General features: G+C 75.5%; 55 protein-coding genes and 1 riboswitch (2 of these 56 cut by a window edge). Of the genes, 18 read left to right on the top strand and 37 right to left on the bottom strand.

The genetic code is table 11. From position 1 onward, the window contains the following. From ACI769_RS14140 to ACI769_RS14125, 4 genes are all read left to right on the top strand, one after another. Positions 1-721 carry the 3' end of an RNA helicase gene (locus ACI769_RS14140; RefSeq protein ID WP_085387953.1) on the top strand. The gene continues 2,258 nt to the left of window position 1, outside the view, so the window shows 721 of its 2,979 coding nt (coding positions 2,259-2,979); the start codon falls outside the window, past its left edge; the stop codon is at positions 719-721. A 178-nt stretch (positions 722-899) separates the two neighbouring features. Beyond that, entirely contained in the window at positions 900-2,540 is a 1,641-nt protein-coding gene (locus ACI769_RS14135) for an amidohydrolase (protein WP_409141774.1), read from the top strand. Between the two features lie 284 nt (positions 2,541-2,824). Further along, positions 2,825-4,597, top strand: coding sequence for an apolipoprotein N-acyltransferase (gene lnt / locus ACI769_RS14130; protein ID WP_369824891.1), 1,773 nt, complete (start codon positions 2,825-2,827; stop codon positions 4,595-4,597). Further along, positions 4,594-5,412 carry a polyprenol monophosphomannose synthase gene (locus ACI769_RS14125; protein ID WP_085387955.1) on the top strand — a complete coding sequence of 273 codons (819 nt, stop codon included), beginning with the start codon at positions 4,594-4,596 and terminating at the stop codon, positions 5,410-5,412. Before lnt ends, ACI769_RS14125 begins: the two co-directional genes overlap by 4 nt. Before the next feature lie 87 nt (positions 5,413-5,499). Here the strand turns inward: ACI769_RS14125 and ACI769_RS14120 are convergent, their stop codons facing one another. Continuing rightward, entirely contained in the window at positions 5,500-5,844 is a 345-nt protein-coding gene (locus ACI769_RS14120; RefSeq protein WP_021483180.1) for an RNA polymerase-binding protein RbpA, read from the bottom strand. Between the two features lie 365 nt (positions 5,845-6,209). Here ACI769_RS14120 and ACI769_RS14115 point away from each other — a divergent pair, with 365 nt between their 5' ends. The 3 genes from ACI769_RS14115 (at position 6,210) to ACI769_RS14105 (ending at position 9,083) form a co-directional block, all read left to right on the top strand. Continuing rightward, positions 6,210-7,397 carry an LLM class flavin-dependent oxidoreductase gene (locus ACI769_RS14115; protein ID WP_085387956.1) on the top strand — a complete coding sequence of 396 codons (1,188 nt, stop codon included), beginning with the start codon at positions 6,210-6,212 and terminating at the stop codon, positions 7,395-7,397. Between the two features lie 150 nt (positions 7,398-7,547). After that, complete coding sequence (locus ACI769_RS14110; protein WP_034656126.1) at positions 7,548-8,186, top strand: FMN reductase; 639 nt, start codon at positions 7,548-7,550, stop codon at positions 8,184-8,186. Between the two features lie 153 nt (positions 8,187-8,339). Then, complete coding sequence (locus ACI769_RS14105) at positions 8,340-9,083, top strand: SHOCT domain-containing protein (RefSeq protein ID WP_085387957.1); 744 nt, start codon at positions 8,340-8,342, stop codon at positions 9,081-9,083. A 23-nt stretch (positions 9,084-9,106) separates the two neighbouring features. On the opposite strand, the gene ACI769_RS14100 is transcribed toward ACI769_RS14105, so the two are convergent. Further along, positions 9,107-9,547, bottom strand: a complete 441-nt coding sequence (locus ACI769_RS14100; protein WP_198163069.1) for a pyridoxamine 5'-phosphate oxidase family protein — start codon at positions 9,545-9,547, stop codon at positions 9,107-9,109. Between the two features lie 109 nt (positions 9,548-9,656). On the opposite strand from ACI769_RS14100, the gene ACI769_RS14095 reads away from it, so the two are divergent. Both ACI769_RS14095 and ACI769_RS14090 read left to right on the top strand, forming a co-directional pair. After that, positions 9,657-10,442 carry a class I SAM-dependent methyltransferase gene (locus ACI769_RS14095; RefSeq protein WP_085387958.1) on the top strand — a complete coding sequence of 262 codons (786 nt, stop codon included), beginning with the start codon at positions 9,657-9,659 and terminating at the stop codon, positions 10,440-10,442. Between the two features lie 12 nt (positions 10,443-10,454). Beyond that, positions 10,455-10,928 carry a hypothetical protein gene (locus tag ACI769_RS14090; protein WP_085387959.1) on the top strand — a complete coding sequence of 158 codons (474 nt, stop codon included), beginning with the start codon at positions 10,455-10,457 and terminating at the stop codon, positions 10,926-10,928. Between the two features lie 30 nt (positions 10,929-10,958). On the opposite strand, the gene ACI769_RS14085 is transcribed toward ACI769_RS14090, so the two are convergent. Next, positions 10,959-11,717, bottom strand: a complete 759-nt coding sequence (locus tag ACI769_RS14085; protein WP_085387960.1) for a DinB family protein — start codon at positions 11,715-11,717, stop codon at positions 10,959-10,961. A gap of 250 nt (positions 11,718-11,967) precedes the next feature. Here ACI769_RS14085 and ACI769_RS14080 point away from each other — a divergent pair, with 250 nt between their 5' ends. Next, entirely contained in the window at positions 11,968-12,492 is a 525-nt protein-coding gene (locus ACI769_RS14080) for a putative immunity protein (RefSeq protein WP_034656138.1), read from the top strand. Between the two features lie 60 nt (positions 12,493-12,552). On the opposite strand, the gene ACI769_RS14075 is transcribed toward ACI769_RS14080, so the two are convergent. Continuing rightward, on the bottom strand, positions 12,553-12,975 hold the full coding sequence (locus ACI769_RS14075) for a hypothetical protein (protein WP_085387961.1): 423 nt from the start codon (positions 12,973-12,975) through the stop codon (positions 12,553-12,555). A gap of 321 nt (positions 12,976-13,296) precedes the next feature. On the opposite strand from ACI769_RS14075, the gene ACI769_RS14070 reads away from it, so the two are divergent. From ACI769_RS14070 to ACI769_RS14045, 6 genes are all read left to right on the top strand, one after another. Then, on the top strand, positions 13,297-14,028 hold the full coding sequence (locus ACI769_RS14070) for a HEAT repeat domain-containing protein (RefSeq protein ID WP_157446634.1): 732 nt from the start codon (positions 13,297-13,299) through the stop codon (positions 14,026-14,028). Positions 14,029-15,110: 1,082 nt separating this feature from the next. Beyond that, positions 15,111-15,818 carry a histidine phosphatase family protein gene (locus ACI769_RS14065; protein ID WP_198163070.1) on the top strand — a complete coding sequence of 236 codons (708 nt, stop codon included), beginning with the start codon at positions 15,111-15,113 and terminating at the stop codon, positions 15,816-15,818. Positions 15,819-15,921: 103 nt separating this feature from the next. Further along, a complete protein-coding gene (locus tag ACI769_RS14060) occupies positions 15,922-16,983 on the top strand; it encodes a tyrosine-type recombinase/integrase (protein ID WP_137280479.1) in 1,062 nt (353 codons plus the stop codon). Positions 16,984-17,053: 70 nt separating this feature from the next. Further along, positions 17,054-18,679 carry a hypothetical protein gene (locus tag ACI769_RS14055; protein ID WP_137280478.1) on the top strand — a complete coding sequence of 542 codons (1,626 nt, stop codon included), beginning with the start codon at positions 17,054-17,056 and terminating at the stop codon, positions 18,677-18,679. Further along, positions 18,666-18,935, top strand: coding sequence for a Rho termination factor N-terminal domain-containing protein (locus ACI769_RS14050; RefSeq protein ID WP_021482649.1), 270 nt, complete (start codon positions 18,666-18,668; stop codon positions 18,933-18,935). Before ACI769_RS14055 ends, ACI769_RS14050 begins: the two co-directional genes overlap by 14 nt. A 162-nt stretch (positions 18,936-19,097) precedes the next feature. Beyond that, a complete protein-coding gene (locus ACI769_RS14045; RefSeq protein ID WP_369824973.1) occupies positions 19,098-20,345 on the top strand; it encodes a phosphatidylserine/phosphatidylglycerophosphate/cardiolipin synthase family protein in 1,248 nt (415 codons plus the stop codon). 58 nt (positions 20,346-20,403) lie between these two features. On the opposite strand, the gene ACI769_RS14040 is transcribed toward ACI769_RS14045, so the two are convergent. From ACI769_RS14040 to ACI769_RS13995, 10 genes are all read right to left on the bottom strand, one after another. Next, positions 20,404-21,246, bottom strand: a complete 843-nt coding sequence (locus ACI769_RS14040) for an MBL fold metallo-hydrolase (protein WP_144723122.1) — start codon at positions 21,244-21,246, stop codon at positions 20,404-20,406. Between the two features lie 52 nt (positions 21,247-21,298). Beyond that, positions 21,299-24,697: a pyruvate carboxylase gene (locus ACI769_RS14035; protein WP_171467862.1), complete on the bottom strand. Its 3,399-nt coding sequence runs from the start codon at positions 24,695-24,697 to the stop codon at positions 21,299-21,301. 187 nt (positions 24,698-24,884) lie between these two features. Further along, a complete protein-coding gene (locus ACI769_RS14030) occupies positions 24,885-25,475 on the bottom strand; it encodes a MerR family transcriptional regulator (RefSeq protein ID WP_021482353.1) in 591 nt (196 codons plus the stop codon). Between the two features lie 214 nt (positions 25,476-25,689). Continuing rightward, the gene (locus tag ACI769_RS14025) at positions 25,690-26,163 is read right to left on the bottom strand and encodes a bifunctional nuclease family protein (RefSeq protein WP_024839673.1); all 474 of its coding nucleotides are present in this window, start codon (positions 26,161-26,163) and stop codon (positions 25,690-25,692) included. 123 nt (positions 26,164-26,286) lie between these two features. After that, complete coding sequence (locus tag ACI769_RS14020; protein WP_043651632.1) at positions 26,287-27,042, bottom strand: MerR family transcriptional regulator; 756 nt, start codon at positions 27,040-27,042, stop codon at positions 26,287-26,289. A gap of 2 nt (positions 27,043-27,044) precedes the next feature. After that, positions 27,045-27,527 (bottom strand): FHA domain-containing protein, encoded by a 483-nt coding sequence (locus ACI769_RS14015; protein ID WP_409141773.1) that lies wholly within the window; start codon positions 27,525-27,527, stop codon positions 27,045-27,047. 175 nt (positions 27,528-27,702) lie between these two features. After that, positions 27,703-29,121, bottom strand: coding sequence for a DUF881 domain-containing protein (locus ACI769_RS14010; RefSeq protein WP_409141772.1), 1,419 nt, complete (start codon positions 29,119-29,121; stop codon positions 27,703-27,705). 2 nt (positions 29,122-29,123) lie between these two features. Continuing rightward, complete coding sequence (locus ACI769_RS14005) at positions 29,124-29,456, bottom strand: small basic family protein (RefSeq protein WP_021483549.1); 333 nt, start codon at positions 29,454-29,456, stop codon at positions 29,124-29,126. Further along, entirely contained in the window at positions 29,453-30,421 is a 969-nt protein-coding gene (locus tag ACI769_RS14000; protein ID WP_232422894.1) for a DUF881 domain-containing protein, read from the bottom strand. The genes ACI769_RS14005 and ACI769_RS14000 overlap by 4 nt, the downstream gene beginning before the upstream one ends. Beyond that, on the bottom strand, positions 30,418-31,038 hold the full coding sequence (locus tag ACI769_RS13995) for a CDP-alcohol phosphatidyltransferase family protein (RefSeq protein ID WP_034656174.1): 621 nt from the start codon (positions 31,036-31,038) through the stop codon (positions 30,418-30,420). The genes ACI769_RS14000 and ACI769_RS13995 overlap by 4 nt, the downstream gene beginning before the upstream one ends. A gap of 409 nt (positions 31,039-31,447) precedes the next feature. Here ACI769_RS13995 and ACI769_RS13990 point away from each other — a divergent pair, with 409 nt between their 5' ends. Next, positions 31,448-33,349, top strand: coding sequence for a DEAD/DEAH box helicase (locus ACI769_RS13990; RefSeq protein ID WP_085387970.1), 1,902 nt, complete (start codon positions 31,448-31,450; stop codon positions 33,347-33,349). Positions 33,350-33,476: 127 nt separating this feature from the next. Here ACI769_RS13990 and ACI769_RS13985 read toward each other — a convergent pair whose 3' ends face one another. From ACI769_RS13985 to rpe, 8 genes are all read right to left on the bottom strand, one after another. Next, entirely contained in the window at positions 33,477-33,959 is a 483-nt protein-coding gene (locus ACI769_RS13985; RefSeq protein ID WP_009865158.1) for a PH domain-containing protein, read from the bottom strand. 46 nt (positions 33,960-34,005) lie between these two features. Beyond that, positions 34,006-34,860, bottom strand: a complete 855-nt coding sequence (gene hisG, locus ACI769_RS13980; protein ID WP_009865157.1) for an ATP phosphoribosyltransferase — start codon at positions 34,858-34,860, stop codon at positions 34,006-34,008. 110 nt (positions 34,861-34,970) lie between these two features. Next, the gene (locus ACI769_RS13975; protein WP_024839663.1) at positions 34,971-35,234 is read right to left on the bottom strand and encodes a phosphoribosyl-ATP diphosphatase; all 264 of its coding nucleotides are present in this window, start codon (positions 35,232-35,234) and stop codon (positions 34,971-34,973) included. Positions 35,235-35,307: 73 nt separating this feature from the next. Next, positions 35,308-35,775, bottom strand: a complete 468-nt coding sequence (gene ribH, locus ACI769_RS13970; RefSeq protein ID WP_047234219.1) for a 6,7-dimethyl-8-ribityllumazine synthase — start codon at positions 35,773-35,775, stop codon at positions 35,308-35,310. Continuing rightward, positions 35,772-37,199, bottom strand: coding sequence for a 3,4-dihydroxy-2-butanone-4-phosphate synthase (gene ribB / locus ACI769_RS13965; protein WP_085387971.1), 1,428 nt, complete (start codon positions 37,197-37,199; stop codon positions 35,772-35,774). The genes ribH and ribB overlap by 4 nt, the downstream gene beginning before the upstream one ends. Further along, entirely contained in the window at positions 37,196-37,819 is a 624-nt protein-coding gene (locus ACI769_RS13960) for a riboflavin synthase (RefSeq protein ID WP_085387972.1), read from the bottom strand. Before ACI769_RS13960 ends, ribB begins: the two co-directional genes overlap by 4 nt. Continuing rightward, positions 37,819-38,952 carry a bifunctional diaminohydroxyphosphoribosylaminopyrimidine deaminase/5-amino-6-(5-phosphoribosylamino)uracil reductase RibD gene (gene ribD / locus ACI769_RS13955; RefSeq protein ID WP_232322570.1) on the bottom strand — a complete coding sequence of 378 codons (1,134 nt, stop codon included), beginning with the start codon at positions 38,950-38,952 and terminating at the stop codon, positions 37,819-37,821. Before ribD ends, ACI769_RS13960 begins: the two co-directional genes overlap by 1 nt. A 158-nt stretch (positions 38,953-39,110) precedes the next feature. Continuing rightward, a riboswitch (FMN riboswitch) is annotated at positions 39,111-39,236 on the bottom strand. A gap of 282 nt (positions 39,237-39,518) precedes the next feature. Continuing rightward, positions 39,519-40,187 carry a ribulose-phosphate 3-epimerase gene (rpe, locus tag ACI769_RS13950; protein ID WP_085387973.1) on the bottom strand — a complete coding sequence of 223 codons (669 nt, stop codon included), beginning with the start codon at positions 40,185-40,187 and terminating at the stop codon, positions 39,519-39,521. 51 nt (positions 40,188-40,238) lie between these two features. Here rpe and ACI769_RS13945 point away from each other — a divergent pair, with 51 nt between their 5' ends. Next, on the top strand, positions 40,239-40,859 hold the full coding sequence (locus tag ACI769_RS13945) for a GNAT family N-acetyltransferase (protein WP_409141771.1): 621 nt from the start codon (positions 40,239-40,241) through the stop codon (positions 40,857-40,859). Positions 40,860-40,962: 103 nt separating this feature from the next. On the opposite strand, the gene ACI769_RS13940 is transcribed toward ACI769_RS13945, so the two are convergent. The 15 genes from ACI769_RS13940 to carB all read right to left on the bottom strand — a co-directional run. Further along, complete coding sequence (locus ACI769_RS13940) at positions 40,963-42,249, bottom strand: type II toxin-antitoxin system HipA family toxin (RefSeq protein WP_409141770.1); 1,287 nt, start codon at positions 42,247-42,249, stop codon at positions 40,963-40,965. Beyond that, on the bottom strand, positions 42,246-42,473 hold the full coding sequence (locus ACI769_RS13935; protein WP_031316417.1) for a helix-turn-helix domain-containing protein: 228 nt from the start codon (positions 42,471-42,473) through the stop codon (positions 42,246-42,248). Before ACI769_RS13935 ends, ACI769_RS13940 begins: the two co-directional genes overlap by 4 nt. A gap of 131 nt (positions 42,474-42,604) precedes the next feature. Further along, complete coding sequence (locus ACI769_RS13930) at positions 42,605-44,287, bottom strand: transcription antitermination factor NusB (protein ID WP_409141769.1); 1,683 nt, start codon at positions 44,285-44,287, stop codon at positions 42,605-42,607. Then, positions 44,284-45,237: a methionyl-tRNA formyltransferase gene (gene fmt, locus ACI769_RS13925; RefSeq protein ID WP_043660208.1), complete on the bottom strand. Its 954-nt coding sequence runs from the start codon at positions 45,235-45,237 to the stop codon at positions 44,284-44,286. Before fmt ends, ACI769_RS13930 begins: the two co-directional genes overlap by 4 nt. A gap of 102 nt (positions 45,238-45,339) precedes the next feature. Beyond that, a complete protein-coding gene (locus ACI769_RS13920) occupies positions 45,340-45,714 on the bottom strand; it encodes a hypothetical protein (RefSeq protein ID WP_085387978.1) in 375 nt (124 codons plus the stop codon). A gap of 13 nt (positions 45,715-45,727) precedes the next feature. Next, positions 45,728-46,447 (bottom strand): HAD family phosphatase, encoded by a 720-nt coding sequence (locus ACI769_RS13915; protein ID WP_232322571.1) that lies wholly within the window; start codon positions 46,445-46,447, stop codon positions 45,728-45,730. Further along, positions 46,444-48,807 (bottom strand): primosomal protein N', encoded by a 2,364-nt coding sequence (locus tag ACI769_RS13910; RefSeq protein ID WP_409141768.1) that lies wholly within the window; start codon positions 48,805-48,807, stop codon positions 46,444-46,446. Before ACI769_RS13910 ends, ACI769_RS13915 begins: the two co-directional genes overlap by 4 nt. Positions 48,808-48,952: 145 nt before the next feature. Beyond that, positions 48,953-50,149, bottom strand: coding sequence for a methionine adenosyltransferase (gene metK / locus ACI769_RS13905; protein WP_034653075.1), 1,197 nt, complete (start codon positions 50,147-50,149; stop codon positions 48,953-48,955). A gap of 63 nt (positions 50,150-50,212) precedes the next feature. Then, positions 50,213-51,526, bottom strand: a complete 1,314-nt coding sequence (locus ACI769_RS13900) for a bifunctional phosphopantothenoylcysteine decarboxylase/phosphopantothenate synthase (protein ID WP_409141767.1) — start codon at positions 51,524-51,526, stop codon at positions 50,213-50,215. Positions 51,527-51,647: 121 nt separating this feature from the next. Further along, entirely contained in the window at positions 51,648-51,926 is a 279-nt protein-coding gene (gene rpoZ, locus ACI769_RS13895; RefSeq protein ID WP_031316460.1) for a DNA-directed RNA polymerase subunit omega, read from the bottom strand. Positions 51,927-52,101: 175 nt separating this feature from the next. After that, positions 52,102-52,713, bottom strand: coding sequence for a guanylate kinase (gmk, locus tag ACI769_RS13890; RefSeq protein ID WP_212715474.1), 612 nt, complete (start codon positions 52,711-52,713; stop codon positions 52,102-52,104). A gap of 103 nt (positions 52,714-52,816) precedes the next feature. Next, entirely contained in the window at positions 52,817-53,128 is a 312-nt protein-coding gene (gene mihF / locus ACI769_RS13885; protein WP_021482878.1) for an integration host factor, actinobacterial type, read from the bottom strand. A 267-nt stretch (positions 53,129-53,395) separates the two neighbouring features. Beyond that, complete coding sequence (locus ACI769_RS13880) at positions 53,396-54,271, bottom strand: tyrosine-protein phosphatase (protein WP_409141766.1); 876 nt, start codon at positions 54,269-54,271, stop codon at positions 53,396-53,398. Positions 54,272-54,360: 89 nt separating this feature from the next. Next, a complete protein-coding gene (gene pyrF / locus ACI769_RS13875) occupies positions 54,361-55,230 on the bottom strand; it encodes an orotidine-5'-phosphate decarboxylase (RefSeq protein WP_409141765.1) in 870 nt (289 codons plus the stop codon). Continuing rightward, positions 55,227-56,165, bottom strand: partial view of a carbamoyl-phosphate synthase large subunit gene (gene carB / locus ACI769_RS13870; protein WP_409141764.1) — the 3' portion only. It continues 2,433 nt past the right edge of the window; only the last 939 of its 3,372 coding nucleotides appear in the window; the start codon falls outside the window, past its right edge — the gene reads right to left on this strand; the stop codon is at positions 55,227-55,229. Before carB ends, pyrF begins: the two co-directional genes overlap by 4 nt.

Raw genomic sequence — 56,165 nt, 5'->3', positions numbered from 1 at the left:
GCGGCGCGTCGAGGGCCGCACCGGCTCCATCGCGCGCGTCTTCGACCGCATCTGCGACGTCCTGGTCACGCTCGGCTACCTCGCGCCCGCCGAGCCCGCGCAGGACCCGGCCGCACCGCTCGAGGACGCCCTCGACGAGGAAGAGGCCGAGACCCCTGGCGGCCCGCCCACCGGTCGCGCCGCCCGCGAGGCCGCGCGCACCGGGCTGCAGGTCACGCCCGACGGGCAGTGGCTGCGCCGCCTCTACGCCGAGAACGACCTGCTCCTGGCCGAGTGCCTGCGCCGCGGCGTGTGGGAGGACCTCGACGCCCCCGCCCTGGCCGCCGTCGTGTCCACGTGCGTGTACGCCGGGCGCCGCGAGGACCACGGCGAGCCCGACGTCCCCGGCGGCCCCCACGGCAGGCTGGCGCACGCGCTCGAGGCCACCACACGCGTGTGGTCCGAGGTCGACGACCTCGAGGACGAGCACGACATCGACGCGACCGGGCCGCTCGACGAGGGCCTCGTCACCGCCGTGCACCGCTGGGCCGTCGGGCGCAGCCTCGACGCCGTGCTGCGCGGCTCCGAGATCGCGGCCGGCGACTTCGTGCGCTGGTGCAAGCAGGTCATCGACGTCCTCGACCAGGTCGCGGGCGCCGCCCCCACCCCCGAGGTCCGCCGCACCGCACGCCAGGCGATCGACCGCCTGCGCCGCGGCGTCGTCGCCTACTCCAGCGTCTGAGCGCGCCCCGCCCCGGCTGCACCCCCGTCCGCCGGGGCGCGAGGCCGCCTCGGCGGACGGCTCGGAGAGTCGGCGCTGCGGCCGTGCGGCGTGACGTGCACGACACGCCCCCGGACCTGCGCCGACGCCGCCACCGGGCGGTGAAGCACGGCGGGTTGTGGCGGTATCGTGAAGGACTGTGGCCTCAACCCTGTACCGCGGCGGCGTGATCCACTCCCCGGCCGACCCGTTCGCGGAAGCGCTCCTCGTCGACGACGGCGTCATCGCCTGGATCGGCGCCGACGACACGGCCGACGGGCTCGCCGCCCGCGCCGACCGCGTCATCGACCTCGACGGGGCGCTCGTCGCCCCCGGGTTCGTCGACGCCCACGTCCACCTGTTCGAGGTCGGGCTCGCCCTGGCCGGCGTCGACCTGTCCGCGAGCGCCGGCGTGACGTCGCTCGCGGCCGCGCTCGACGCCGTCGCGAAGGCGGCGGCCGTCGCGCACGAGGACGACGTCGTGCTCGCGTTCGGGTGGGACGAGCGGTCCTGGCCCGAGGGGCGGCCCCCGACGCGCGAGGAGCTCGACGCCGCGGCGGGCGGCCGGGCGGTGTACGCGGCGCGGGTCGACGTGCACTCCGCAGTGGTGTCCACGACGCTCGCGCGCCGCTGCGCGCTCGAGACACGGCCCGGGTGGGACGAGTCGGGCTGGGTCGCGGGGGAGGCGCACCACGTCGCGCGCGACGTCGCCCGGGCGGTGTCCCCGGCGCGGCGCACGGACCTGTACCGCACGGCGCTGCGGGCCGCGGCCGAGCAGGGCGTGGTGTCGGTGCACGAGATGAGCGCCCCGCACATCGACACGCGCGCCGGGCTGCGGGAGATCCTCGCCCTCACGGCGGACGCGTCGTCGGGCCTGCCGCACGTCGTGGGGTACCGGGGCGAGCTGTGCGCCACGGCCGACGACGCCCGCGCGCTCCTCGCGGACGTGCCCGGCCTCGCGGGCATCGCGGGCGACCTCAACGTCGACGGGTCGATCGGGTCCCGCACGGCGGCGATGCGGCTGCCGTACCAGGACGGGCCGGACCGCGGCGACCGCGGGAACCTGTACCTCACGGCGGAGCAGATCGCGGACCACCTGTCCGCGGTCGCGGCGGCCGGCACGCAGGGCGGGTTCCACGTCATCGGGGACCGTGCGATGGACGAGCTCGTGCGCGGGCTCGGCCTCGCGGCCGAGGCGCACGGGCAGGGCGCGGTGCGCGCGGCGCGGCACCGGGTCGAGCACGCGCTGTTCGTCGACGCGACCGCGCTCGCCACGCTCCTGCTGTACGGGGTGAGCCTGAGCATCCAGCCCGCGTTCGACGCCGCGTGGGGCGGCCCGGACGGTATGTACGCGGCGCGCGTGGGGGCGATGCGGGCACAGGGCCTGAGCCCCTTCGCCGACCTCGCGGGTGCGGGCGTGCCGCTCGCGTTCGGGTCGGACGCGCCGGTGACGCGGATCGACCCGTGGGCGGGCGTGCTCGCCGCGATGTCGCACGTCGACCCGGACCAGCAGATCTCGGCCCGTGCCGCGTTCCGTGCGCACACGCGCGGCGGGTGGCGCATCGCCGGGCTCGACCACACCGGCGCCGGGCAACTGCGCGTGGGGGCGCCCGCGCACCTCGCGGTGTGGCGCGGGGAGCACCTCGTGGTGCAGGGCGCGCTGGGCCGCACGACGTCGTCGTGGAGCACGGACGCGCGCGCGGGGCAGCCGCTGCTGCCCGAGCTCGGGCCGGACATGCCGCGACCGCGGTGCCTGCAGACCGTGCGGGCCGGAGTGCCCCTGTTCGACACCTTCGTCTGATCGCTCCCGCTTGACAGGGCGGTGAGCCGGAGTAGTTTCGACAGGGTGTTCCGGCCCCCGTGGCCGCAGGGGGATCAGCCACCGACGACGACCCCTCGGCGTGCCGCGCCGGGTACCTGGCCGGGCTCGCGCGCTCAGTAGAAAACGTGCTCCGCCGGTGGCGGCGTCGTACGGGCCGAAGGGCGCGCGAGCCCGCACACACTCCCTCCCGGTGCCCGTCAGCCCTCCGCGGACGGCGGCGGCCCGCCAGGTCTTCGTGCAGGTCCGTGGCGTAGGGTGCACCCGTGCACGCCCCCGAGCCCCCGGCCGCTCCCGCCGGGCGATCCCGCCCCGCAGGCACGGCCGCCCGTGCGCCCGAGACCGGCACGCCTCACGACCGGCAGCCCGACGCTGGGCCGGACGCCGGACCGAACGCACGGCCCGACGGCCGATCCGAGCGCGAGGTCCCCGCGGGTTCGTCGCCCGCCGTCCCGTCGCGGCCCCTGACGCTCCTGCTCGCCCTCGCGGGCGGCCTGCTCACCGACACCGCGTTCCCCGACCGCGGGTGGTGGCCGCTCGCGTTCGTCGGCGTGGCCGCCCTGTTCTGGGCGCTGCGCCGCGACGGCGCGCGCTGGGGCTTCCTCGTGGGCCTGGTGTGGGGCCTGGCGTTCTTCCTGCCGCACCTGTGGTGGGCGAACTACGCGACCGAGACCGTGCCGTGGCTCGCGCTGTCCGTCATGGAGGCGTGCTTCGTCGGGCTGCTCGGTGCCGCGTGGGTCTGGGCGCGCCGCTGGTCGTGGCTCACGGGGCACCCCGGGCGACAGGCCGTCGCGTTCGCGGTGCTGTTCGTCGGGGCCGAGCAGGCACGCACCGAGGTGCCGTTCGGCGGGTTCCCCTGGGGCCGGCTCGCGTTCTCCCAGGCGGACTCCCCGCTGGGTCGCGCGGCGTGGCTCGGGGGAGAGGTCCTCGTGTCGCTGCTCGTCGCGCTCGCCGGGTCGCTGCTCGCGGTCGCCGTGCTCGCCGTGGTGCGCCGTCGTGACATCGCGACCAGCGACGTCGTGACCGGCACCGTCGTCCCCGTGGTCGTCGCGGCCGCGCTCGTCGTCGCACCGCTGCTCGTGCCGCTCGACACACGCGCCGAGGCGGGCACGCTCGCCGTCGGGGCCGTGCAGGGCAACGTGGGCGAGCCCGGGCTCGGGTCGTTCGCGAACCGGGCCGAGGTGCTGAACAACCACCTGCAGGGCACGCTCGCGCTCCTCGACGACGTCGAGCCGGGCGACCTCGACGTCGTGCTGTGGCCCGAGAACGGGTCCGACCTCGACCCGCAGACCACGCCCGAGGTGGCGCGCGCCATCGACGACGTCGCGCAGGAGGTCGGCGCGCCGATCCTCGTCGGCGCGCAGGAGTACCCCGAGACCGGCGGGCGGTACAACGTGTCGCTCCTGTGGGAGCCGGGCACCGGTGTCGTCGACCGCTACGCCAAGCAGCACCCGGCGCCGTTCGGCGAGTACATCCCGCTGCGCTCCCTGCTGCGCGTGTTCTCCGACCAGGTCGACCGCGTGAGCATCGACATGATCGCGGGCACCGAGACCGGCGTCGTCGACCTCGACGCGCCCCGCCTGGGGCGCACGGTGCCGCTCGGCGTCGTCATCTGCTTCGAGGTCGCCTACGACGGCCTCGTGAACGACGCGGTCGACGCGGGCGCCGAGCTGCTCGTCGTGCCGACCAACAACGCCTCGTTCGGGTACACCGCCGAGTCGACGCAGCAGCTCGCGATGTCGCGGCTGCGCGCCGTGTCGACGGGCCGCGCGACCGTGCAGGTCTCGACCGTCGGCGTCAGCGGCGTCATCGCCCCCGACGGCACGCTCCTGCAGAGCACGGGCCTGTTCACCGCCGACCAGATGGTCGCCGACCTGCCGCTGCGCACGAGCCTCACGCCTGCCGTGCGGGCCGGGGACTGGCCGGGCCGCGTCGTCGAGCTCCTCGCCCTGGGTCTCCTCGCCGCGGGCGTCGTCACCGTCGTCCGCGAGCGCCGCACCCGGACCGCCCCGGCGCCGGCCGGGGACGAGGCACCGTGAGCCCGCGCGCGGGGGAGGGCGGCGTCCCGGGCGGGCGCGTGCTCGTCGTCGTGCCCACGTACGACGAGGCGCTGACCCTGCCGGGCACGCTCGCGCGCCTGCGCGCCGCGGTCCCGGACGCGGACGTGCTCGTCGTGGACGACGCGAGCCCGGACGGGACGGGCGACCTCGCCGACGCCGCGGCCGCCGTCGACCCGGGCGTGCACGTGCTGCACCGGGCCGGGAAGGAGGGCCTGGGCGCCGCGTACGTCGCGGGGTTCGGGTGGGGCCTGGACGCCGGGTACGACGTGCTCGTGGAGATGGACGCCGACGGCTCCCACCAGCCGGAGCAGCTGCCAGCCCTGCTCGCCGCCCTCGGCCCCGCCACGGCGGACGGCGCGCACGACGGCGCGGACCTCGTCATCGGGTCGCGCTGGGTCCCGGGCGGGCGCGTGGAGAACTGGCCGCGGCACCGCGAGGTGCTCTCGCGCGCGGGCAACGCGTACGTGCGCCTCGCGCTGGGGCTGCACCTGGGCGACGCGACGGCGGGCTACCGCGCCTACCGCGCTTCCGCGCTGCGCGCCGTCGACCTCGCGAGCGTGGAGTCGCACGGGTACTGCTTCCAGGTCGACATGGCGTGGCGGGTCGTGCGGACGGGGGGCCGCGCGACGGAGGTGCCGATCACGTTCGTCGAGCGCACGGCGGGGCGGTCGAAGATGAGCCGCGCGATCGTCACCGAGGCGCTGTGGAAGGTCACGGTCTGGGGTGCCCGACGGCGCGCGGCCCAGCTCGCGAGCCTCGCGCGGTCGGTCGCGGGGCGGCGCGGCACGCGCTGAGACGTCCCCGCGGTGATGGCCGCGACGCAGAGAGGCCCGGACCCCCTCGCGGGGGTCCGGGCCTCTCGTGACGGGCGCGGCGAGGCGTCAGGCGCTGCGGCGCAGCTTGCCGGCGCGCAGCAGGCCGAGGCGCTCGTCGAGGAGCTCCTCGAGCTCGGAGATGGTGCGGCGCTCGAGCAGCATGTCCCAGTGGGTGCGGGCGGGCTTGCCGGCCTTGGGCTCGGGGCGCTCCGCGTCGCGCAGCAGCGCCTCGGCGCCGCAGCGGCACTCCCACACCGGGGGGACCTCGGCGTCGGTCGAGAACGGCAGGATGATGGTGTGCCCGTTGGGGCAGTCGTAGTGCGCCTGGAAGCGGGGGGCGAAGTCGACGCCCTCGTCCGACTCCATGCTCTTCGCACCGATGCTCATCCCGCGCAGCGAACGGTCGGCCATGGTGTCCTCCTGAGGGGTCTTCGGGGGTGGGTGGGCGCGCCCGGTGGGGGTGCGGGCAGCGGCCCGATCTACGAGAGGCAACGCCTCACGTGCGGTCGGTGTTCCGACACGCCGTGAAGGTCCGGTGAACGTCGCGGGGCCTCACGACCTGGTGGCCCCCGCGGTGCGTCGTGCCGGCCCGCCTCGGCGCGCCTTCCCAGGCTCCCGGGTTTCGATGCCCCGCGCAACTCCGCGGCCCCCGCCCGGCCCCGGACGTGTGCACGCTCACACCTCGCGGCCCGGGGTGCGGGAACAAACCCGGGGGGAGCCCGGTTGAGCGGCATGTACATGCAAACGCATCGACCTAGGACTCACGGGAGCACACCATGCAGTTCGGCATCTTCACCGTCGGCGACGTCACGACGGACCCCACGACGGGCCGGACCCCCGACGACACCGAGCGCGTGCGGTCCATGCTGACGATCGCGAAGCACGCGGACGAGGCGGGGCTGGACGTCTTCGCCACGGGGGAGCACCACAACCCGCCGTTCGTCCCGTCCTCGCCGACGACCATGCTCGGCTACCTGACGGGCGTGACGAAGAACATCGTCCTGTCGACCTCGACCACGCTCATCACGACGAACGACCCGGTGCGCCTCGCGGAGGAGTACGCGATGCTCCAGGTCATCTCCGACGGCCGCATGGACCTCATGATGGGCCGCGGCAACACCGGCCCGGTGTACCCGTGGTTCGGGCAGGACATCCGGCAGGGCATCCCGCTCGCGATCGAGAACTACGCGCTGCTGCGCCGGCTGTGGACCGAGGACGTCGTGGACTGGGAGGGCAAGTTCCGCACCCCGCTCCAGGGCTTCACCTCGACGCCGAGGCCGCTGGACGGTGTCCCGCCGTTCGTGTGGCACGGGTCGATCCGCAGCCCCGAGATCGCCGAGCAGGCCGCCTACTACGGCGACGGGTTCTTCCACAACAACATCTTCTGGCCCATGAGCCACACCAAGCAGATGGTGCAGTTCTACCGTCAGCGCTGGGAGCACCACGGCCACGGCCCCGCGGACACCGCGATCGTCGGGCTCGGCGGCCAGGTGTTCATGCGCAAGGACTCCCAGAAGGCGTGGGACGAGTTCCGCCCCTACTTCGACAACGCGCCCGTCTACGGGCACGGGCCCTCGATGGAGGACTTCACGCGCGAGACGCCGCTCACCGTCGGCTCGCCGCAGCAGGTCATCGACCGGTACGCCGCGATGCGCGACCACGTGGGCGACTACCAGCGCCAGCTGTTCCTCGTCGACCACGCGGGCCTGCCGCTCAAGACCGTGCTCGAGCAGATCGACCTCCTCGCGGGCGAGGTCGTGCCCGTGCTGCGCAAGGAGATGGAGGCCGTCCGCCCCGCGCACGTGTCGGCGAACCCGCCGAGCCACGCCGAGCGCGTCGCGGCCGCCCGCGCGGCCGGGACCGAGGGCGCCGCGCACGTCGGCGGCACCGAGGACCTCTGGACCGGGCGCACCGCCGAGGACGACACCCGCACCGCCACCGCCGGTGCCGCGTTCGGCCTGTGACACCGGCGACACCCGCGCCGTGACCACCCGCCCGACGGCGTACGGTCGAGGAGTGCCCCGCACCCGCGACCGGCCGCCGTCGGGCACGGCAGCACCCGGCCCGCGACGGGCCGCACCCCGCACCGCACGTCAGCACCTCAGGAGCACCGCATGACCGCCAGCACCCCCGCCCCGGACCGCCGCCTCGTCGTGGTGTCCGCCGGGCTGTCCAAGCCGTCCTCCACGCGCCTGCTCGCCGACCGGCTCGGCGAGGCCACGCTGCGCGAGCTGCAGGGCCTCGGCGTGAGCGCCGAGATCGAGACCGTCGAGCTGCGCGACCACGCGCACGCCGTCGTCGACGCCATGCTCACCGGCTTCCCGACCGGCGACCTCGCGGGCGTGCTCGAGCGCCTCACCGCCGCCGACGGGATCGTCGTGACCACCCCGCTGTTCACCACCACGTACTCCGGGCTGCTCAAGTCGTTCGTCGACGTCCTCGACAAGGACTCGCTCACCGGCACGCCCGTCCTGCTCGGCGCGACCGGCGGCACCGCCCGCCACTCGCTCGCGCTCGAGTACTCGCTGCGCCCCCTGTTCACCTACCTGCGGGCCGACGTCGCCACGACCTCCGTGTTCGCCGCCACCGACGACTGGGCGGCCGCCGAGGGCGACTCCGGGGGCGGCCTGCCCGCCCGCATCGCCCGCGCGGGCCGCGAGCTCGCGGAGAAGGTCGCGCTGCGCAAGAACACCGGCCCGGCCGACCCGTTCGCTGGCACGCCCGACTTCACCGCCCTGCTCGGCGGCCTGTGACCCCCTGACCGCGCGCCCCGGCCACCGGTGCTCCGGCCGGGGCGCGCACCCCTGCCCGACCTGCGACGACACCCCGCCCGCACCGCGACCCGCCTTGCCCCCGGCAGGCCCGTCGCGGCAGGATCGGGGGACCGACAACGACGGGGGAGCACCATGAGCCGCAGCACCACCGAGGACCAGGCCGCACGACCCGGCGACCCGGAACCGGCCGCGCGGCCCGCCGCCCCGCAGACCCTCGCCGTCCCCGTCGTCGAAGCCCTCGCCGACCACGCGCCCCGCCCCGACCAGGACGTCGCGGCCCCGCCCCGGCGCCGACCCGTCGGCATCGTCCGGGCACCGCAGCCCGCCCCCGACGCCGCCCGCTTCACCGCCGCACCCCGGTACCCCGCCATGTTCCACGTCGCCGGAGGCCGCCTCGTGTGGGACGGCACCCGCCTGCGCCTCGTGCGCGGCGACGACACCGTCCTGCAACCCGCCGGGCGACCCGTCGTCACCGTCACCGGCGACGGCCCCACCGTCGCCGTCACCTGGCGCGACGACCAGCACCCCACCGCCCGCGCCACGCGCGCCGTCCTGCTCGAAGGCTCCTCCGCACGGTTCGCGCGCTTCGCCCGCTCCCTCGCCGCCACCCGCCCCGGCGCCATCGAGCTCGACGACCGCACCGTGCCCTCCGCCCGCGTCCCGCACCTGCGCCCCGACCACGCCGGGACCACCCGCCGACCCGGCGTGTTCACCCGCGCCCTGTGGCGCGTCGTCGGGCGCGCCACCACCGACCCGGCACCCACCGGCAGGGGAGCTGACCTCGTCACCCGGCTCGAACGCCTCGCCGCCCTCCACCGCGCCGGAGACCTCACCGACACCGAGTACGCCCGCGCCAAGCAGGCCCTGCTCGACTGAGGGGACCGACCCGACGGAGTGCGTCAGTCCCCGGCCGGGCCCCACCCGGTCACGTCGACCTCCGTCATCACCGACCGGCCGTCACGGAAGTCCCCGTACCGCGCCCACGCCAGGGTCACCCGCAGCAGCACGATGCCGTCGTCCCGCAACGACCCCGCGAACTGCGGGAACGCCGCCGCGTACGCCGCGGCGCAGCGCCGCCGGTCCGCACCCGCCGGGACGTCCGCGACGCCCTCGCACTGCACGGTCGTCCCGTCCGTCCCGCCGACCGTCACGGCGACGCGCGGGTCCCGGGCCACGTTCGCCACCTTGCGCGACGACGCGCGCGCGTCGAACACCAGCTCACCCGCCTCCGTCGCCGCCACCGCGAGGAACGCCGCCTGCGGGCCACCGCCATGACCGAGGGACGCCACGACCCCCCACCCCTGAGAACGGACGAAGCCGACGAACGCCGCACGATCCATGCCGCCACCGTAGCGCCCGGTGTCGCCCGAGCGGAGACACCGAGGACACCGAAGACCCCACGACACGAAATCGCTGGACCGCCCGGCAAGCGCCTGACACCGTCGCACGATGACGGACTCCCGCACCGACCACGCCGGCACCGACCAGGAACGCCTCTGGGACGCCGACGCCGCCGCGCGGTACGACACCCCCGACGAGGGCATGTTCGCCCCCGACACCCTCGACCCCGCCGTCGACCGGCTCGCGGCGCTCGCGGGCCCGGGGAGCGCGGTCGAGCTCGCGGTCGGCACGGGCCGGGTCGCGATCCCGCTCGCCGCGCGCGGCGTGCCCGTGACCGGCATCGAGATCTCCCGGCACATGGTCGCCCGGCTGCGCGAGAAGGCCGACGAGAGGACCCTCCCCGTCGTCGTCGGCGACATGGCCACCGCGAGGGTGCCGGGGGAGCACACGCTCGTCTACCTCGTGGACAACACGATCTCCAACCTGCTCACCCCGGACGCCCAGGTCGAGTGCTTCCGCAACGCTGCACGTCATCTCGTCCCAGGAGGTCGGTTCGTCGTCGAGCTCTGGGTCCCCGAGCTGCGCGCCCTGCCGCCGGGGCGCACCGCGACCGTCTGGCTCGCCGAGCCCGGCCACCTCGGCGTCGACACCTACGACGTCCTGCACCAGCGCGTCGTGTCCCACCACGTCCGGTTCGACGACGACGGCCACGCCACCGTGGGCCGCACACCCCACCGGTACGTCTGGCCCCCCGAGCTCGACCTCATGGCCCGCCTCGCCGGCCTCGAGCTCGAGACCCGCCACGCCGGATGGGCGGGGGAGCCGTTCACTGCAGAGTCGCCCTCCCACGTGTCCGTGTACCGGCGCCCACCCCGACCAGCCCCCGCGACGTGATATCCATCCTCGATGGACCTGTCCCGCCGCCGGACCCGACCCGTCCTCCTCGTCGGCGCCGCGCTCCTGGCCCTCGCCGCCTGCTCCGGGCCCGTGACACCCCAGGACCTCGTCACCCGCCTCGCCGACCCAGCCACCCCTGACGACGACCTCGCCGACACGATGACGCCCGACGAGATGGACCCCGGCACGGCACGACGCCTCGGCGAGCTCGACGGCGCCACCTTCTACGCCGGGTCGGGCACCCGCGACGGGCAGGACGTCGTCTGCCTCGTCATCGTTGTCGAAGGCGACACCCCGGGCGACGACGCCGGAGCCTCCACCTGCGGCCTCGTCACCGACCTCGACGACGGCCACCTCCGCGTGGAGTACGGAGACGCCCAGACCCTCGTCACCGCCACCCTCGTCCCCGACGGGCTCCCCGCCGACCCCGACCTCACCCGGCTCACCCCCAACCTCGCCGCCCAGGTGTCCGACACCGCCTGACCCCACGCGCCACAGCAGGAACGCCCGCGCTCACCCCGCCAACGACGCCTCGACCACAGCCAGGTCCCGCACCGCGAACCGGTGGTGCTCCCACTCCTCCTCCAGGATCACGTGCACGCACGACAACGTCGTCTCCGGATACTCCGGCGACCACGGGTTGCGACGCACCACCCGCAACGACTCCGGAGTTACCCCCGCCAGGAAGTCCCGCACCATCGCCACCCGGCCCGCCCGCGCCTCCAGCACCTCCCCGAACGACGGAGTCCCCACAGCGAACAGCGACAGGTCCAACCCGTCCTCCGCCGCCTGGGGGCCCGGCTGCCCCAGAGGATGGAACGGCTGCTCCACCCCCAGCACCGCACGCCCCAGCCACGCGTCCGTCGCCAGCACCAGGTGCCGCACCGTCTGCGCGAACGACCACTCACCGCCCACCGACACGTCCACGGCGCTCACAGGCAGCGCCGCCACCCGCTCCAGCGTCGCCACCCACGTGGACTCCAGCGCCGCCCACGCCACCCGCAGACCCTCCGGATCCGCCGCCCGCCGCAGCTCCCGGCCCGGGAACCGCCGGTCCAGCTCCGCCTCCACGAACCCCCGCACGTCCACCCCGTTCACCAGCACCGGAGCATCCCCGTCCGACAACCACGGCGCGTCGACGTCCAGACCCTCCACCTGCGCACCCCGCACCACGACCCCCGACAGGTCCGGCTCCACGAACCGCGCGCCCCGCAGGTCCACACCCTCGAACGTCGCACCCCGCAGATCGTCAGAACGGGTGAACCGGACCATGAGCGCCTCCTCGAGAACGGCCCGCCCGACAGGACACGCCAGACCCGGGGGAGAGGACCCATCGCGCCGACGACACGGCACGAGGGTCCCAGCCCGGGGGAGAGGCGCCAGCACCTCCCGGACGGACGACGAACGGGGACGTTCGCACCGTACGCCGCCCGGCCCTCGCCCCACCAGAGCACCCCCGGCCGCCAGCCCCGCGCGCTCCCAGGGCTGATGCCCCGACACCGGGCCGGGGGAGCATCGCACCATGCCGATCCTGCCCACCGACCGAGACCCCCGCCTCGTCACCATCCGACGCGGAGGCACCCTCACCGACGAGCACCACCACCAGATCGCCCGGTGGGCCGTCGACTGCGCCGAGCACGTCCTGCCGATCTTCGAACGCGCACGACCCGACGACACCCGACCCCGGGACGCCCTCGACGTCGCCCGCGCCTGGATCCGCGGCGACGTCCCCATGAAGACCGCCCACACCACCGCCTTCGTCGCCAACGCCGCCGGCCGCGACCAGGCCGCACCCGTCAAGTACGCGGCGCTCGCGGCCGGTCAGGCCGTCGCCGTGGCGCACGTCGCCGCTCACGGGCTGGGCGCGGCGGCGTACGCGATCCGCGCGGCTGCCGCGGACGCCGCAGCACGGGGGGAGGACGCCGAGGCGGCGCGCCTCGCGGAACGGGACCGGCAGCGCGGGCGCATCCCGGCCGAGCTGCGCGAGCTCGTGCTCGACGACCAGCGGCGTCGCAGCGCGATCTGCTGGCACGTGTTCGACGACTGACCCCGGGCCCGGCTCGGACGGGGCGACCAGAAGGGCGCGGGACACGAGCGCCCGAGCGCCTCAGCCCAGGAGGTCCTCGTACGCGACGAGGGGGATTCGGCCGTCCGCCGCGGCGGTGACCTGCTCGTCACCGGCCACGAGGACGTCGGCCTGGAGCGTCGCGACCGCGACGTACTCGGCGACCGCCGTGTCGTCGGCGTCGAGCTCGCGCGCGATGCGGAACGCCGTCGCGCGCGAGACCCGATCGCCGAGCAGGCGGATCCGCAGCGAGGCGACACCTTCGAGACGCTCGCGCGCTGTCTTCTCGTCGAGGGCGCCGCGCCGCACGTCCTGGTACAGCATCGACAGCGCGTGGCTGCGCAGGACGGACGGCCCGACGAGCGGGCGGCGCGACCCGAGGGTCACGTCGTCGAGCACGAGACGCAGCGCGGTGACCGCGTCGATCGCGCAGCGGGTGGACGGTTCCAGGCCGGCGGATCCCATGCGGCCAGTACACACCCGAGGACCCGCGCGGGCCGTACGACGCGACAGGGTTCCATGCACGCACCAGTCGACATGCTGGCAGGCAGGCCTCGAGATGAACAGGCCGCGGTCGGCGGGGGAGAGGTCGCTCGGGGGGTTCTCTGAGCGGAGGCGGAGGGAGAGACCCGGGCGACGGAGGGGCGTGTCGTCGTGCAGCGCTCCACCAGGCAGCACGCGCGTCCTGGCAAGCAGGTCGACGTGCTGCTCGGAGGATCAGGCCCGAACGCCGTGCCTGGTTCCGGATCGGTCGCGGAGTCACCGGTGGACGGTACGTTCAGGCGCATGGACGGCGTCGGCCGCAGTGAGCGGCGAGTTCTCGGCAGTGCCTTGGAGTCGCAGCGCCTGTTCGACGAGGCAGCCATGGAACTGCTCGGCGAACTGAAATCTCGGAAGATCACGGTCGCGACCATCGACGACGTCCTCCTCGACGAGGAGAACGTCGAGGCGCTAGCGCCGTTGCTCCTCGCGCACGTCTTTTCTGCTCGATATCCTCCGCTCGTCCAGGTGCTCATCGACAAGGTCGCCGTGCCGCAGGCTGCGAACCATGCCGTTCCGCAGCTCGCCTTCTTCATTCGCCGCGTTCCTGCCGACTATCGCGATCCCGTCGAGGCCGAGATGGTGCACGAGGGCGGCCCGACGTGGCAGGAGCGAATCCGCGAGTATGTCGGCTCAGCCCTGGGTCGGCTGGTCACACCGAACTGGACCGACGTGTTCCTCGACCTCGCGGGCGACCACGAACTCGGAGGCTCTCGGTTCGAGATCATCCGCAACCTGTCAAAGCTGCGCGACGAAGGAGTGCCTGAGGTTCTGCTGAAGCTGCTCGAAGACCGGAGCGTCGGTGTTTTCGCTGCGGAAGCTCTTGGCGAGATGCGGTGCCGCCAGGCAAGGTCAGCGCTCAGCAAGTTGGCGCTCACAGGGGACTGGGCCTCGCGGCGTGCGGCGGCGTCAGCATTGTGGAGAATCTCGGTCCAGGGGCGTGGTGCTCGAGATCAACCTCCGAGGAATCGGGTCTGACCTCGTGGTGTCGAACTCCTGATGGCCGCAGCCGGGTACGGCGCGTCAGGCAAGGTCCAGGTTCACCACGTCCGTAGCCAGAAGCCGGCGTCAGCGTTGCGCGAGATCCCGGTCCAGGGAGATGGCGCTCGAGATCGACCTCCAAGGGTTCCTGCGACGAGATGGCAGAGTCGCACGGCAACGGCAGACCCAGGACACCGGGGATGCGTTGTGCTGGGTGGCCGGGATGTGGATCGCGTCCACGCGCGGACTCCTACGGATACACCTCGTTGCGAGGCGCGCCGATAATGTACATTATGTCATTTCGCCGGAACGAAGCGCCCTCCAGCGCATCACGAGGCGCCCTGGTGGACTCCCCTTCGACATGAGCACGACGACGTACGCACCGCAGCGTCTCGCCCCCGCCAGCCGCGGCGCCGATCCCCGAGCGACTGACCGCGCGGCGCGATCCCTGCGGCGTGCGTCACGGACCGGCATCGACACGACGATCGCACCAGCGTCCTCGGGTTCCGTCTCGGCGGCTTTCGGCTCGGCGACGTCGGTGTTCGCGGCCCCCGCACCGGACGCCCGTCGGTCTGGACGCGTCCTGACGACGTGCGCGACGCTCGTCTGGTTGCCCGTGCTCGTCCTGACCGTCCTGGCGTTCCTCGTCATCGGCGCCGCCGGTGGCCTCGCGGCGGCCGGCGTGTGGACCTGGCGCACGGTGTCCCCCGTGCGGGCTCGACCCACGGACCCCGCCGACGAGCCTGCCGACCGACCGCCGTCCGCGAGCTCGCCGCGACCCGTCGCAGCGCCGCGCACCCGACGGGTGGTTCGGGACCGCACCATCGGCTACGATGCCTAGAATCGGACATAGGCCCCAAACCATTGTGTTTAGGTCAACACCATGGTGACGCGCAAGTGCGCGCGGTGACCGCGCATCGGATCATCGCCGCTGCTCGGGCCGCCCTCCCGCTGCCGAGTGTGCCCGAGTCATCAATCTCCGCCCCAGGCGCCGCTCCCCCTGCGTCAGGGTGCACGCCGTCCGCCGCGACGCTCCCCTCGGCATCACCGTCCTCCGGGCCGTGTGCCACCCTGTCCCGGTGCCCGACGCTCCCCGACCACTCCTCGCTCCCCCGCTGCCCGACCTCGTCGGTGTGCGCGAACGCACCGTGCACGTCGTGACCCACCCGGAGGCGACGCACCACGTCGACGGACTCGTCGGCGGCCAGCACGACTCCGACCTCACGCCCGCCGGGCTGCGGCAGGCGCACCTCGTCGCGGCGGCGCTGCGCGCGCGTGTCCCGGCCGGTGCGAGCACGGACGTCGTCACGTCCGACCTCCTGCGCACGCGCCGCACCGCGACCGCGGTCGCCGACGCGCTCGGCACGGCGGTGCGCCTCGACCCGCGGCTGCGCGAGGCGTCCTACGGCGAGGCAGGCGGTCGCCCCCAGGCGTGGCTCGACGCACGGTTCGTCCCGCCGCCCGCCACGGGCGACCGCCTGCGGCACGACGTCGGTGTCGCCGGCGCCGAGACCCGCCTCGACGTCGCGCTGCGCGTGTACGCGGCGACGACGGACCTCCTGCGGCGGGACGTGGACCACCAGGTCGTCGTGACGCACGGCTTCGCCGCCACCTTCGTCGTCGCCGCCTGGATCGGCATGCCCGTCGACGCCGCGGGGCACGTCGCCTTCCCGGTGCCCTCGGGCAGCATCACGACGCTGCGCGAGGACGGCTACTTCCACAACCGCGCCGTCGTCGCCCTGGGCGACGTCGCGCACCTCGCCGCGGGCACCGAGGCGCGCGGCTGACGACCACGAGAGCGTCGGTGCAGGTCAGCGCGCCGCAGGCGGGCAGCGCTGTGGGTGGCGCGTCCTAGGCTGACAGCGACCCGTCCCCCAGGAGGCCCGCACCATGGTCGCCCCGCCCCGCCTCGAGCGGATCACCGTCGCCGAGGCAGCCGACCGCTACCTCGCGTCCGTCGCCGCGCAGACCCTGCGCGGCATCCTGTCCCCCACGACGCGCCGCAGCTACGAGCGGGACGTCGCGGAGTTCGCGCGCCTCGCGGGACCCGCCCGGGTCCTGGACGACGTCACGGGCGAGGACGTCGACGACGTGCTCCTGCGCTACCAGACCACGCCCGACGGCCGGTACGCCGACGCGTCGCGCAAGCCCGGCAGCACGGGCCGCTCGGCAGCGACGGTGAACCGGTTCCGGCAGTCGGTGACGCGCTTCTTCGGGCACGCCGCGCGCGAGGGCTGGGTGCAGGCCGACCCGATGCAGTGGGCCGCTCCCCCGGCCCGCCTGCGCGACGGGCTGCGCGTCGCGCGCACCGCGCTGTCCGCGGGCTCGGCGGCGTCGCTGCTCGAGGTGTCCGCCGCCCGCGCACGCGGGGAGCCCGCCGTCTCGCGCCGCGACCAGGACCTCCAGCTCCGTGACCGCCTCGTCGTCGCGCTCCTCCTCGTCCTCGGCCCGCGGGTGTCCGAGCTCGAGCGCGCGAACCTCGACGACTTCTCCCGCGAACCGGACCAGACGCGGTGGCGCATCCAGGGCAAGGGCGGCCACGTCCGCACCGTCACGCTCTCTCCCCCGCTCGCGGACGCGCTCGAGGAGTACCTGGCGCGCCTGCGCCCGACGCTCCTCGCCCGCCGGCCCGACGACCCGGACGCGCAGCGCGCCCTCCTGCTGTCGTGGCGGGGCCGCCGGATCGACGCCCAGGCCGTGCGCGGGCTGCTGCGGCGCTGCGTCGAACGCATGCCCGCGCAGTACCGTCGCGAGGCGACGCCGCACGCGCTGCGCCACACGACCGCGACGCTGCTCGCCGCGGAGGGCTGGGACGTCAAGGTCGTCGCGGAGCTCCTCGGGCACGCGTCCATCGCGACCACCGGCGTCTACCTCGACCGCATCGAGGGCGAGCTGGCGGCCGCGATCCGGGCCCACCCGCTCTCTGCGGCGCTCGAACCCAGCGAGGCCTGACCGGCCCACCACGCGGGCGGTGACCTGAAGGGCGCTGACACCCGGCCCGGCGGGGCGTAGCGTCGCAGGCATGGCCCCGCTCCACCGGGTGGAGCTCGTCCCCGACGACGAGCCCGCGCCGGGCGGGCGCGGCACACCCGCGGAGGGGGCACCCGGGCGCGCGGCCCCTGCCCGACGACGCACCCTCGCGCGCGTCGGAGCACCCCTGCTCGCGCTCGCCGTCGCGCTCGGCGCCGTCGGCTCGTGGCGCGCCTCGACGGCGGAGCAGGCCCGCCTCGCCCACCCCGGCGCCGTCCGCTCGCTCGCCGTGCCCCCGGCCCCCGCCTGGTCCGCGGACGCCGCCGCCCCGCGCGTCGCCGTCGTCGACGACGTGGTCGTCACGGTCACCGCCGCCGGGGTCGAGGGGCGCGACGCCGCCTCGGGCGCCCGGCGCTGGCTCGCTCTCGACGCCACCGCCACGTGCGGACCGACCCCCGACGAGTCGGCGGGACCGGTGACCGACGTGCTCGTGTGCGTGACGGGACCCGCGCTCGCCCCGGTCGCGCACGTCGTCGGCCCGGACGGCCCAGTGACCGGCCCGGTGCCGCTGGGCGACACGCTCGGCCGCGCGGTCCCCGCGCCCGACGGGACCGTGCTGCGGTGGGCCCGCACCGGAGGGGTCGTGCACCTCGCGCTCCAGGACGCCCGCACGGCGCGCGTGCGCTGGCGGCACGACGTCCCGCCCGACGACGCGGAACGCACCCCGATGTGCCGGCCCCAGGTCGCCGGGCAGGCCGCCGCCACCGTCGAGGACGGCCTGCTCGTCGTGCGGGGCTGTCGCGTCAGCGCCGTCCTCACCGCTGGGGGTACCCGTCTCGACGCCCCCGGCCCGGCCGTCACGACCGACGTCGTCCCGCTGCCCGACGGGACGTTCCTGCGCACCCGCGTCCTGCCGCCCGGGCGCGAGGCGACGACCGAGCGCGTCGCCCCGGACGCGGCGGTGCTCGCCGCCGTCGACGGTCGGCTCCTGCGGCCGCTCGTCGGCCCCGAGGACGACGCGGCCCCGTGGCTGGTCGCCACCGCCGACGGCGTGCGCGCCCTCGCGGCCGCGGACGGCACCGGCGACGGGCTGCGCGAGCGGTGGCGCCTCGCGCAGACCGTCGCCCAGGTCGTCGCGCTCACCGTCGACCGCGCCGTCGTCGTCACCGGCGCACGCGTCGTCGCCCTGGACGCGCGCTCGGGCGAGCCCGTGTGGTCGTGGCCGCGCGGCTCTCCCGCCGGTCGCCGTGCCGCGCCGGGCGTCGGCACGACGCCCGGGAGCACCACCACGACGGCGGACGGCGGCCCGGGCACCACGGGCGTCCGGGTCGATCTCACCCGGGGCGTCGCGGCCGCGTTCACCGACGGCGCCACGCTCGCCCTGGTCGTCTCCGACGGCTCGTCGCGGCGCTCGCGGACGGTCGCCCTCTCCCTCGAGGACGGGGACGTGCGCTGGGACGTCGTCGGCGACGGCGACCCGTCGGGGTTCACCGCCCTGGCGGGGCACGTGGGGCACGTGGACGCAGGGTCGTCGCGCGTCGTCGTGCTGGAGCGACGTCCGCGCGGTCGGAGGCGTCCGCGTGCGAGAGGGCGCCGAGGGCGAGAACCTGTCGGGAGACCGGCGCAGCCGTCCGGGCCGCCGGACCGAGGTGAAGGAGGCCGTCGTGCCGAAGCGTGACCCGGGTCCGAGCGTGAAGGACCCCGACCTGTACGAGAAGCTGCGGGACGAGGGCGACTCGAAGGAGAAGGCGGCCCGCATCGCGAACGCCGCGGCGGGCTCGTCGCGCACGAGCGTGGGCCGTAAGGGCGGCAAGGCCGGCGACTACGAGGACTGGACCGTCGAGAAGCTGCGCAAGCGCGCCGCGGAGATCGGCATCGAGGGGCGGTCCTCCATGCGCAAGGCGGAGCTGGTCCGCGCGCTGCGCTCGCACTGAGGACGCACCGAGGACAGCCCAGGGACGCACCGCGGACAGCCCAGGGACGCACCGAGGACAGCCCGGGGACGCGCCGGGGACGGCCCGTGCGGGATCTCACCCGCGGCGCGACCGTCTTCCGGTCGCGCCCGGGGTGCCGCCCGCTACGGTGAGTGCGTGCACCTGTCCGCCGACTCCGCCCTGCGCACCGCCCGCCGTCTGCTCTCCCGTGCGCTCGTGGTCGCCGTCGCGGCGCCCGTGACGGTGGCGGGCGTGCTCGTCACCGCGGACGCGATCCGCAAGCGCCGCAACGCCACCGAGGCGTCGTTCCCGCGCTCGGCCCCCGCCGACGTCGAGGTCGCGGGCACCACGACGACCGTCTTCACGTACGGCGAGGACGTGTACCGGGAGATGCTCGGCGCGATCCGCGGCGCGCGGCGCCGCATCCTGCTCGAGACGTACATCTGGAAGGCCGACGCGCTCGGTGAGGAGTTCAAGCAGGCGCTCGTCGAGGCGAGCGAGCGCGGCGTCGAGGTGTTCGTCGTGTACGACGGCTTCGCGAACCTCGTCGTCCCGCAGGCGTTCTTCGACCTGCCCGAGCCGATCCACGTCATCCGGTACCCGGTGTTCCGCCCGGGCGTGCTCATGCTCAACGTGCGCAAGTCCGGTCGTGACCACCGCAAGATCCTCGTCGTCGACGACGAGATCGCGTTCGTGGGCGGGTACAACATCGGTGCCCTGTACGCGACGCAGTGGCGCGACACGCACGTGCGCCTCGTGGGGCCGAGCGCGTGGGAGCTGCGCAACGCGTTCGTCGACTTCTGGAACGCGAACCGCGCGTCGGACCAGCCGCTGCTCGCCGACCCGGGGTCGGTGCACTGGGAACCGCGGCTGCGCGCGGCCCGCAACGCGCCGGCGCACCTGGTGTTCCCGATCCGCGGGATCTACCTCGACGCGATCGACCGCGCGAGCTCGCACGTCTACATCACGCAGGCGTACTTCATCCCCGACCGGGAGATCCTGGCCGCGCTGCTCGCGGCCGCGGCGCGCGGCGTCGACGTGCGGGTCCTCGTGCCCGAACGCTCGAACCACGTGCTCGCGGACTGGCTGTCGCGCGGCCTGTACACGGCGCTGCTCAAGGGCGGGGTCCGCATCCACCTGTACCGCAACGCCATGGTGCACGCGAAGACCGCGACCATCGACGGCGCGTGGACCACGATCGGCACGGCGAACATCGACCGGCTGTCCCTCACGGGGAACTACGAGGTGAACCTCGAGATCACGGACCCGGGAGTGGCCGAGCAGATGGAGAAGGTCTTCGAGGTCGACCTGTCGAACTCGCGCGAGCTGACGCTCGACGAGTGGGACTCCCGCTCGGTGGCGGCGAAGCTCAGCGAGATCGTCCTCACTCCCCTGCGCCCGCTGCTCTAGCAGCGCCACCGTCGTCGCCGTCCTTCGGGCGACGACGACGGCGGGCGGGGTCCGCGGCTCAGCGGGCCGGGTCGGAGCGCAGCACGTCGGCCGCCTCCTCCTCCGGCCGCGGCGGCACGGTCTCGTCGGTCTCGAGCAGCGCAACCTCCTCGAACTCAGGATGCTCGTCGCGCAGCTCGCGCGCGACGGCGTCCGCCGCGCCGTCCAGGGCGCCCGCGGCGACGTCGATCGACTCCCCGGTCGTCAACGGCCGGTACTCGTACGTGCCGCCGGTGCGCTGCTCGCCCAGGAGCCGGTTCACGAGGCCGTGCCCGACGTCCGACAGCAGCGCGTCGTGCACCGGCACCACGACCCGCGGGTCGAGCGCGCGCACGAAGTCGATCGTCTCGGCGAGCTTGAGCCACGGCGCCGAGACGGGCGCGAGCAGCACGTCGAGCCGCTGCCCGCCCAGCACGCCCGCGTCCGGGGCGTCGAACGAGTCGCCTGGGTGCAGGAGCGTCGCCCCGTCCCCGCGCACGAGGTACGTGACGTTCGCGATCCGCGGGACGTCCGGGTGGATCACCGCGTGCCGGCCGCCGCCCACCACGACCTCCAGGCCGCCGAGGTCCAGGCCGTCCCCCGGCGCGACGACGTGCACGCGCGACGCCGCGCCGTCGGGCAGCGCGGGACGCACCGCGGCGGCCACCTCCTCGGGCGCCCACACCGTGAGCTCCGGCCGGGCCGCGAGGGCGTCGCCGAGGGCGCCGGTGTCCACGTGGTCGGGGTGCTGGTGGGTGAGGAGCACCGTGCCGGCGTCCGCCAGCGCGGCCGCGGCGTCGCTGAACGTGCCCGGGTCGATGGCGACGACCTGACCGCCGTGGCGCACCGTGACGCACGCGTGCCCGTGGAACGTGACCTGCATGGAACCTCCTCGAGTCGTCCTTGCCCGCCCCGCCCGTGCGGGGCCCGGCCCCTCAGCCCACCACGAGGACGAGGTCGCCGCCCTCCAGCTGCTGCACCGCGCCGATCGCGACCCGCTGGACCGTGCCCGCGACGGGCGTCGTGATCGCCGCCTCCATCTTCATCGCCTCGACGGTCGCGACCGTCTGCCCCGCCTCGACGACGTCGCCCACGACGACGACCGGCGTCACCGCACCCGCGAACGGCGCCGCGACCTGGCCCGGCTGGGTCGGGTCCGCCTTCTCGGCGGTGCGCGCGTCCACGTCCACCGCGCGGTCGCGCACCTGGATCGGGCGCAGCTGGCCGTTGAGGGTGAACATCACCGTGCGCATCCCGCGCTCGTCGGGCGTGCCGATCGCCTCGAGGCCCACGAGCAGGCGCACGCCCTTGCCGAGCGCGACCGCGACCTCCTGGCCCGGCTCCAGCCCGTACAGGTACGTGGGGGTGTCGAGCACCGACACGTCCCCGTACGCCTGCCGGACCTGCTCGAACTCCTTCGTCGGCCCCGCGAAGAGCAGGTGGTTGAGCCGACGACGGCGCACCTCGCCCTCCTGCGCGAGCTCCGCCTCGTCCTCGGCCGAGAGCGGCGTGACCCCCGCGCGCGCCGCACGGCCGGCGAGCGCGCGCGACCGGAACGGCTCCGGCCAGCCACCGGGCGGGTCGCCCAGCTCGCCGCCCAGGAACCCGACCACGGAGTCCGGGATGTCGAACGACTGCGGGTCCGCCGCGAACTCCGCCGGGTCCGCGCCCGCCGCCACGAGGTGCAGCGCGAGGTCGCCCACGACCTTCGACGACGGCGTCACCTTCACCAGCCGCCCCAGGATCCGGTCCGCGGCCGCGTACATCGCCTCGATCTGCTCGAACCGGTCCCCCAGACCCAGCGCGATCGCCTGCTGACGCAGGTTCGACAGCTGACCGCCCGGGATCTCGTGCTCGTACACGCGCCCTGTCGGCCCGGGCAGACCCGACTCGAACGGCGCGTACACGCGGCGCACCGCCTCCCAGTACGGCTCGAGGTCCGCGACCGCCGGCAGCGACAGCCCGGTGTCGCGCTCGGTGTGCTCCAGCGCGGCGACCAGCGCCGACAGCGGCGGCTGGCTCGTCGTCCCCGCCATCGCGGCGCTCGCGGCGTCGACCGCGTCGACGCCCGCCGCGGCGGCGGCGAGCAGCGTGGCCATCTGACCGCCGGACGTGTCGTGGGTGTGCAGGTGCACCGGCAGGTCGAACCGTTCGCGCAGCGCGGTCACGAGCCGGCTCGCGGCGGCGGGGCGCAGCAGCCCGGCCATGTCCTTGATCGCGAGGACGTGCGCACCGGCGTCGACGATGCGGTCCGCGAGGCGCAGGTAGTAGTCGAGCGTGTACAGGTCCTCGGCCGGGTCGAGCAGGTTGCCCGTGTAGCACAGCGCGACCTCCGCGACCGTCGTGCCGGTCGCGCGCACGGCCTCGATCGCCGGACGCATCTGGTCGACGTCGTTGAGCGCGTCGAAGATGCGGAACACGTCGATGCCCGTCGCCGCGGCCTCCTCGACGAACGCCTCCGTGACGCGCGTCGGGTACGGCGTGTACCCGACCGTGTTGCGCCCGCGCAGGAGCATCTGGATCGCGAGGTTCGGCATCGCGGCACGCAGGGTCGCGAGCCGCTCCCACGGGTCCTCCCCGAGGAAGCGCAGCGCGACGTCGTACGTCGCCCCGCCCCACGCCTCGACCGACCACAGCTGCGGCGTCGCCCGCGCCACGTACGGAGCGACGGCCGCCAGGTCGTGCGTGCGCACGCGCGTCGCGAGCAGCGACTGGTGCGCGTCGCGGAACGTCGTGTCCGTGACGCGCAGCAGCTGCTCGCCCCGCAGCGCCCGCGCGAACCCCTCCGGGCCGAGCTCGAGGAGCTGCTGGCGCGACCCGGGCGGGGGCTCGACCGTCAGGTCGAACGGCGGCAGCTTCGCCGCCGGGTCGCTCGTGACCCGCGGCTCCCCGTGCGGCCGGTTGACGGTGGTGTCCCCCACGTACGCGAGCAGGCGCGTGCCCCGGTCCGCGCTCTCGCGCGCGGCGAGCAGCTCGGGCCGCTCGTCGATGAACGACGTCGCCACGTTGCCCGCGACGAACTCCGGGTCGGCGAGGACCGCCTGCAGGAACGGGATGTTCGTCCGGATGCCGCGGATGCGGAACTCCGCCAGCGCGCGACGCGCGCGCCGCACCGCCGTCGGGAAGTCCCGCCCCCGGCACGTGAGCTTCACCAGCATCGAGTCGAAGTGGCCCGACACGACCGACCCCGCCGTCGCCGTCGCCCCGTCGAGCCGGACGCCCGCCCCGCCCGGGGACCGGTAGGCGATGATCCGGCCCGTGTCGGGACGGAACCCGTTCGCCGGGTCCTCCGTCGTGATCCGGGTCTGCAGGGCCGCGCCGTTGACGCGCACGTCCTCCTGCCGGATGCCCAGGTCCCCCAGCGTCTCGCCCGCCGCGATCCGCATCTGCGCGGACACCAGGTCGACGTCCGTGACCTCCTCGGTCACCGTGTGCTCCACCTGGATGCGCGGGTTCATCTCGATGAACACGTGCTGCCCCGCACGCTCGCCCACCGTGTCGACGAGGAACTCGACCGTGCCCGCGTTCTGGTACCCGATGTGCCGCGCGAACCGCACCGCGTCCGCGCACAGCGCGTCCCGGACCGCCGGGTCGAGGTTCGGCGCCGGCGCGATCTCGATGACCTTCTGGTGACGACGCTGCAACGAGCAGTCCCGCTCGTACAGGTGCACGACGTTCCCCGCGCCGTCCGCCAGGATCTGCACCTCGATGTGCCGCGGCCGCAGCACCGCCTGCTCCAGGAACACCGTCGGGTCGCCGAACGCGCCGTCCGCCTCGCGCATCGCCGCCGCCAGCGCCTCGGGCAGGTCCTCGCGCACGTCGACGCGCCGCATCCCGCGACCGCCACCACCCGCGACCGCCTTGACGAACACCGGGAACCCGATCTCGTCCGCGGCCGCGACGAGCTCGTCGACGTCCGCCGACGGCTCGCTCGACGCGAGCACCGGCAGGCCCGCCTCGCGCGCCGCCTTGAGCGCCCGCACCTTGTTGCCCGCGAGCTCGAGCACCTCCGGCGGCGGCCCGACGAACGTCAGCCCCGCCTCCGCGCACGCCCGCGCCAGGTCGGGGTTCTCCGAGAGGAACCCGTACCCCGGGTAGACGGCGTCCGCGCCCGCCTCCCGGGCCACGCGCACGATCTCCTCGATGTCCAGGTACGCTCGCACCGGGTGACCGGGCTCCCCGATGAGGTACGCCTCGTCCGCCTTGAGCCGGTGCTCGGAGTTGCGGTCCTCCTGCGGGAACACCGCGACGGTGCGGGCCCCCAGCTCGTAGGCGGCGCGGAACGCCCTGACGGCGATCTCCGCGCGGTTGGCGACCAGGACCTTCGAGAACACCGGCACTCCATCCGTCGAGCGTGGCGGCGTCGTCGGGCCGGGGAGGGCGCCACGCACCGCGTACCGGGCGATCCTCCCACGGCGTCGCCGGACGGGTCACCGCACCCGCTGTGACGAGGTCCACACGCCTCGCGGGGGTGCCCCGGCGCTCGCGGACGGTCCGCCCGCGGTCGGGCCGGGCGAGGGGTCAGCCCGCGGTGCGGGCCTGACGGCGCTGGGCGAGCTCGTCCTGCGGGCTCGTCGCGGTGCCGTCCTCGTCCTCGAGGGACTCGGTCGGCAGCTCGGCGAGCGTGCCCTCGACCTCGCGCCACACGCGCCCGACGGCGATCCCGAACACGCCCTGGCCGCCCTGGACGAGGTCCACGACCTCGTCGGGCGAGGTGCACTCGTAGACGCTCGCGCCGTCGCTCATGAGGGTGATCTGCGCCAGGTCGTCCACGCCGCGCTCGCGCAGGTGCTCGACGGCCGTGCGGATCTGCTGGAGCGACACCCCGGTGTCGAGCAGGCGCTTGACGACCTTGAGCACGAGGATGTCGCGGAAGCTGTACAGGCGGTGCGAGCCCGACCCGGACGCCGGGCGGACGGTGGGCTCGACCAGACCGGTGCGGGCCCAGTAGTCGAGCTGGCGGTACGTGATGCCTGCCGCGCGGCACGCCGTCGGGCCGCGGTAGCCGGTCGTGGTGTCCTGCTCGGTGATGTCCTCCCCGAAGAGGAGGCCCTGCGCGCCCTGCGGAACTGCCGCGCCGACACCGACGCTCGCCTCACCGCTGCTGTTCACTGTCGCCTCCTGGGGTGATGTCACGACCAAACTATGGGCGCCGTCGGGGGCCGTCAACGACCGACGCCTCGGGCGTGCGGGCGTGTCGCGCCCGCCACGTCGACGCGTCGACCGCTGAACCCTCGACCTGAGGTCGAAGGTCTGTCTTGTCCGGTGTGTCCCGAAGCCTCGACCACGACCCGAGGGTCGGGGTCGCCACGCACCGGGACCGCTCCTACTCGTCCACCGAGAAGTCCTCGGGCTGGACGTGGTCGAGGAAGTCGCGGAACTTCTCGACCTCCTCCTGCTGCGCGACGTCGACGACCTCGACGCCCGCCGTCGCCACGACCTCCGCGGAGCACAGCACCGGGCTCCCGGTGCGCACCGCGACGGCGATCGCGTCCGACGCGCGCGAGTCGAGCCGCACGCCGTTGCTGAGCACGAGCTCGGCGAAGAAGATGCCGCCGTCGAGGGCGACGATCTCCGCCCGCTCGAGCCGCACGCCCACCGCGTCGAGCAGGTCCCGCAGCAGGTCGTGCGTCATGGGCCGCGGCGTGGGCAGCCCTGCCTGCGCCATGGCGATCGCGCTCGCCTCCCGCGGGCCGATGACGATCGGCACCACGAGCTCGGACGCGTCGTCGAGCAGCAGCACCACGATCTCCTGGTCGCGCTGCTGCTGACGGACCCCCAGCACCTCCACCGGGACCATCGGGACGTCGTCGCTCACTCCACCACCGTACGACTCCACCCGGCATCCGGCAGGGGGTGCGCACCGGGCGTGCGCGACGGGCGTCGGGCCGTCGCGCGAGGCACGGCGGAGCGGGTGCGGGCGTCAGCGGGTGAGGTCGTCGACGCCCTGGCGCACGAACACGGTGTGCAGCTGCGCGCACAGCTCGCCGACCTCGGACGCGACGGTGCCGGCGTGGGCGCGCGCGGACGGGCTCTGCTGGCCGCGCCACGGCGAGACGACCTGCTGCACGAGGCTCACGTGGCGGTCGGCGGCGGTGCGCAGGGAGCGCAGGTGGCGGGGCTCGATGCCGTAGTCCGCGAGGCCGGCGGCGAGCACGACGACGTCGAGCGAGCGCGCGTCGAGCTGCCCGCCCGGCGCCTGGCGGAGCACGCCGGCCTCGATGAGGCCCTCGACGAGCTCGCGCTCGACCCCGGCGGCGGAGACGAGCGCGTCGACGGTGTAGCGCTGGCGGACGCCGGCCGACCCGGGCTCGCCGTCGGTGGTCGCGAGGCGGGGGGCGAGCGTCTCGGCGTCGGTCCCGGCGTCGAGCGCGGCGAGGCGGTCCTTGATGACCTTCAGCGGCAGGTAGCGGTCCCGCTGCTCGACGAGCACGAAGCGCAGGCGCTCGACGTCGGCGGGGCTGTACTGGCGGTAGCCCGACGCGGTCCGCACCGGCTCGATGAGGCCCTGCTCCTCGAGGAAGCGCAGCTTGGAGTGGCTGACGTGGGGGAACTCGGCCCGCAGCGCGCGCAGCACGTCGGAGATGCGCATGGTCGCGCGGCGCGAGATCCCCTGGGGCCACGGTTCGGGCCCGTCCGCGGGCTCCGGGGCCGTGGCGTGCGCGGCGCCGGTCGACATGTTCACGACGGGGAGGCCGCGCCGCCCGACGACGCCGCCGCGTGCGGGCTGGCGTGGAACGTGAGCCGGTACTTGCCGATCTGGACCTCGTCGCCCGTGCCGAGCGCGACCGCGTCGATCCGGCTGCGGTTCACGTACGTGCCGTTGAGGGACCCGACGTCACGCACGACGAAGTGCTCGCCCTCGCGCACGAACTCGGCGTGCTTGCGGGACACGGTGACGTCGTCGAGGAAGATGTCGGCGTGCTCGGAGCGCCCGGCGACGGTGCGCTCGGCGTCGAGGAGGAAACGCGAGCCCTGGCCGGGGCCGCGCTGCATGATGAGCAGGGCCGAGTGGCGGGGCAGGGCGGCGACGGCGGCGTGCTCCTCGGGGCTCAGGCCCCCGGGCTGCACGCCCTCCTCGATCGGGGCCTCGATCCGGCCGAAGCTGACCGTCGTGTCGCTGGTCGCCCGGTTCGGCACCTCAGGACCGCCTGGGACACTCATCACGCCTCCTCGGGGCTCACGCACGTCGTGCTCGAGCTCGGAAACCGCACCGGGGGACGAGCCCCGGGGTGCGGGAAACTGGTGCTCGAAAACTACTACACCTGCAGGTCACGCGGTGCGTGCGACCCTCGGTCGTCCCAACCTACCCCGGCCCGTGGGCCTGCGGGAAGCCGGTTCACTCGTCGGCGGGGACGGGGGTCGCGTACCGGGGTGCGCGGGGCTCGACGGTCGCGGTGACCTCGGCCCTGTCCTGCTGGGTGACGGTGGTGCGCGCGCCGTCGGCGCGCAGGGACGCCATGGCGCCGCCGGGGATCTCGAGCGCGGTCTCGAGCGTCGACGGGTCGCCGATCGCGGTCCACCGGTACGGGGACGAGATCACCTGCCCGTCGACGACCACGCCGTCGGAGGTGTCCTCGAAGTAGCTGCTCGCGACGAGGCGGACGCCGTTGACCTCCATGGCCTCGGCGCCCGCGTTGCGCAGCTCCTCCAGCACGTTGAACAGGCCGAACGCCTTGAGCGGTTCGGCACCCTCGACGACCTCGATCTCGACGCCCGGGCCCTCGGCGGGGAGCCGGCCCGAGAGGATGCCGAGCGTCTCGGCCTGCTGCTCGGCGAGCTCGAGCGCGGCGCGCTCGCGGCCGGAGCCGGACTGCAGCTCGTCGCGCGTGGCCTCGAGCGAGGACACCTGGTCCTCGAGCTCGCCGGAGCGCTGGGTGACGTCGTCGAGCAGGCGCACGAGGTCGCTCTGGCGCAGGGAGGAGAGCTGGTCCTCCTGCGTCTGGCTCACCTGGACGACGAGCGCGAAGCCGAGGAGCGCGCACAGGACGCCGACCATGACCTGGGAGCGCGACGCGCGCGGTCGCATCGCCCGGCCGAGGCCGCGCAGCCCGCGCGGCTCGGGCTGGGTGGGGGTGCCGTGGCGCCCGACGGCGGCCGTCGCCCCGGTGACCGGGTCCGGCTCGGCGGTGGGCGCGGTCTCGGCGTCCTGCTCGGGCGCCGCGGCTTCCGGGGTGGTCGTCGCGCCCGTCGTCGCGTCGGGCGTCGCAGGGTCCGGCGTGTTGGCGGCGGGGCTCGGGTCGTCGGGCTGGTCGGCGCGGTCGTCGGGTGCGGGGCGCTCCCCCGCTGCTGCGGCCGGGACGGTGGTGTCGCTCGGCACCGTGTTGTCCGGGTCGCTCGGCGCGGCCGTGCCGGGGGTGCCGCTGGTGCCGGTCGGCGCGGCACCGGTCGGGGTCGTGTCGGCCGCGGTGCTGCCGTCGTCCTCGAGGTGGCCGGTGGTGGCCACGGTCTCGCCGGCCGCCGGTGCGTCGCTCGGCGTCGTGGGGTCGCCGGGGACCGCTGCGGGCTCGTCCGGGTCGTCGTGGGGCGCGCCGGGCGGCGCACCCGGGCCCGGGCCGGTCTCGACGGGGGTGGTGGCGTCCTCGTCGGAGTCGTCGGTGCGGGGCGGGACGTGCTCCGTGTCGCGCGCGTCGTCGTCGGTCCCGGGCTCGGTGCCGGGGACGGCGGGGGTGCCGACGGCGGCGTCGTCACCGTCCGCGGGCGTGGTGGGGTGCTCGGGCCGGTCGCCCGGAGCCTGGTCGCGGGGGTCGCGGCTCATGCTCACGCCTTGAAGATGTGGCGCCGGATCGCGGCGGCGTTGGAGAAGATGCGGATGCCGAGGACGACGACGACGGCGGTCGAGAGCTGGCTGCCGACCCCGAGCTGGTCGCCGAGGAACACGATGAGGGCGGCGACGACGACGTTCGACAGGAACGACACGAGGAAGACCTTGTCGTCGAACAGGCCGTCGAGCCGGGCGCGCAGGCCGCCGAACAGGGCGTCGAGGGCGGCGACGACGGCGATGGGGAGGTAGGGCTGCAGCGACACGGGCACGGTGGGTTGCAGGACGAGGCCCGCGACGATGCCCACCACCAGTCCGACGACTGCGATCATTCGACGATCTCCTGCCCTGTCTCGTGCGGTGCGGATGGGGTCCCGGACCCGTCGGTCGTGCCCGGCGCGGGGCCGGTCTCCTCGGCGGGTGCGTCGGAGTCTACGGTCGTCTCCGGGGCGTGCGCGAAGAACAGCGTGGGCGCGGACCGGCCGGGCAGGTCGAGGCGGCTCTGCGTCGTCACGCCGGAGCGGATGCCGTACTGGGTGCCGAGGAGCTGGAGGAAGTCGGACGTGCCGGACCGCAGGAGCGAGGTGCGCATCGCGTCGGGGTCGCCGATCGCCTCGACGCGGTAGGGGCCGACGAGGGGCTGCAGGTCGACGAGCACGGCGTCGCCGGCGCTGCGGATCGCGGACAGGCCGGTCAGGCGCTGGTCGTTGATCGCGACGGCCTCGGCGCCGCCGGCCCACAGGGCGTTGACGACGCGCTGCAGGTCGGAGTCGTGCACGAGCGAGCTCGCGTCGGTGGCCCCGGAGGACAGGCCGCCGCCGGTGTCGTCGAGGGTGACGACGACGCCCTGGCCCTCGACGGGCTGCGTCCCGGTGAGCGCGCCCTCCTCCTGGAGGCTGTCGAGCACGTCGGCGCTCGCGCCGCTCAGGGCCGCGCCCTGGAGCTGCTCGATCTCGCCGGACAGCTCTGCGCCGCGGGCGGAGAGCTCCTCGGCGGTGGCCTGGCGTTCGAGGATCTCCTGCTCGAGGGTCTCGCGTGCGGCGATGACGCCGGGCTGCGGGGCGCGCAGCTGCACGGCGGCGGCGGTGGTGACGACGCCGAGGACGACGGCGAGGGCGACGAGCGCGACGGTGCCGGTGCGGCCGCGGTGCGGGGTCTGCCCAGCGGCGCGGCGCGCGGCCGCGGCGGCGTACCCGGGGTCGAGGGGGCGGTGCATGACCTCGTTGAGGAGGGTCATGGACGCGTCCACGGGTGCGCGGCGCGCGGCGGCGGGCTGGTCCGGTCGCGTGTCGGTCACGGCGTCTCCTTCGTCGCGGTCCCGGGCCGGTCGGTGCGGGCGGCGCGGTCGCGCAGGACGAGCGCCCGGGTCTGCAGCACGTACTGCGCGCCCGCGAGCCAGTACAGGCCCACGCCCCACCAGGTGAACGCCCACCCGGTGACGGCGGCGACGTCGCCGAGCCAGCCCGGCATCTCCGCGAGGAGCAGCAGCGGGAACGCGTACAGCAGGGCGAACGTGCCGGCCTTGCCCGCGAAGCTCACGGGCAGCGGCCCGTAGCCGTGGCGGGCGAGCAGCGGCAGCAGGCCCGCGAGCAGGACGTCGCGCGCGACGATCGCGACGACGAGCCACACGGGCACGACGTCGCGCCACGCGAGCCCGAGGAGGGTGACGAGGATGAAGAGGCGGTCGGCGGCGGGGTCGAGCATCTGCCCGAGGCGGCTCACCTGGTCCAGGCGGCGCGCGAGCACGCCGTCGAGCCAGTCCGACGCCCCGGACACGGCGAGGACGACCAGGGCCCACACGTCGTCGCCGCGCACGATGAGGACCGCGAACACGGGTACGAGGAGCAGCCGCAGGAGGCTGATGACGTTCGGGACGGTCAGGACGCGCGAGCTGACCTGCTGCCCTGCCGTCACACCCACCGCCCCGTGCTCGCGTCGCGCCGTCGCGGCGACCTGCCGCGCGCGACCATCCTACGTACCGGCCCCGGTGACCTGGGCCCTCATTTCGCGGCGCGGCGCCCCGCAGGGCCCGAAATCACCCGCTTCGCCCGGTGTCCGGGGCGGGCCGGGCACCGGCGGGGCGGGTGCGGGTGAGGGACGTCACCGGGCCCGGCCCCGCGGCCCGCCCGCGCCCTCCGGTACGATGGGTGGACCTTTGGAGTTCGTCGCTCGTCCCGCGTGTGTCCGTGAGAGTGGCCGACCCCCCTGATCTCCCCGATCGTGGCGGTGGCCGGCCTGGTGTGTTCGGGAGTGCGACCTGCGAGAACCGACCCGGTGACCGCACGCCACTCCACACCCCGAAACGAACGGTCCTCACCCTTTCATGACTGCTGACGTCGTCGCGCCCTCGCACGCCCTCGACCACTCCACCGACACCTCCCCCGCCGTCGCGGAGCAGACCGCTCCCACCGGCCCCGTGTTTTCCGACCTCGGCCTGCCCGCGCCCCTCGAGCGCGCCGTCGCCGACCTCGGGTTCGTCACCCCGTCCGCGATCCAGGCCGAGGCCATCCCCGCGCTCCTCGCGGGCCGCGACATCACCGGCGTCGCGCAGACCGGCACCGGCAAGACCGCCGCGTTCGGCCTCCCGCTGCTCGCCGCGATCGACCCCACGCTGCGGCGCGTGCAGGCCGTCGTCCTCACCCCGACGCGCGAGCTCGCGATGCAGGTCGCCGACGCCGTCGAGTCGTTCGCGGCGCACCTGCCCAAGGTCGACGTCGTCGCCGTGTACGGCGGCTCGCCCTACCAGCCGCAGCAGCGGGCGCTCGCGGCCGGGGCGCAGGTCGTCGTCGGCACGCCCGGGCGCGTCATCGACCACATCGAGCGCGGCACCCTCGTGCTCGACGACGTGCGCTTCCTCGTGCTCGACGAGGCCGACGAGATGCTGCGCATGGGCTTCGCGGAGGACGTCGACACGATCTTCTCCCGCGCGCCGCGCGAGCGTCAGGTCGCGCTGTTCTCCGCGACGATGCCCGCCCCGATCCGCCGCGTCGCGAACGAGCACCTCACCGACCCGGTCGAGATCGCCGTCGCCCGCCAGTCCTCCACGGTGACGAGCGTGCGCCAGACGTACGCCGTCGTGCCGTTCCGCCACAAGACCGGCTCCCTCGTGCGCGTCCTCGCCACGTCCGACGCCGAGGCCGCGATCGTGTTCACCCGCACGCGCGGCGCCGCGGAGGAGGTCGGGTCCGCGCTCGTCGAGCGCGGCATCTCGGCCGCGACCATCTCGGGCGACGTCGCGCAGAAGGAGCGCGAGCGGATCGTGGAGCGCCTGCGCTCCGGTGCGCTCGACGTCCTCGTCGCGACCGACGTCGCCGCGCGCGGCCTCGACGTGGACCGCATCGGTCTCGTCGTGAACTTCGACCTGCCGGGCGAGCCCGAGGCGTACGTGCACCGCATCGGCCGCACCGGCCGCGCGGGCCGCACCGGCGAGGCCCTGAGCTTCGTCACCCCGCACGAGCGCGGGCGCCTGCGCGCGATCGAGCGCACGACCCGCACCCCGCTGCAGGAGATCGAGATCCCCTCCCCCGCGGACGTGTCCGCGCACAAGGTGCGGGCCCTGCTCGGGCAGGTCCCCGCCCGCCAGGAGGCAGGCCGCCTGTCGATGTACGCCGACATGGTGCGCACCTTCCTCGCCGAGCACGACGTCGACCCGGTCGACCTCGCCGCGGCCATGGCGGCGCTCGCGGTCGGTGACGACGGGCCGCGTGCCCGTGAGGAGCAGGAGCGGTTCGAGGCGGAGCGGGCCGCGGCGCGCGAGCAGTCGAAGGCGCGTCGTACGGAGCGCGCGGGCGAGCGTCCGTCGCGCGGTGACCGTGCGTCGGGCCGGCGCGAGGGCGACGGGACGCGCGGTATCCGCCGCGACGCCGTCGGGACGCGCTACCGCCTGTCCGTGGGGCACAAGGACGGCGTGATGCCGGGCGGGATCGTGGGCGCGCTGACGAACGAGGCGGGTCTGGCCGGGTCGGACGTCGGCAAGATCGACATCTTCCCGTCGTTCTCGCTCGTGGACATCACCGCCCCGCTCGACGCGGACACGATGGACCGCATCTCGCGGGCACGGGTCGCGGGCAAGGCGCTGCGCATCCGTCTCGACGAGGGCGCGCCCGCGTCCCGGGGCCCGCGTGCCGGGCACGGCCCGTCGGGTCGTCGTGACGAGCGTCGTGACCGGTTCGACCGTGCCGACGACCGGGGCGAGCGCAAGCCGCGCCACCGCGCCGCGTTCTGACCCGCGCCGCCGGCGGCAATCCCGCCGGCGCACGACGACGGCCCCCGGATCTCCTCGATCCGGGGGCCGTCGTCGTCGGTACGGGGTGACCCGTGGCGCGGGCACGGGAGGCCCGCGCCTGCGGTCCTTACTCGTGGGCCTCGCCGTGCGCCTTCACCAGGGCGGCGAGGCGACGCGCCTCCGCCTCGCCCCGGGCGCCGTCGGCCCGTTGGATGCCCATGACGGCGAGGGTGGACCCGTCCGCGAGGTCGAGACGCACCCACGCGTCGCCGGAGCCGAAGCGGACCGACACGATCTGGGGCCAGGCGAGGCGGCGCGTGTAGATGACGTTGCGCACCCGCAGGCCCTCGCGCGTCGGGACGGCGTGCACGCCGCCCAGGCGCCACAGCAGCCACGCCGCGAACAGCGCGAACGCCGCGATGGACAGCCGGTTCACCCACGACGTGCCGAGCGGCCCCGTCGCGGACAGCCCCACCACGACGCACCCGCCGACGACGACCACGCCCGTCGCCCAGGCCGACACCAGGCCGAACCGGGGCCGGAACGTGCGGTACGGGTCGTCGTCGCGGTCGCCCGGCAGGCCGGGGTCGGGGAACGGGTCGGTGCTCATGCCGCCACCGTCTCACACCCGCCGACCACCCACCGGGGGCCGAGGTTCAGAGGCGCGAGGCGTGGATCCGGGTCACGAGGATCGCGCGCGCACCCACGTCGTACAGGGCGTCCATGACCTGGTTCGTGCGGTCGCGGCGCACCATCGCCCGCACCGCCGCCCAGTCCCGGTCGTGCAGCGGCGACACCGTGGGCGACTCCAGGCCCGGCGTGATCGCGACCGCACGGTCCACGAGCGACACCGGCACGTCGTAGTCCATGAGGACGTACTCGTGCGCCGTCAGCACCCCCTGCAGACGACGGGACAGCACCTCCACCCCCGCCGGGACGTCCGCCTCCGCAACCTTGCGCGGCCGGATCAGCACCGCCTCCGACACCAGGATCGGGTCGCCGAACACCTCCAGGCCGGCGCCCCGCAGCGTCGTGCCCGTCGAGACCACGTCCGCGACGACGTCCGCCACCCCGAGCTGCACCGCCGACTCGACCGCACCGTCCAGGTGCACCACCGTCGCGTCCACCCCGTGCGCCCGCAGGTGCCCCTCCACGAGGACCTCGTACGACGTCGCGACCCGCAGCCCCTGCACCTGCTCCAACGACGTGATCGTCCCCGCCGGCGCCGCGTAGCGGAACGTCGACCCCCCGAACCCGAGCTGCATGTGCTCCACCGCGTCCGCGCCCGAGTCCAGCAGCAGGTCCCGACCCGTGACCCCGACGTCGACCGTGCCCGACCCCACGTACACCGCGATGTCGCGCGGGCGCAGGAAGAAGAACTCGGCGTCGTTGTCCGGGTCCGCCAGCACCAGCTCGCGCGGGTCACGGCGCTGGCGGTACCCCGCCTCGCGCAGCATCTCGACGGCGGGCTCGGACAGGGACCCCTTGTTGGGGACGGCGATACGCAGCATGACAGGACCTTCGTTCAGGGGATCGGGCAGGAAGAGGGGAACAGCAGGGACGAGCGAGGGGCGAGCGGCGCTCGCGGCCGGGAGCGGGGGACGCTCACCGGCGCGGCCGCTCACAGATGCTCGTACACGTCCTGCAGGCTCAGACCCTTCGCCAGCATGAGGACCTGCAGGTGGTAGAGGAGCTGGGAGATCTCCTCCGCCGTCTTCACGTCGCCCTCGTACTCGGCGGCCATCCACACCTCGGCGGCCTCCTCGACCACCTTCTTCCCGATCGCGTGCACGCCGGCGTCCAGCTCCGCGACCGTGCCGGAACCGGCAGGTCGCGTCGTGGCCTTCTCGGACAGCTCCGCGAACAGGGACTCGAACGTCTTCACGGGCTCCAGGGTATCCGCCGCCCGGACCCGGCCGGGGCGTGTCCGCCCAGCGGGCACGCCCCGACCCGGTCCGTCACAGGTCGCGCAGCGCCACGACCGTCGCGACCGCCGCCTCCGCGGCCTCCGCACCCTTGTCCTCGCGCGACCCCTCCAGGCCCGCCCGGTCCAGGGCCTGCTGCTCGTCGTCGCACGTCAGCACACCGAACCCCACCGGCACCCCCGTGCGCACGCTCACGTCCGTCAGACCCGACGTCGCCGCCTGGCACACGTACTCGAAGTGCGGCGTCCCCCCACGGATCACCACGCCCAGCGCCACCACCGCGTCCGCGCCGTGCTCCACCGCGCGTGCCGCCGCCACCGGCAGCTCGAACGACCCCGGCACCCGCACCACGCTCACGTGCGACACGTTCGCCGCCGCCAACGCCCGCCGCGCGCCCGCCAGCAACCCGTCCATCACCTCCGTGTGCCAGCTCGCCGCGACCACCGTCACCCGCAGCCCCGACCCGTCCACGCTCACCGTCGGCGCACCTGCCCCGCTCATCCCTCGTCCTCCTTCGTCTCCGTACCCGGCTCGTCGCCCGGCTCCACCAGGACAGCCCCGTCCGGGACCGCCACCGTGTCCAGCAGATGACCCATCGCCACCTTCTTCGTCACCAGGTACGCCCGGTTGTGCTCACCGTGACCCACCTCGATCCGCTCCGCCCCCACCACGTCGATGCCCGACGCCACCAGACCCGTCACCTTCGCCGGGTTGTTCGTCAGCAACCGCACCCGCGACAACCCCAGGTCCGCCAGGATCGCCGCCGCCGCCCCGTACTCCCGACGATCCACCGGCCACCCCAGCTCCAGGTTCGCCTGCACCGTGTCCAGACCAGCGTCCTGCAGCTCGTACGCCCCGATCTTCGCCAGCAACCCGATCCCCCGACCCTCGTGCCCCCGCAGGTACACCACCGCACCCCCCTCCGCCGCGACCCGCCCCAACGCCGCCCCCAGCTGCGGACCGCAGTCGCACCGCAACGACCCGAACGCGTCCCCCGTCAAGCACTCCGAGTGCACCCGCACCACCGGCACCACCTCCGTCCCGACGGCGCTCGCGGCCTCCGCACCAGCCTCACCCCGACCCGAGGCACCAGCAGGGGGGACCGCAGGGACCAGCGCCACGTGCTCCGCCCCCGTACGCAGGTCCCGGTACCCCACCACCCGGAACCGGCCGTGCACCGTCGGGAGCTCCGCCGACGACGTGCGGTGCACCCGCCGCGCCACCGCCTCCCGATCCGGCACCTCCGTGGCCACCGCAGGCGCCGAGTCGTGCACCCGCCGCCACGCCACCAGGTCCGCGATCGTGATCAGCACCAACCCGTCACGCTCCGCCAACGCCGCCGCGTCCCCCAGACGCATCATCGTCCCGTCGTCGTGCACCAGCTCCGCGATACCCCCGACCTCACCCCTCCCCGCCAGACGCACCAGGTCCACCGCGGCCTCCGTGTGCCCCGCACGATGCAGCACACCCCCCGGCACCGCCCGCAACGGCAGCACATGACCCGGCCGGATCAGATCACTCGCACCCGACGCCGGGTCCGCCAGCACCCGCAACGTCCGCGCCCGGTCCTCCGCCGAGATCCCCGTCGACACCCCCGTCGCCGCGTCCACCGTCACCGTGTACGCCGTCCGCCGCGGATCCTGGCTGTGCGGCACCATCAACGGCAGCTCCAACGCGTCCGCCCGCGCCGCCGGCATCGGCGCGCACAGGTACCCCGACGAGTGCCGGATCGTCCACGCCACCCACTCCGCCGACACCCCCTGCGCCGCGAACACCACGTCCGCCTCGTTCTCCCGGTCCGGCGAGTCCGCCACCAGCACCGGACGCCCCACCCGGATCGCCGCCAACGCCTCCTCGACCGACCCCAGCCGCACGGCCCCCGACCCCTCCGGCACCGCGGCGCTCGCGGACCCCGCGCCCGTCACGACGCGCTCCCGGGGACCACGCCGGACACCAGCAGGCGCTCGACGTACTTCGCGAGCACGTCCACCTCGAGGTTCACCCGGTCGCCCGGCACCAGTCGCCCGAGGATCGTCGCCTCGAGCGTCGTCGGGATCAGCGAGACGCCGAACGTCTCGTCGTCCACGTGCGTCACCGTCAACGACACCCCGCTCACCGCGATCGAGCCCTTCTCCGCCACGTAGCGCGTCAGACCCGCAGGGGCGGAGAGCACCAGGTCGTCCCACCGCTCCCCCGGCGCGCGGCTCACGAGCGTCCCGACGCCGTCCACGTGGCCCTGCACCACATGACCGCCCAGCCGCGCGTCCGCCCGGACGGCCCGCTCCAGGTTCACCGGCGACCCCGCCACGAGGTCACCCAGCGCAGTCCGCCGCAACGACTCCGGCATCACGTCCGCCGTGAACGACCCGTCGCCCCCGAGGCTCGTGACCGTCAGGCACACCCCGTTCACCGCGATCGAGTCACCGAGCGCCGCGTCCGACGCCGCGAGCGGCCCCTCGACCGTGAGCACCGCGTCCTCCCCCGCGCCGCCAGGGAACGCGATCCCCCGGACCCTGCCGATCTCCTCCACGATCCCCGTGAACATCAACCCACCCGTCCTTCCGTGCTCTTCCTGGACACCACCAGCGCGTCGTCCCCGACACGCCTCACCTCCACCGTGCGGAACCGGTGCGCGTCGGCGATCGTCGCCACACCCAACCCGTCCACCGCTCGCCGCCCGCCCCCCAGCAGCACCGGGGCCACGTACGCGTGCAGCTCGTCCACCGCGCCCGCGGCCAGGAACGCCGTCGCCAGCGTCGGACCGCCCTCCACCAGCACGTGCCGCACCTCGCGCTCCGCGAGCCGCTCCAGCACCTCACCGACGTCCCGCGTCAGCACGTGCACCAGCTCGCCACCCTCCCCGTGGACCCGCGCCGTCGGCGGGATCCCCCGCAGGCCCACGACCACCCGCAACGGCTGGTGCTCCGCCAGACGCGCGGCGCTCGCGGCCTCGTGGGACGAGCCGTGGGTGGGCACCCGCGCGGTGAGCTCGGGGTCGTCGGCCAGGAGCGTGCCCGTGCCGACGACGATCGCGTCCACCTCCGCCCGCACGCGGTGCGCGTGCTCGCGCGCCGCGGGCCCGGTGATCCACCGGCTCGTCCCGTCCGCGGCGGCCACGTAGCCGTCGAGCGTCGTAGCCGTCTTGAGCGTCACGTACGGCGTGCCGCGCCGGACGGCCGTGAGCCACACCCGCAGGAGCTCCTCGCCCTCGGCGGCGCGCAGGCCGCGCACGACGCGGACCCCCGCGGCCCGCAGCCGGTGCGCGCCGCCCGTGGCGACGGGGTTCGGGTCGTCGACGCCGAGCACGACCTCCGCCACGCCCGCGGCGACGAGGGCGTCGGCGCACGGGCCGGTGCGACCGGTGTGGGCGCACGGCTCGAGCGTCACGACCGCCGTCGCGCCGGCCACGTCGACGCCGCGCGCCCGGGCGTCCGCGAGGGCCGCCGCCTCGGCGTGCGGCGTCCCCGCGCCACGGTGCCACCCCTCGGCGAGCACGGGCCGCGGGTGCGGGTCGATCGAACCGGGCGCGGCGCCGTCGGGCAGGGTCGCGCCGGGCGGAGGGCCCAGCAGGACGCACCCGACGCGGGGGTTCGGCCCGTGCGCCGGCCCTCGGGCCGCCAGCTCGAGCGCGCGCGTCATCGCGTCGTCGACCGTCAGGGTGCGGGGATGCTCGCCCATCGTCCTCCTCCCGGGCACGGGCGCTCCGGGGTGAGGGCGGGCGGCGGGTCGAGCCACGAGGGCTCGACGGCGTCGCTCACCACGGCGAGGCCGTCACCGTCCCGGACGGGTGCACCGGCGGGTCGCCGGAGCACCACGCGCCGAGGCGTGGCCACGCCGCACGTGCTTCCTCCCATCCGGACTTTCACCGTCGGTCCTGGAGTTCCACCAGGTCAACCGCGCGTGGGCGCGGGTCGCGGACTGTCACCGCCGGCTCGGAATTGCACCGACCCCGGAGCACGTTCGTGCGTACTGCGTACTGCAACCGCCGATGTTACTCCGGGTGCGCCCCGCGCGGGTGCGACCGGCGGTCCGACGCGACCTCGCCCGCTCCCGTCGAGGTCGCCGCTCGCGAGCACCGCCTCCCCCTGAGCCGTCGAGCTTCGCCGTCCGACGGCTGGCTCCGCTCTTTCTCCTTGCTCGGTGGTGAGGTTCTCGCGGTCTTGTGGATGGAAGATGTGCGCTTGGCACACTATTTTATGTGGAACGAAGAAGGGGCCCGAAGAGGGCCCCTTCCCGTCCTGACGTCAGTGAGAGTGCGCCGACGCCTCCGCCAGATCGCGCAGCGCCTGGATCTCCCCGGGCACGCTCTCCGCCCCGTAGACCGCCGACCCGGCGACGAAGACGTTCGCCCCCGCGTCCGCGGCTCGCTCGATCGTCGAGCGGGACACTCCCCCGTCGACCTGGATCCACACGTCGAGGCCCGACTCGCTCACGGCCTCGCGCGCCCGCCGGATCTTCGGCAGCGTCCCCTCGATGAAGGACTGCCCGCCGAAGCCCGGCTCGACCGTCATGACAAGGATCATGTCCACCTCGGTCAGCAGGTCCAGGAAGGGCTCCACCGGCGTCGCAGGGCGCAGCGCGACGCCTGCGCGGGCTCCCAGGCGGCGGAGCTCGCGAGCGAGCCGCACAGGGGCAGCAGCGGCCTCGGCGTGGAACGTGACCGACGCCGCGCCCGCCTCCGCGTAGGCCGGCGCCCAGCGGTCTGGGTCCTCGATCATGAGGTGGGCGTCGATCGGGACGGGCGACACCTGCGCCAGGCGCTCGAACACCGGCAGCCCGAGCGTGAGGTTCGGCACGAAGTGGTTGTCCATGACGTCGACGTGCGCGTAGTCCGCCGTGGCGATCGCGTTCAGGTCGCGCTCGAGGTTCGCGAAGTCGGCGGACAGGATGCTCGGTGCGATGAGGGCTGCCATGGGCCCAGCCTAGGGGCGCGTGCCGGAGCCCGGTGCTCGTACCCTCGTCGCGTGAGCGACCTCTCCTCCCCCTCCCTCGGCCCGGCCCCTGCCTCCGTCCGCGGCACGCCGCACCGCCCCGGGGACCCGCGCGCCTCCGCGCCCGCCGTGACGGTGCGCCCGGCCACGGTGCACGACCTGCCGCGGGTCGCGGAGATCGCCGCCCCGTTCGTGCGCGACACGTGCGTGACGTTCGAGGAGGAGGTTTGGGACGTCCCGGCGTGGCACCGCAAGCTCGACGACGTCGCCGCGCGCGGCCTGCCGTTCCTCGTCGCCGAGGTCGACGCCCCGGGCGGGCCGGGCTCCCCGACCGGCGTTGTCGTCGCGGGCTACGCGTACGCGTCGGCCTGGCGCCCCAAGCCCGCCTACCGGCACACCGCCGAGGACACGATCTACCTCGCCCCGGAGCACGCCGGGCGCGGGGTGGGCACCGCGCTGCTCGCCGCGCTCCTGGAGGCGCTCGCCGCCGCGGGGGTCCGCCAGGTCGTCTCCGTCGTCGCCGACGTCCCCGAGGCCGCCGGGTCGCTCCCGCTGCACCGCCGCTTCGGCTTCGTCGAGGCCGGCCGCCTCACCGCCGTCGGGTTCAAGCACGGCCGCTGGGTCGACACGATCCTGCTCCAGCGCACCCTCTGAGCACCCTGGTGCGCCCCGACCCACTCGGTCGAGCAGGCGGTCCTGGTGGGTGGGGGCACCCGGACCCGCCACGACCACCTGCTCGGCGGGAGAAGGGGGGCCGTTAGACGACCAGGGGTCGGCGGAGGTCGGTGGTGCGGCGCTCGACCGTGCGCCAGGCGTGACGGCTCACGCCGGGGTGGGCGTCGCGGTCGATGTCCGCGAGCGCCGCGAGGAGTCCGTCGAGGGTCTGGGCGACGGCGCGCTGGGCGCGGCGGCGGGGCAGTCCCCAGGTGGTGCCCTCGGTGACGAGGTAGTCGGCGGTGAGGCGGTCCATGTCGCGTTCGCCGGCGACGTCCATGGCGAAGACGCGGGAGGCGTGGTCGTGGTGGAGGTGCATGGCGATGTCGTAGGCGGGGGCGAGGCGGACGGTGCCGTCGGCGTGGCGCAGGACGGAGATGTTCTTGGCGTGGGCGTCGGTGTTGCCGAGAGCGAGGTTGAGGGTGGTGAGGGCGAGGAGGGGGTCGGGGCGGGTGCCGTCGTCGCGCAGGGTGCGGGCGATGGCGGCGAGGGAGGGGAAGCGGCGGCCGTGCTGGAACTTGCGTTCGGGGTCGCGGGTGTTGATGCCGAGGGCCTGGGCGGCGTCCTCCTGGTGGAGGCGTGCGGTGCCGGTGGGGTCGGTGGGGTCGGGGACACGGTCGTAACGAGTGACGACGATGGCGCGTTCGCCGTCGAGCTCGGTGACGTGCGCGTCGACGGTGGTGAGGCCGATGCGGCGGGCGAGGTCGAGGGCCGCGGCCTCGGTGTTGACGAGGTCGGCGGTGGGTGAGTCGGAGGGGCGGGCGACCTTGAGGATGTGGGTGGTCGGTGCGGTGCCGTGGGGCCTGGCCCAGCCGTGCTCGTCGTGAAGGAGGGTGATCTTGGGTTCCATGCCGGGCAGGGAGCTGGTGAGGTGGTCGGTGCGGCCTTCTCCCCCGCTGCGTGCGACGGCGGCGCGCAGGAGTCGTGCGACGGCGGCGTCGTCGAGGCGTTCGGGGGTGCCGGGGGTGGGGAGGGGTTGTCCTTCGGGTGCGAGGAGGACGGCGCCGGCGGTGTCGTGGCCGTAGTGGACGAGGAAGGCGAGGGCGTCGTCGGGGTCGATGCCGGCGTCGATGGCCATGGCGTCGCGGGTGCGGCCCTCGGGGAGGAGTCCGTCGAGCCAGGCGGCGACGCGCGCGGGGTGGGGCGGGGGTTCGTCGGGTGGGGTGATGGGGAGCAGGTGGGACAGGACGCGGGCGTCGTGCCCCCAGCGGTCGAGGGCGTCGGTGGTCCAGGTGAGGGTGACGCGGGGTGTGCCGTCGGTGGTCCGCAGGCCGGTGGGTGCGAGGGTCGCGACGGGGGTGCCGTAGAGCCAGGCGGTGAGGTTGGTCATCGGCGTTCCTGGAGTCGGAGGTCGACGTCGAGGGTGTCGAGGAGCTCGAAGAGTCGTTGGACCCAGAGGTTCTCGACGCCGTTCTCGAGCTCGGAGAGGTACTGGCGGGTGATGCCGAGCTCGTCGGCGACCTGGGCCTGAGTGAGTCCGCGGGTTCGGCGGACGCGGCTGAGGTAGGCGCCGAGGTCGCGGGGGCTGCGGGGGGTGGTCCAGGTGTCGGCCATGCTGGCTCTCCTGCCGTGGGGTGCGCTGACGTGCTGCCGCGTCGGGATTCCCTGACACGAGACGTTGTCAGGTTACTCCGACACCCCAGCGTTGTCGAGATATGACGACATCACGACGCGTAGCGCGGCACTCACACCGCGCGGCGCAGGAGGGTGAGGTGCATGGCGTCGGTGCCGTGGACGTGCGGCCAGAGCTGGACGTCCTGACGGTCCCCGAGCTCGACGGTGTCGCGCACCTCGGGGCGCACGACGTCGCGCACGACGGCCGGGGCGTCGAGGACCTCGACGTCGTCGCGACGGCGCAGCACGTCGGCGACGACGACCTGGGTCTCGGCGAGGTGGGGCGAGCAGGTGACGTACCCGACCACTCCCCCGGGCCGGACGGCGTCGAGCGCGGAGTCGAGGAGCTCGCGCTGGAGCCCGGTGAGGGTCGCGAGGTCCGCCGGGGTGCGGCGCCACCGAGACTCGGGCCGGCGGCGCAGGGCCCCGAGGCCCGTGCAGGGGGCGTCGAGGAGCACGCGGTCGTACGCGCCCGGCTCGTCCTGCCCGACGGCGCGCCCGTCACCCGTGCGCACGGCCTCCACGGCGTCCGCGGGCACGGCGGCGAGCGCCTTCTCCACGAGGCGCGCGCGGTGCGGCTGGACCTCGTTGGCGACGAGGCCTGCCCCGCGCTCGGCCGCGAGCGCCGCGAGGAGCGCGGCCTTGCCGCCGGGGCCGGCGCACAGGTCGAGCCAGCGCGCGTCGTCGCCGGTGGAGCCGGGCTGCGGTCCGGCGAGCGGTGCGGCGGCGAGCGCGAGGGCGACGAGCTGGCTGCCCTCGTCCTGGACGCCGGCGCGGCCGTCGCGCACGGCGCCGAACGCGGCGGGGTCGCCGCCGTCGAGGGTGAGCGCGGTGGGCGCCCAGCGGGCGGGGGTGACGCGGCCGTCGCCGTCGGCGAGCTCGTGGGGGTCGGCGAGGCCGGGGCGCGCGACGAGCGTGACGCGGGGGGCGTCGTTGTCGGCGGCGAGGAGGGCGTCGAGCTCGTCGACGGGGCGTCCGTTGCCGGCGAGGGCGTCGCGCAGGGCGCGGGCGATCCACACGGGGTGGCTCTGGGTGGCCGCGAGCGCCGCGAGGGGGTCGGGGGCGTCGTCGGCGAGGGTCGTGAGCCAGTCGTCGAGGGGGGTGCGGGCGACGCGGCGCAGGACGGCGTTGACGAGCTGGGCACTGCCGGCGCCGGTGCGCTCGCGGGCGAGGCCGACGGTCTCGGAGACGGCGGCGTGCTGCGGGACGCGCATGGCGAGGAGCTGGTGGGTGCCGAGGCGCAGGACGTCGAGGACGGGCGGGTCGAGGCGGTCGAGGGGGCGGTCGAGGCAGTGCGCGAGGATCGCGTCGTAGCGGCCGCGCAGGCGCAGGGTGCCGTAGGCGAGCTCGGTCGCGAAGCCGGCGTCGCGACCGCGGATGCCGCGCTCGCGCAGCAGGGGCGGCAGGACGAGGTTGGCATAGGCGTCGGAGCCGTCGACCTGGCGCAGGACGTCGTACGCGACGGCCCGTGCGGGGTCGGTGCCCTTGCGGCGCTGGGAGGGTGCCGCGGAGCCGCGGTGCACCTCGCCGCGAGAGCGGGCGGCGCCGCGCTGGCGCCCCCGGGCGTCGCGGCGCTCGTCTCCCCCGCCGGCCGGCGCCGCTCCAGAATTCGAACGTGCGTTCGAGTTGTTGCCCCCACCCTGGCCGTCACCGCTCGAACGCTTGTTCGACGCGGCGCCCTCCCGGCCCTGCGGTCGCTCGTTCCTGTTCGAACGCGCGTTCGAACCGTCGCGGTCGCGGCGCTCGGCGCTCATCGGGCGGTCTCCGCACCGAGGACCGCGGCGTCGTCGAGCCGGGCACCGCGCGCCCAGTCCGCGGCGGCCATGTGCTTCTTGCCCACGGGCGCCACCTCCCCCAGTTGGACGGCGTGGGTCGCGGTCCCGACGAGCACCTCCTTCTTCCCGGCGCGCACGCGCCCGGGGGCGAGGTCGACGACGTCGGGCCGCAGGGTGACCGGGCCCAGCCCGAGGCGCGCGGGCGTGCCGTCGGCGCCGGGCAGGGTCGTCCACGCCCCGGGGGCCGGGGTGCAGCCGCGCACGAGACGGTCGACCGCGAGCGCCGGGTGGTCCCAGCGGACCTCCGCGTCGGCGGTCGTGAGCTTGGCGGCGTGCGAGACGCCGTCGGCGGGCTGGGGCTGCGGGCGCAGGGTGCCGTCCTCGAGGGCGTCGAGGGTCGCGACGAGGAGGCCCGCACCGGAGACGGCGAGGCGGCCCAGGAGGTCGCCCGCGGTGTCCCGGGGGCGGATGGTCTCGGTCGTGGTGCCGAGCGTGGGGCCGGAGTCCAGCCCTTCCTCGATGAGGAACGTCGTCGCCCCGGTCACCTCGTCGCCCGCGATGATCGCGCGCTGCACGGGCGCCGCGCCGCGCCAGGCGGGCAGGACGGAGAAGTGCAGGTTGACCCACCCGTGCCGGGGCACGGCGAGCACGTCGGGGCGCAGGATCTCCCCGTACGCGACGACGGGTGCCGCGTCGACGTCGAGCGCGTCGAGGCGCGCGAGGAAGTCCTCGCCGCGGGGCCGGTCGGTGAGGACCGGGATCCCGGCCTCCTCGGCACGCACGCGGACGGGGCTGGGGGTCAGGCGCCGTCCGCGGCCCGACGGCGCGTCGGCGCGCGTGAGCACGGCGACCACCTCGTGGCGGGAGTCGAGGAGGGCGTCGAGGGACGGGACCGCGGTATCCGGGGTCCCCGCGAACAGCAGGCGCATGGGCCCGATTCTAGGTGGCCGTGCAGCGCGGCCGACCCGGGAGCGGCCCGGTGCACGGGTCGGGCGCCCGGTGTGCGCAGGCGCCCGGTCCAGGCGCGGGCGTCATCTCGCCAACGTGGCGACCGGCGGGAACACGGGGAACGTCTCGTCGTCCACGGGGGCCAGCTCCAGGCAGCTGGGCCGGTCACCGTCCACGAACAGCAGCAGGAGGAAGCGCTCCGTGCCCGCCTCCAGCACGACGCGCGGGCCCTGCGCGGGGACGGGACCGGCGTCGTCGCCGAGGTCGATCGTCGGGCAGGACCCGCACGCGCACGTGCCGTGCACCCGCACGGCGTCGACCTGGGCGAGCCACCGCCGTCGGTCGGCCGCGTCCTGGTCGGGCGCGACGGCCTCGTCGCGGCACCCGTGACGGAGCATCCAGACGAGGACGTCGCGCTCCGGGGCCGTGAGCGCGCGCGGCACCCCGGCACCCGTCACGACGCGGCGCCCATCACGACCCCGAGCCCTCGGGGCCGACCGGCACGCCCAGGTCGCGCAGCGCGGCGCGCAGGCCGACCGTGCCGTCGAAGAGGTGGGTGCGCAGCCCGAGACGCGCGGCGGCCTCGACGTTGGCCGGGCTGTCGTCGGTGAACAACGTCCGGGCCGGGTCGAGACCGAACCGCTCGACCGCGAGCGTGAAGATCGCCGGGTCGGGCTTGGCCAGTCCCTCGCGCCCCGAGACCAGCACGTCCTCCATGAGGGCCGTGGCGGGCGCGGCCGGCGCGGCGTGCCCGAAGAGCTCCGCGGACCAGTTCGTCAGGCCGTACAGCCGCAGGCCCAGGTCACGCAGCTCGCGCACGAGCTCCTCGGAGCCCTCGACCGGGCCGGTGAGCGTCGCGGGGAACCGCTCGACGTACCGGTCGAGCAGCGCGACGTGGTGCGGGTGGGTCGCCGCCACGCGGTCGCGCGCGTCCTGCCACGTCGCGCCCGCGTCCCGCTCGTGGTTGAGCACCCGGAAGTCCACGTCGGCGAAGAACGCGTCCACGTCGCGGCGGTCGACGCCGTCGTACGCGCCGTACGGGTCCCAGCCCACCAGGACGTTGCCGAAGTCGTACAGCACGGCGTCGATCTCGCGGGCGGCGGGTGCCGGGTCCCGGTCGGGGTTCGCGTCGGCGGACGCCTCGACGAGGGGGGCGACGGTCGGGGCGTCGGGCGCGGGGCGGTGCGTCACAGGATCTCCTTCGGGTCGAGCTCCACCCGGACGCTACCCGGCTCGCGCCGCGCGGACCGGACCGCGACGGACGCGCCGAGCTCGCGCGCCAGCAGCCGGCCGTCGCGCACCGGGACCCGCACCACCGCCCGCACGGGCGGGGCGTCGACCAGCCCGGGCGCCGCGCCGTCCGCCCCGTCGGCACCCCGCCCGCGAGGCGACGCCGCCACCTCGACCGGACCGAGCACCGTCTCCGGGCCCGCGAGCCCCACCCGGCCCAGCACCGCCGCCACGGCGGGACGGTCGCCCGTCACCGCCGCCACCCGGACCGCCGGCGGCAGCGACAGCTCGACCCGCTCGTCCAGCTCACGGTCCGCGAGGAGCGCCGGGTCCCAGCGCACAAGCGCGTTCGTCGGCGCGGGCGCGGCGTCGCCCACGAGCAGCACCTGCCCGCCTGCCGTCGCAGGCCGCACGAGCGCCGCCGCGGCGAGCCAGCGCGCGAGCGCGTCCTGCGCCACGTCGAGCCCGACGTGCGCCGTGCTCACCGCCGCGTCCAGCAGCAACGCCGCCGCGTACCCGCCCTCGGCGACCGGCTCGGCGCCCGGCGTCGCCACCACGAGCGCGGGACGCGCGGACACCGCCCCCAGCACCCCGCCCGCCGCCGCGGCACCCGACACCTGCACCGGGACCCCCGCGAACGCACGTCCCAGCTCCTCCGCCGTGCGCTGCGACCCCACGCGCACCGACCGCAGCCCCGTCCAGTGGCACTCCGCGCACGACCACCCGCCCGCGAGCGCCCCGCACCACGCGCACTGCGGCGTCGCCTGCGGACCGGACAGCGCGAGCGGCCCGTGGCACACCGTGCAGCGCGCGGGCGTGCGGCACCGGGCGCACGCCACCACGGGCACGTACCCCGACCGCGGCACCTGGACCAGCACCGGACCCTGCTCGAGCGCCGCGCGCGCCGTGCGCCACGCGGCCGTCGGGATGCGCGCCGCGGCGCCCGGTCCCTCCGCCGCCAGCTCGACCGAGGTCAGCGCCCGCACGCGCGGCGCCCGGGCCCGCACGACGTCGCGCGGCGCCGCGAGCTCGTGCGCCCAGCCCCGCACGACGAGCGCGTGCGCCGCGACCGTGCGCCCGTGCGACCCGAGCAGGAACGCGGCGCCCTCCTGGTCGCTGCGCAGCGCGAGCACCTCGCGCGCGTGCGGGTACGGGGCGCGCGGCTCGGCGAGCGTGTCCTCGCCGTCGTTCCAGCACACCACCAGCCCGAGACCGACCACGGGCGCGAACGCCGCCGCACGGGTCCCCACGACGACGCGCGCGTCGCCGTGCAGGACGGCGAGGAACGCGCGGTAGCGCGGCGCGGGCCCCTCGTCGGCCGTCAGCCGCACCACCTCGCCCCCGGTCGCCGCGTCCCACGCGGGCAGCCCGGCGGCCGCGAGCGCGGCGCACACCTGGTCGACGTCGCGCGCGTCCGGCACGACGACGAGCGCGCCCCGCCCGCCCGAGCGGGCCGCGCGCACCGCCTCGGCGACCGCGGCCGCCCAGTGCGTGACGGGCAGCGCGTCGGGCTCCTTGCGCGAGCGGCCCCCGCCGCGCCGACCCTCGGGCACCACCTCGGGCGCCGGGGGCGCGAGCCCGGGGAGCGCGGTCCACACGGCCCGGGGCGACCCGCCGCCCGCGACGTGCGCGAGGAAGGCGGCGCCGGCCCGGTACGGGGCCCACACGGACTCCTGGTGCGGTGCCCGCGCCGCAGCGGGTACCGACGCGGGAACGGGCTCGGCAGGCGCGGGGACGGGCTCGGCGACGGGAGGACCCGCAGGAGCCGCCTCGGCGGCGACGGCGTCCTCGCGCGTGGCGACCGGGGCGTCCCCGGCCGGGGCAGTTCCTGGCGCGGGCACCGCGCCGGGGGCCGTCCGTGCCGCGAAGGACTGCTCGGCGCGCGCGTGCCGCGGGGGCACGGCGAGGCGCAGCACGTCCGAGAGCGTGCCGGCGTAGTGGTCGGCGACCGCCCGCGCGAGCCGGGCGACGGCGGGCGCCAGCACGGGCTCGGCCGACACGACGCGCCGCAGCGGCAGCAGGCGCCCGTCGTGGTCCGAGCGGTCGAGGCGCTCCAGGACGTACCCGTCGACGTCCCGGCCCGCGAACCGCACCTTGACCCGCACCCCCGGGCGCGCCTCGTCGGACATCGTGGCGGGCACGAGGTAGTCGAAGGGGCGGTCCAGGTGCGGGGGCGCGAGGTCGAGCGCGAGGCGCGCCACCGGCAGGTGCGCGGCGATCTGGTGCGACGCCGGCGGCGCGGGCCCCCGACGGGGCGCGGCGGGCGCGACGGTGAGCAGGGTGTCCTGCACCGCCCGCGACGTGTCCTCCGGCTCGCTCACGACGCCATCGAACCACGCGCCGCCGTCACGACCGGCGCGCTCACGACCTCGCTCACGACGATGCACCGGGCAGTGCGCCCGGCACCCGCGGTGCCGTGCCGCCCGGGTACGAGGCCGTCGCCCGCGACCGGCGCGACGACGCTCCTCACACCTGGGACTGCAGGTCCGCGACGCGGTCCGTGCGCTCCCACGTGAACTGCTCGAGCTCGCGCCCGAAGTGCCCGTAGGCCGCCGTCGGGGCGTAGATGGGACGCAGCAGGTCCAGGTCGCGGATGATCGCCGCCGGGCGCAGGTCGAACACCTCGCGGATCGCGGCCGTGATGCGCTCGACCGGGACCTTCTCCGTGCCGAACGTCTCCACGTACAGGCCGACGGGGTGCGCCTTGCCGATCGCGTACGCGACCTGCACCTCGCAGCGCCGCGCCAGACCCGCCGCGACGACGTTCTTCGCGACCCAGCGCGTCGCGTACGCGGCCGAGCGGTCCACCTTCGACGGGTCCTTGCCGGAGAACGCGCCCCCGCCGTGGCGGGCCATGCCGCCGTACGTGTCGACGATGATCTTGCGGCCCGTCAGGCCCGCGTCACCCTGCGGGCCGCCCACGACGAACGTGCCGGTGGGGTTGACGAACAGGCGCGTCGCGCGCACGTCGAGGTCGAGGCCCGCGGCGTCCAGCACGGGGGCCACGACCTGCGCCGCGACCTGCCGGTGCAGCTCGTCCTGACGGACGTCCGGGTCGTGCTGCGTCGAGAGCACCACCGTGTCGAGGCTGACCGCGCGGTCGCCGTCGTACCCGACGGTGACCTGCGTCTTGCCGTCCGGGCGCAGGCCCGGCACCGTGCCGTCCCGGCGCACCGCCGCCAGCCGCTCCGCGAGACGGTGCGCGAGCCACACCGGCAGGGGCATGAGGCTCGGCGTGTCGTCGCTCGCGTACCCGAACATCAGGCCCTGGTCGCCCGCGCCCTGCGCGTCGAGGGGGTCGTGGTCGCCCTGGTCGTCGCGCTCCTCGAGGCTCTTGTCGACGCCCTGCGCGATGTCCGGCGACTGCTGGCCGATCGACACCGAGATGCCGCACGAGTCCGCGTCGAAGCCGATCACCGACGACGTGTACCCGATCCGGCGCACGACGTCGCGCACGATCTGCGGGATCTCGACGTACGCGTCGGTCGTCACCTCGCCGGCGACGTGCACCAGGCCCGTGGTGACCATCGTCTCCACCGCCACGCGGGACGTCGGGTCCTGCGCGAGGAGCGCGTCGAGGATCGCGTCGGAGATCTGGTCGCAGACCTTGTCCGGGTGCCCCTCGGTGACGGACTCGGACGTGAAGAGACGCAGCTCAGCCATGGCGCACAGCCTACTGTCCCGAAAGGTGAGCGAGCGTATCCGGCAGGCGAGACGAGACGCGGGTCACTCGCCCGCCCCGGCCCGCTCGACCGACGGCGCCACGCGCGGCACGACGACGTCCCACACCGCGTCCGCGACCTCGCCCTTCGACCCGCTCGCCGTCGCGACGACGTCCCCCGCGCCGTCGACCACGGTCACGTCGTTCGCGTCGACCGCGAACCCGCGCCCCTCGCCCACGGCGTTGACCACGAGCAGGTCCGCGCCCTTGCGCCGCGCCTTGGCCCGGCCGTGGTCGAGCACGGACCCGCGCGCGTCACCGGTCTCCGCCGCGAAGCCGACCACCACCTGGCCCGGGCGCAGCCGGTCGCGGGCGAGCTCGGCGAGCACGTCCGGGTTCTCCACGAGCGCGATCGGCTCGGGCCCCTGGCCCGGCACCTTCTTGATCTTCGCGTCGGGCGCGTGGGCCGGACGGAAGTCCGCGACGGCCGCCGCCATGACGACGACGTCCGCCCCGGCCGCCGCCGACCGCACCGCGTCGCGCAGCTGCGCCGTCGTCTCGACCTCCACCACGGCGTCGGGCACGCCCCCGGGCGCGCGCACGAGCGCGGCCACGTCCGGGGACAGGTTCGCCGCCACGAGCGTGACGTGCGCGCCGCGCGCCGCCGCGGCCCGCGCGAGCTCGACGCCCTGGCGCCCGCTCGACCGGTTGCCGATGAACCGCACCGGGTCGATGGGCTCGCGCGTCCCGCCCGCCGACACCACGACGCGCCGACCCGCGAGATCCTGCGCCGGCCCGCGGCCCGGCCCGTGGCCCGGCTCCGCGCCCGCGTCGGCGGCGGTCGCGCGGGACGCGTCCTCCACGACGGCGAGCGCGACGCGCGCGATCTCGTCCGGCTCGGGCAGGCGGCCGGGTCCGGTGTCCGCCCCCGTGAGGCGGCCCGACGCCGGCTCGATCACGTGAACGCCCCGCGCCCGCAGCGTCGCCACGTTCGCGGCCGTCGCCGGGTGCTCCCACATCTCCGTGTGCATCGCGGGCGCCATGACCACCGGGCAGCGCGCGGTGAGCAGCGTCGAGGTCAGCAGGTCGTCCGCGCGCCCGACCGCCGCGCGCGCCAGCAGGTCCGCCGTGGCGGGCGCCACGACCACGAGGTCGGCACCCTGGCCCAGGGCGACGTGCGGCACGTGCTCGACGTCCTCGAACACCTGGTCCGTGGCCGGCTCGCCCGAGAGCGCCTCCCACGTGGGCGCGCCCACGAAGCGCAGGGCTGACGCCGTCGGCACCACCCGCACCCGATGGCCCTGCTCCCGCAGCAGCCGCAGCAGCAGCACGGCCTTGTACGCCGCGACCCCGCCGCTCACACCGAGCACGATCCGCATGTCGTTCCTCCTGGAGGTCCGGCTCAGACCCGCCGCCGACCGCGGCGGGGAAGGGGCCCGCGCACCCGGGCGCGGACGCACGAACGCCGCGCCCTCCGGTGGAGGTGCGCGGCGTGCGGGCTCAGGCCTCGGGGGCCTCGTCGGGCTCGGCCTCGATCGTCAGCAGGCCCGCGTTGATCTCGCGCATCGCGATCGAGAGCGGCTTCTCCTGGTTGCGCGTCTCGAGCAGCGGCCCGACGTTCTCCAGCAGGCCCTCGCTGAGCTGCGAGTAGTACGCGTTGATCTGGCGCGCACGCTTGGCCGAGTAGATGACCAGCGCGTACTTCGAGTCGACGTGCTCGAGCAGGTCGTCGATGGGCGGGTCGGTGATGCCCTCGGGGGCGGCGACGGTTCCGGACACAGTTCGCTCCGTGGGTTCAAGGGTCTGCAGCGGGCGCTGCAGCTGGTCGATGGCGGCGGCGCGCACGGCGCCCCCGTCCGGGACCGGGCGGCCGCGGCACCACGTCGCAGGACGGGCCGCCGACCGGGCCTCGGGCCCACGGGGGAACGCCCGCGCACGGGCACCGCAGGACAGTCTACTCGCTGTGCCCCTCGCCGTGCCCGGACGGCACGGGGGACGACGCCGGGGACGTGCCCTCCGCCGGGACGGGACGGGGCTCGAGCCCCATGACGCGCACCAGCTCGTCCGTCGCGCGGTGCACCTCGTCGTTGACGATGACGTGGTCGAACTCCGACTCCGCCGCGAGCTCGACCCGGGCCGTCGTCAGACGGCGCTCCCGCTCCTCCGCGTCCTCCGTGCCGCGCCCGACCAGGCGACGCACGAGCTCGTCCCAGCTCGGCGGCGCGAGGAACACGAACCGGGCCTCGGGCATCGACGCGCGGACCTGCCGCGCACCCTGGAGGTCGATCTCCAGGAGCGCCGGCACGCCCGCGGCGAGCTTCTCCTCGACCGCGCGCCGGGGCGTGCCGTAGCTGTTGCGCCCGTGCACGACGGCCCACTCCAGCAGCTCACGGTCCGCGACCATGCGCGCGAACTCGTCCGGGCCGACGAACAGGTAGTGCACGCCGTCCACCTCGCCCGGCCGCGGGTCGCGCGTCGTCGCCGACACGGACAGCCACACCTCCGGGTAGCGGGCCCGGATGTCGGCCGACACCGTGCCCTTCCCGACGGCGGTCGGGCCGGCCAGGACGGTCAGGCGGGCGGGTCCGGGGACGACGGGCGGCGACGCCGGCCCCGTGGTCTCCCCGGCGGGGACGGACGGCGTCGGCTCGGACGGGTGCGCGGAAATGTCAGCCAAACCTCTCGATGAGGGCCGCGGACTGGTGGGGGCCGAGGCCGCGGACACGACGTGTCTCGGCGATCCCGATCTCCTCCATGATCGCCCGAGCCTTCACCTTACCCACGCCGGGCAGGGACTCCAGCAACGAGACGACCTTGAGCTTGCCGATCATGTCGTCCGTCTGGCCGCGCTCGATGACCTCCTTCAGGGAGCCCTGGGAGTACTTGAGCCGGTTCTTCACCTCGGCGCGCACGCGTCGTGCCTCCGCGGCCTTCTCGAGCGCCGCCGCGCGCTGTTCTGGGGTCAGGGGTGGAAGTGCCACGCAAGTCACCTACTCGTCGTCAGGCGGATGGGCCCACTCAGTCGTCCCGGCGTGCCCGCAGGTGGAGCCCCGACCGGGTGGATCACCCGGGCGACCTGCGCCGACGCACGGAGCCGACCCCTCGAAAGTAGCGAGCCTCGGGCGATCGGGCAACGACTGGGCGTGGCGCGTCGTCCGCGGCCGTACCCGGGACGGGCCCGGTGGCGGCCCCGGCAGCGGGCCGGGAACGCAGGCGGAACGAGGGCGGGACGCGGATCCGGGGGCGGCTCAGGACGTCACGAGGCGCGCCACGAGCGCGTCGCGCACCGCCGTCGTCACGCCGCACGCCACGAGGTAGTCGTCGATGCTCCCGTGCTCGCGCACCGCGAGCTCCCACGCGCCCTCCAGGTAGGCGGGCTCGACGGTGAGGACCGGCGCCAGCGCCTCGGGCGACAGCCCCGGCAGCGGGGGCACGAGCGCGGCGAGCCCCTCGGCCGCCGCCGCGCTCGCGAGGTACTCGGCCATGCGCTCCTCCTCCGGGACCCCCGCGACGTACTGCACGAGGGCCACGACCCAGCCCGTGCGGTCCTTGCCCGCCGAGCAGTGCACGACGCTCGCGCCGTCGGCCGCGGCGACGTCCGCCAAGACTCGGCCGACCGTCTCCCGGATGCCCGGGTCCGTGACGAACGTCGCGTACACGCCGTGCATGAGGCGCCGCGCGACCGCAGCCGGGTCGTCGGCCGCGAGCAGGCCCGCGACGAGCGCCGCCGGGTCCGCCGAGGCGCCCGCGCCCGCTCCCCCGTCGACCAGGCCCGGCGTCGGGTCCATGCCCCGGCGCAGCACGCGCACGCCGCCCGGGACGGCGTCCGCGCCGTCGCGCGCGAGCTCGTCCCCGCCGCGCAGGTCCACGATCGTCCGCACGTCCAGGTCGACGAGCGCGGCCTGGCCCGCGGGGGTGAGCCGGGACAGGCTCGCCGTGCGCAGCAGCACGCCCGTCCGCAGCGGCTCGTCGTGACCGGCCGGCACCGCCCGACCGCCCACGTCGCGCGCGTTCCACGTGCCCGGCACGTCCAGGGCGCCCGGCACGGCGCCCGTCGGAGGCAGCTCCGGAGGCGTACCGGCAGCGGTCGGGGCAGGGTCGGTCGTCTCGTCGCGGGAGGTCATGGGCGCAGTCTGGCACGGGACCGCGGGGCACGACGGCGACCGGGCCGGCACCCGCGAGGGTGCCGGCCCGGTCCCGGGAGGCGCGGGGCTCAGCCGCGCAGGGCCTGCGCCGCCTCGTCCGTGGCGGCGCGGGCCGCCGCGCGCAGCGCGTCCGCGTCCGGCCCGGCGCGCAGGACCCCGCGCGACGACGACGCGAGCACCTGGCGCCGCGCGTCGCCGAAGACGGCGGCCAGCTCGGCCGCGCCCGCGCCCTGCGCGCCCACGCCGGGCGCGAGGAGCGGCCCGCGCACGGCCGCGAGGTCCGTGCCGGTGCGCGCCGCGGCGTCCGCGATCGTCGCGCCCACCACGAGCCCGACCGGCCCGAGCGCGTCGCCCGCGGCGACGACCGGGGCGTTCACCTGGGCCGCCTCGCGCGCGACGTGCGCCGCGACGGACTCCACGCCCGCCCCGGCGCCCCGGCACGCGTGCTGCACCTCGGCGCCCTCGGGGTTCGACGTCAGGCACAGCACGAACAGGCCGCGCCCCGTCTCCAGCGCCGCGTCGACCGCGGGCTGCAGCGACCCGAACCCCAGGTACGGGGAGACGGTCAGCGCGTCCGCCGCGAGCGGCGACCCGTCGCGCAGGTACGCGTCGGCGTACGCGGCCATGGTCGAGCCGATGTCGCCGCGCTTGGCGTCCATGATCGTCAGCGTCCCGGCGGCGCGGGCCGCCGCGAGGACCTCCTCGAGCGCCGCGACGCCCCGCGACCCGTGGCGCTCGAAGAACGCCGACTGCGGCTTGACCGCGGCCACGCGGCCCCCGACCGCCTCGACGACCCGCAGGCCGAACTCGCGCAGCCCGGAGGCGTCGTCGGGCAGGCCCCAGTCCGCGAGCAGGCCCGGGTGCGGGTCGATGCCCACGCACAGCGGCCCGTGGTCCGCCGTCGCCGCCGCGAGGCGCGCGCCGAAGCCCGCGCTCACGCGCCCACCCGCTCCGCGGCGGGAGCGGGCAGCTCGACGCCGTCGGTCAGGCCCTCGCCCGCCATGTGCTCCTGGAGGCTCGCGACCGCGAACGGCCCGGCGAGGACGGCCTCGATGCCCTGCACCGCGGCGGCGAGCTGGTCGACCGTCGTCGCGATCGGCTTGTCGGCCGCCGTCGTGGCCGCGCGGATCTCGTAGCCGTCGGCGCGCGCGCCCTGCCCGGACGGCGTGTTGATGACCATGTCCACCTCGCCGGCCGTGATGAGGTCGACGATCGTCGGCTCGCCGTCCGCCCCGCGCCCCGCGGAGAACTTGCGCACCACGCGCGACGCGATGCCGTTGCGGCGCAGCACGCTCGACGTGCCGTCCGTCGCGAGGATCTCGAACCCGAGCTCCGCGAGCCGCTTGACCGGGAAGACGATCGAGCGCTTGTCGCGGTCGGCGACCGAGACGAACACGCGGCCCGACGTCGGCAGCCCGCCGAACGCGGCGGCCTGCGACTTGGCGAACGCGTGCGGGAAGTCGCGGTCGAAGCCCATGACCTCGCCCGTCGAGCGCATCTCCGGGCCGAGCACCGTGTCGACCACGACGCCGTCCGCGGTACGGAAGCGCTTGAACGGCAGGACCGCCTCCTTGACCGCGATCGGCGCGTCGAGCGGGAGCGTGCCGCCGTCGCCCTCGGCGGGCAGCACGCCTGCGGCGCGCAGCTCGGCGATCGACTCGCCCGCCATGACGCGGGCCGCGGCCTTCGCGAGCGACGTGCCCGTCGCCTTCGAGACGAACGGCACCGTGCGCGACGCGCGGGGGTTGGCCTCCAGGACGTAGAGCACGTCGGAGACGAGCGCGTACTGCACGTTGAGCAGGCCGCGCACGCCGACGCCCTTCGCGATGGCCTCGGTCGACCGGCGGATGCGCTCGATCTCCTGCTCCGAGAG

Source organism: Cellulosimicrobium sp. RS, from assembly GCF_046159675.1.
GTDB classification, from domain to species: domain Bacteria; phylum Actinomycetota; class Actinomycetes; order Actinomycetales; family Cellulomonadaceae; genus Cellulosimicrobium; species Cellulosimicrobium funkei.
This window is presented reverse-complemented; position numbering and strand designations above follow the sequence as displayed.

What these genes read in the sequence shown, in the direction of transcription:
- ACI769_RS14120 (WP_021483180.1), bottom strand. Translation starts at nt 5,844, where the DNA reads ATGGCCGACCGTTCGCTGCGCGGGATGAGCATCGGTGCGAAGAGCATG.
- ACI769_RS14115 (WP_085387956.1), top strand. Translation starts at nt 6,210, where the DNA reads ATGCAGTTCGGCATCTTCACCGTCGGCGACGTCACGACGGACCCCACG.
- ACI769_RS14110 (WP_034656126.1), top strand. Translation starts at nt 7,548, where the DNA reads ATGACCGCCAGCACCCCCGCCCCGGACCGCCGCCTCGTCGTGGTGTCC.
- ACI769_RS14105 (WP_085387957.1), top strand. Translation starts at nt 8,340, where the DNA reads ATGAGCCGCAGCACCACCGAGGACCAGGCCGCACGACCCGGCGACCCG.
- ACI769_RS14100 (WP_198163069.1), bottom strand. Translation starts at nt 9,547, where the DNA reads ATGGATCGTGCGGCGTTCGTCGGCTTCGTCCGTTCTCAGGGGTGGGGG.
- ACI769_RS14095 (WP_085387958.1), top strand. Translation starts at nt 9,657, where the DNA reads ATGACGGACTCCCGCACCGACCACGCCGGCACCGACCAGGAACGCCTC.
- ACI769_RS14090 (WP_085387959.1), top strand. Translation starts at nt 10,455, where the DNA reads ATGGACCTGTCCCGCCGCCGGACCCGACCCGTCCTCCTCGTCGGCGCC.
- ACI769_RS14085 (WP_085387960.1), bottom strand. Translation starts at nt 11,717, where the DNA reads ATGGTCCGGTTCACCCGTTCTGACGATCTGCGGGGTGCGACGTTCGAG.
- ACI769_RS14080 (WP_034656138.1), top strand. Translation starts at nt 11,968, where the DNA reads ATGCCGATCCTGCCCACCGACCGAGACCCCCGCCTCGTCACCATCCGA.
- ACI769_RS14075 (WP_085387961.1), bottom strand. Translation starts at nt 12,975, where the DNA reads ATGGGATCCGCCGGCCTGGAACCGTCCACCCGCTGCGCGATCGACGCG.
- ACI769_RS14070 (WP_157446634.1), top strand. Translation starts at nt 13,297, where the DNA reads ATGGACGGCGTCGGCCGCAGTGAGCGGCGAGTTCTCGGCAGTGCCTTG.
- ACI769_RS14060 (WP_137280479.1), top strand. Translation starts at nt 15,922, where the DNA reads ATGGTCGCCCCGCCCCGCCTCGAGCGGATCACCGTCGCCGAGGCAGCC.
- ACI769_RS14055 (WP_137280478.1), top strand. Translation starts at nt 17,054, where the DNA reads ATGGCCCCGCTCCACCGGGTGGAGCTCGTCCCCGACGACGAGCCCGCG.
- ACI769_RS14040 (WP_144723122.1), bottom strand. Translation starts at nt 21,246, where the DNA reads ATGCAGGTCACGTTCCACGGGCACGCGTGCGTCACGGTGCGCCACGGC.
- ACI769_RS14025 (WP_024839673.1), bottom strand. Translation starts at nt 26,163, where the DNA reads ATGGTCCCGGTGGAGGTGCTGGGGGTCCGTCAGCAGCAGCGCGACCAG.
- ACI769_RS14020 (WP_043651632.1), bottom strand. Translation starts at nt 27,042, where the DNA reads ATGTCGACCGGCGCCGCGCACGCCACGGCCCCGGAGCCCGCGGACGGG.
- ACI769_RS14015 (WP_409141773.1), bottom strand. Translation starts at nt 27,527, where the DNA reads ATGAGTGTCCCAGGCGGTCCTGAGGTGCCGAACCGGGCGACCAGCGAC.
- ACI769_RS14010 (WP_409141772.1), bottom strand. Translation starts at nt 29,121, where the DNA reads ATGAGCCGCGACCCCCGCGACCAGGCTCCGGGCGACCGGCCCGAGCAC.
- ACI769_RS14005 (WP_021483549.1), bottom strand. Translation starts at nt 29,456, where the DNA reads ATGATCGCAGTCGTCGGACTGGTGGTGGGCATCGTCGCGGGCCTCGTC.
- ACI769_RS13990 (WP_085387970.1), top strand. Translation starts at nt 31,448, where the DNA reads ATGACTGCTGACGTCGTCGCGCCCTCGCACGCCCTCGACCACTCCACC.
- ACI769_RS13985 (WP_009865158.1), bottom strand. Translation starts at nt 33,959, where the DNA reads ATGAGCACCGACCCGTTCCCCGACCCCGGCCTGCCGGGCGACCGCGAC.
- hisG (WP_009865157.1), bottom strand. Translation starts at nt 34,860, where the DNA reads ATGCTGCGTATCGCCGTCCCCAACAAGGGGTCCCTGTCCGAGCCCGCC.
- ribH (WP_047234219.1), bottom strand. Translation starts at nt 35,775, where the DNA reads ATGAGCGGGGCAGGTGCGCCGACGGTGAGCGTGGACGGGTCGGGGCTG.
- ACI769_RS13960 (WP_085387972.1), bottom strand. Translation starts at nt 37,819, where the DNA reads ATGTTCACGGGGATCGTGGAGGAGATCGGCAGGGTCCGGGGGATCGCG.
- ribD (WP_232322570.1), bottom strand. Translation starts at nt 38,952, where the DNA reads ATGGGCGAGCATCCCCGCACCCTGACGGTCGACGACGCGATGACGCGC.
- rpe (WP_085387973.1), bottom strand. Translation starts at nt 40,187, where the DNA reads ATGGCAGCCCTCATCGCACCGAGCATCCTGTCCGCCGACTTCGCGAAC.
- ACI769_RS13940 (WP_409141770.1), bottom strand. Translation starts at nt 42,249, where the DNA reads ATGACCAACCTCACCGCCTGGCTCTACGGCACCCCCGTCGCGACCCTC.
- ACI769_RS13935 (WP_031316417.1), bottom strand. Translation starts at nt 42,473, where the DNA reads ATGGCCGACACCTGGACCACCCCCCGCAGCCCCCGCGACCTCGGCGCC.
- ACI769_RS13930 (WP_409141769.1), bottom strand. Translation starts at nt 44,287, where the DNA reads ATGAGCGCCGAGCGCCGCGACCGCGACGGTTCGAACGCGCGTTCGAAC.
- fmt (WP_043660208.1), bottom strand. Translation starts at nt 45,237, where the DNA reads ATGCGCCTGCTGTTCGCGGGGACCCCGGATACCGCGGTCCCGTCCCTC.
- metK (WP_034653075.1), bottom strand. Translation starts at nt 50,149, where the DNA reads ATGGCTGAGCTGCGTCTCTTCACGTCCGAGTCCGTCACCGAGGGGCAC.
- ACI769_RS13900 (WP_409141767.1), bottom strand. Translation starts at nt 51,526, where the DNA reads ATGCGGATCGTGCTCGGTGTGAGCGGCGGGGTCGCGGCGTACAAGGCC.
- ACI769_RS13880 (WP_409141766.1), bottom strand. Translation starts at nt 54,271, where the DNA reads ATGACCTCCCGCGACGAGACGACCGACCCTGCCCCGACCGCTGCCGGT.